The organism is Kitasatospora purpeofusca (assembly GCF_036010405.1).
Lineage (GTDB): Bacteria > Actinomycetota > Actinomycetes > Streptomycetales > Streptomycetaceae > Kitasatospora > Kitasatospora purpeofusca.
In genome coordinates this window covers 1,662,783-1,720,453 of sequence record NZ_CP108561.1, presented here as the reverse complement: position 1 = coordinate 1,720,453, position 57,671 = coordinate 1,662,783, and the positions used below count along the sequence as shown (strand labels likewise).

Here is a 57,671-nt window from a genome sequence, read left to right as displayed (position 1 = left end):
CGGGAGCCGGCCCCTGCTCCTCCCGGCGGGCTGACCGGGAGGAGCAGGCAGAAACGTTTCTGCATAGGGGGCGGGAGGGGGAAGCGCAGGGCGGGCTGAGCCGCCGGGCCGTCAGGGGGACGGCGGGCGCTGGGGGAACGTGAAACGCTGACCGGCGCCGGAGACCGCGCCTGCGGCGGAAGGCCCGGAGGGCTGCGCGATCACGGGATCGAAGGCCGGCCCGGCGGAGGCAGGAGCGGCGGGTGCCGCGGCGGAGGAAGCCGGAGCTGCCGTGCCCGAGGTCTTCAGGGCAGGGGAGCCGGCCGCCGCGTGGGCTGCCGCGGCGGAGGAGCCACCCGAAGGCGCGGAGGCGCCGGGGGATCCGGCACGGGTGACGAGCGGGCGGCCCTTGTCACCGTCGGCGCGGTCGGAGCGGCTGGTCAGCGGAACGCCGCCGTCACCGTCGCCGCTGCGCTCCTGCCCGTACTTGAACGAGGTGGGCGCGGCCTTGACGAGTCCGACCGCTCCGGGACCCTGCGGTGCGGCGCCGCTGGCCGAGCCGGCAGCGCCGGACTGCATGCCCGGGACCTGGGACGGGCCCTGCGGGGTCGATCCGGCGGCACCGGCTCCGGCCCCTGCGGCGGCTCCGCCGCCTGCGCCCATGGCCATCTGTCCGCCCTTCTTGGCGGCGGCGCTCGCGACCTGCAGGCCGGCGGCGGTCGAGCGGTGGAGGTCGTGCGACTGCCCGTCGCCGGCCCAGTGGACGAACTTGTAGATCATGAAGGGCGACAGGAGGACCAGGGCCATGACGACCAGGCCGGCGATGATGTCGCTAAGCGCCTGTATGCCGTCCTTGGTGTCGGACTTCCCGAGGGCGGACACGCCGACCAGCATGATGATCGTCATCACGAGCTTGGAGAACACGACCGTGGCGGTCGCCTCCACCCAGCGGCGCTTCCAGTCGCGGGTCGGTTTCCACGGGCCGCCCGCGGCAGCGAACGGCGCGAGGATCACCAGGACGAGGATCGACACCTTGCGGAAGATCATCATTCCCCAGTAGAGGATCGCGCCGACGGCGCAGCCGAGCGCTACCAGGGAGGGGACGGCCCAGCCCAGCGGGGTCGTGATGGTGATCATGCTGACCTTGACGAGGCGCCGCACCGCGTCGTCCATCGAGGAGTTGGCGATGGTGAACAGCCCGCGCGACAGTGCGTCGACGACCACCAGGGCGACGCTGGTGAAGGAGATCGCGCACATCGCGAAGAACACCGAGCTGATGGTGGCGGTGACGGCCTGCCCGAGAGCCTGGCCGTCCCGTCTCCAGGCGGCCCGCACCAACTGGAGCGTGAAGGTCATCACGATCATGGTCAAGGCGATGGGCAGGATGAGGGCGTAGTTGGTGCGGAACCAGTCGGCGCCGAGGTCGACGTTGGTGGTCTGGTCGACAGCTCGGCTGGCGAGGTCGACGGCCGACTTCGCGAGGTCGCCGGCGCTCTTGGCGATCCAGTTGCCGATGCTGGAGGTGATGGAGTCGGACACGCCGCCGACGACGGTGTCGCACAACAACCCCGCACCCGGAAGATCACAAAATCCGATGGTCTCCTCCTATGTGAGACGGGACGGGGGTCAGGGATAGACGGTGGGGGCGATGGCGGCGAGCGCGCACTCCTTGCCCGGGCGGCACTGGACGGCGAGGGTCAGCGCCCGGGCCTCGGCGCCCCGGCCGCCGTCGCTCCAGGCGATGTCGACCTTGCCGGTGACGGTGACGGCGTAGATGTACGCCTTGGTGAGGGCGGTCGGGTCCTTCGCGATGGCCTGGGCGTAGGTCGCCGGGACGTGGGCCTCGATGTCGCGGGCCGTGGAGGTCTGGGCGTTGTCGCGCAGCCGGGACCACAGCACCGGGTCCGGCACCTGGCCCTCGACGGAGGCGCCGTCGGCGTACTCGATCTCCGGGGTGAGCCACAGCCGCAGGCCGGAGACGAAGCCCTGCTGGGTGACCGTGCGGGCGTCGTAGGTCCACAGTGTCTGGGCGAACGCCGCAGCGAAGTCGGTTGGGCTGGTGGTGTGCGGGGGCCGGGCGACGGTGGGGCCCGCTTCCGCGGGCAGGGTGTCCGGCGGTCCGACCGGTGCGGCGGGTGTGGGATCAGGGCGGGCGGCGGGCGAGGGGCCGGCCGGGGGAGGGACGGTGTGGCCGCCGCCTGCCAGCCGGGCGAGGAGCCCGGCCAGCAGGCCGACGACCAGCAGCACGCCCAGTCCGATCAGCAGTCGGTTCCGCAAGGGCGACCCGCCGCTGGTGGAAAGGGGCTTGGGCACTTACTTGACCTGCGTCCCGAGCGCCGAGAAGAACGCGACCAGGCCGTTGGCGGCGCCGAGGAGCAGGGCGACGCCGCCGGCGACCATGGCGCCCTGCTTGCCCTTCTGCTCGGCTCCGTGGCTGCCGCTGTGGTGGCCCCAGGCCCAGACGACGCCGGCGACGCACATCGCGCCGACGGTCGCGATCACGGCGAAGAGGTTGATGCTGCTGACGACCTGCTTGAGGACCGCGAGGCCCGGCAGACCGCCCTCGGCCGGGGCGACACCCGGATCATAGGCGAGGTGGGAGACCGCCTCGGCGGCAAGGATGAGCGACGACAAACGGGTTCTCCAGAAGGGGATTTGGGCGCGCGAGAGCGCGGAGCGGCGCCGTCGCGGCGCAAGAGAAAAAGGGGGAGACGCGAAAGCTCAGGGGGCAATGCGGCGGATGTCGGTCACGCCGGATTTCCACGCACTGAACTGAGCGATCCGCACCACGTCACCCGTGTGCGGGGCGTGCACGACGAGGCCGGAACCGATGTACATGCCCACGTGCTCGGGCCCCTTTGGGCCGGGCTCGGTGAACAGCAGGTCGCCGGCCCGCAGGTCGCCGAGCGTGACCACTGAGCCCTGCTTGACCTGGTCGTAGGTGACACGGGCGAGGGTGACGCCGCCGGTCTTGTACGCCTGCTGCATCAAACTGGAGCAGTCGCAGCGGCCCATCGGGTCCGGACCGTGGCTGTCGGTGCACAGCCCGCCCCACTGGTACGGTGTGCCCAACTGGCCCAGCGCCCAACGGATCGCGGACTGGACGGCCGGCGGCATATCGGCGGGGATCTGGTAGCCGGGCGGCAGAGCGCCCGCCGGGATCAAGCCCCAGTCGGTGTCCGTACCCGGCGGTGTGCACGACCCGGCACCGCCGACGGGCGAAGTGCCTGTCGCCGGGGCGCCGATCGAAGCGCCGACCGCCTGCTGCAGGGCGATGGCCAGCGTCTCCCACTGCGCGTAGGCGTCGGGGAACCCGCTGCGCTGCACCTCCTGCGCGGCGACGGTGAGCGGCATCTCCTGCCAGCCCTTCACCTTGAGCAGTGCCTTGTAGAAGGACGTGCTCGCGTACACCGGGTCCATGATCTGCTCGGCGGATCCCCAGCCCTGGGACGGGCGCTGCTGGAAGAGGCCTAGCGAGTCGCGGTCGCCGCCGTTCAGGTTCCGCAGCCGCGACTCCTGCATGGCGGTGGCCAGCGCGATCACCTGGCCCCGGGAAGGGACCTGCAGGGCAACGCCGGTGGCCACGATCTGCTTGGCCATCGGGATCTGCACGCTCGGCAGATCCAGGCCCGGCACCGGAGCGGTCGGCCCGACCTGGCCGCCCAGGATCTGCTTGACCGCCGCCTCGACCGCCGCCGCATCCACAGCCTGTGGACTGCCCGAGGCCGAGCACGCGGCGGAGGCGTCCTTGGCGGTGACGATCGCCAGGGGAAGGATCAACGCGAACGGGGTCAGGAGAACGGCGACGCCGAGACCGGCGGCGACCTTCTTCAAGCGGTCCGCCGGTCGGCTGCACCCTTTCGGCCGGCGCCCGGCGAGCGGGCGAAAGAGCAGAAGGACAGGTGGATTCCCGTCACGTGGAACTCCGATCATGTGGTGCGCGGGCGGCTCGTCCAAAGGCGTCCCGACGCAGCGGTGAGAGGGTCGAATGACACCCGAGAGATAGGCGCCCGCAGTAACCGGCGGAAGTTCCAGCTTCCATCAGTGCTGGTCAAGGCGCTCTCGGCGTCGGTGAACACGCTAAGGGCCCGCATATCTCCCGTGCAAGGAATTCACGGATATCCGCGAGTATCCGTCAATTCCTTGCACGGGAGATATTGCGGCGCCTATGGTCTCTCCAGGCCCGCCGGCGTACCACGCCGCGGGCCTTTCTGTGCGCCGCCGAAAGGCCAAAGCGTCGCCCATTGGCCCCCACCCTGCGAGGTTCCTTGCCCGACTACACCCTCTACCGGGGCGATGCCCTGACCCGCCTGACCGAGCTGCCGAGCGGCGCGGTCGACTGCGTGATCTGTGACCCGCCCTACAACAGCGGAGGCCGCACCACCCAGGAGCGCGTCGGCCGGTCCGCCCGCGACAAGTACACGACCGCGGGCTCCAAGCGTGTCCTGCCGGACTTCCCCGGCGAGAACAAGGACCAAAGGAGCTACGGTTTCTGGTTGTCCCAGCTGCTCGCCGAGGCCTACCGGATCAGCGTCGACGGCGCCACTGCCTGCATCTTCACCGACTGGAGGCAGTTGCCGACCACGACCGACGCGATGCAGGCCGGCGGCTGGCTGTGGCGCGGCATCGTGCCCTGGTACAAGCCGGCCGCCCGCCCGCAGAAGGGGCGCTTCACCCAGAACGCGGAGTTCGTGGTCTGGGGCTCCAAGGGAGCGATGGACGGCGACCGCAACCCCGTCTACCTCAAGGGCCTTCTGGAGGGCAGCCAGCCCAGCGGATCCAAGCGCCAGCACATCACGCAGAAGCCCGTCGCGATGATGCGCGAGCTGGTGCAGATCTGCCCGCCCGGCGGCCGGATCCTCGACTTCACCGCCGGATCCGGCTCCACCGGGGTCGCCGCCCTCCTCGAAGGCCGCTCCTTCCTCGGTGTGGAACTCACCGACCACTACGCCGACATCGCCGAGCAGCGCCTCGCCGAGGCCAAGCTCGCCGCCGAGGAAACCGCCGCGCAGCCCGCGTAGCCCGCCCCGCTCCTGCGCGCACCGCCCCATACCGATCTTGGAGCCGACCTGCCCAGCAACTGCCCCGCCATGCCCGCCGCCGAGCCCGAAGCCCCGGACGAGGACTGCTTCGACGGCTGGAGCCTGCACCAGCTCCCGGACGGCGGAGAGGTGTTCGCCAGCCCCTGCCAGCGGGTGCGACTGCACTTCCCGTCGACACCCGCCTGGGACAACGCCGTCACCGTCGCCGCCTACAACGGGCCGACCGGCGAGCCGCTGTGGCGCGCCCGCTTCGACGACACCGCCCCCGACGCCGTCATCGGCTCGCTGATGTGCGCGCTCGCCCACGACCTCGCGCAGCCCGACCGCTACGACCAGCAGCGCGCGCTCGTGGGACCGGTCGTCGAGGACCCGGACGACCTCCTGGCCCCGGCCAGGCGCTGCCCCGGCGCCACGTCGCCCGCCCGGTGCGGCTGCCCCCGGGCCTTCGGCCTGGACCGCACCTACCTCACCCGAGCGGGGTGGCGGCTGTGGGGCCTGCACGACGGACGCCGCTGGCACGCCCACTTCGACGCGGCAACGCCTGCCCACCTCATCGCTGCGGCCTGCCACCCGCTCGACGAACACCCCACCTGCGCCTTCGCACCGGAGACGGCCGACTGCCCGCACGGCGACCGTGCGAACGCGCCGCTGGAGACCCTGCTCGCCGCAGCCCGCGAGGTCGTCGCCGAGACCGGACGCACCTCGGCCACGGCCCTGGCCGAGGGCGTGCGCGCCCGCGGCATCCCCGTCGGCACCGCGCGGGCCCGCAAGATCGCCGCGCTCCTCAAGGCCGAACGCGCCGCCGGCCTGCTGTAGAACCCGCACCCAGGGCGGCCCCGGAACACCGGGGCCGCCCCCACCCCTCTGGAGCACCCATGACGCCGCCGCCCGCCCACGACATGCCGATGGTCGTACACCCCGGGTACCTCGCCGGCCCCGGCGACGCCCCGCACGCCCTGCACACGTTCGCCAAGGGACGCGAGGACTGGACTCTGACGCCGGTCGACAACCAGCTCGTCGCCGCGCACCAGCAGCACCCCGTCCTGCTGACCCTCGACCTGGACGCCGGAACGCCCCGCTGGACGATGGCCTCCCTGAGCCACCCCGCCAGCCAGCTCGAATGGCACGCCACGTTCGACGCCCGCACCCCGGCCGAGGTCGTGACGGCCGCAGCCCGCCGCCTCGCCCACGCCCTCGCCCAGACCACCGACGCCGAACGCGACCGGCAGCTCTGGGGACACGACCACCCGGCCGTCGACACCGCGGATGCCCTCGATGCCGAAACCACGCGCGCCCACCACTGGATCCGCGCCGGCGACCTGCGCACCACCCTCACCCTCGACAACCCCGACGGCACCGCCGCCCTGCGTCTCCACCGCTACCTCGAACGCTCCGACAGCGACCCGCTCGACACCGTCTTCAACCTCCGCGCCGGGGCCCGCGGCCACCAGGACGACTGGTGGCACGCCGAGTTCAGCCGCTACACCCCGACCGCCGTCCTCCTCGCCGCGGTACGCACCGTCACCGACCCCGGCCGCTACGAGCGCCGCGCCTCCCAGATCCCCATGCTCCACCGCTCCCTCCTGCGCACCCACCCGGTGGCCCGCCGCCGTCCGCAGGCCCGACCGTGAGTGGTGACCACATCTCGGAGGCCCGGCCCTCCGGAAGCCGGGCCCTGACTCCCGACACCCTCGTCACCGTCACTCCGGGCCACGTCGGTCGAGGTGGTGATGGCCGCGGCCCGCCACCTGTCCACAGCGCTGAACTCCCCGCGGCGAACTCACCCACTCCGCAGAGCACCAGGCCGCCGTAACCCCGGCTGTTCCGCCGCCACCCAGCCCCCCCTGGACGTCCAGCGCTCACTCGCGGCCAAAACCCGTTCGTGGCAGCGGATCGTCCACAGTCACCTGCATAGCCTGGGCTACCACCACACCTGTCCGCCCAGGGCAGTCGGCGCGAACCCGCACTTCAAATCCCACGCTCCAACGCTGACTCAGGCCGCGGGACCCCGCCCGCGCACCCAGGCGCCCAGGCCTCTGGTGATGGGCCTTGGTGATTGGTCGGTCGCTGAGGTCGGATCGGTGGTGACGTCGAGGGCCGTGGTGAGGAAGACCTGGAGTCCGAGGCCGACGGCATGACGACCAGGCGGCCCATCCTGGCGGACTCAAGAACGCGGTCCTGGACGGGGTCACCGACGAGGTCCGGGGATGCCGTGGGCGCGGGCGGGCGCGGTCCACCCGCGGAGGGTGCTGAAGACTTGCGGATTCCTGAAAATAACTCTGAGATCGCTTGGATCATGGATACGACCTGGCATAGCTTGTCGTCGTAGATCACGCGATCACGCCTCTAGGGAAAGGAATGACACTGCGCGGTAGGGAGCCTCTGAAGGCGGCGCGACAGCTCAGTAAGACAGAGTTTGGCACTGTCGGAGAGCGTGTCGGTCAGGGCGATCGTTACCTGACGACGGAAGAGACAGCCGCGCTGATCGGTATACGCCCGAAGACACTCCGGAACTGGCGCTCGCAAGGTAAGGGACCCAGACCGATCCGCCTTGGTCGCATCGGAGGCCGCGTGCGTTACCGACTGTCAGATGTTGGAACCTTTCTGTCCTGCGGGGCGGCCGACGGATTCGTTCCGGGACTTCGGCGGGCCACTGGCCCGCGCCGTTCCGAGGCGTATGAGAAGCGGAAGGAATCAGCATGGGGAAAGCTCATGTAAGTGACCGCCATCACAAAAGTCATCCACGACCCGGCGAGAAGATGTGCCGAGAGCATCGGAGGGTGCCCACGGTCGCTCACGGTATCGGCAGCCGATGGGAGGTGCGGGGCTGGAACAACGCGGGCGTGGCGCTACCGAAGAAGCGGTTCGAGGACAAGGGTGAGGCGGAGCGCCATGCAGCAGCGATCACCAACGACCTCGCGGAAGGCGACTACGTCGACCCCCGGGACTCGCGAACCACGGTCAAGGCATGGGCCTCCGAGTGGCTCTCGGTTCAGGGTGGAGACGAATCGACCGCCGAGAATCGCGAAAGATATGTGCGGATCCACATCATCCCCGGAATGGGGGACTTTGAGCTCGGCGAAGTGGAGCGTCGCCCGTCTATCGTCCAGGCTTTCCTCAAGCAGTTGGAAGCCAAGGGAATTTCGATCGGATACCGATATAATCTCTTCATTGCTCTTTCATCGATCTTCTCGGCTGCTGTTGAAGATCGACTAATCAAGAGGAATCCTTGCCAATCGCGTTCTGTGAAAAAGCCGAAAATTCCTCCCAGGCAGCTGGTTCCGTGGGAGTTCCATAGAGTCCATTCGGTTATTCTCGGGCTGCCCGAGGGATTCCGTGCAGCAGGGTGGATCGGATTCGGTGCGGGGCTTCGACAGGGCGAGATATTCGGAATCGCGGAGTCTGACATCGACTTCCGTCGTCGCATAATCAGAATTCGCCAGCAGGTGAAGCTTCTCGGGACCGGTGCCAAGGTGTTCGCTCTTCCGAAGGGAGGAAAGACGCGCGAAGTTCCGATGGATGACGTTCTCGCCGAAAAGCTGGCTCAGCACATTGCCGACTTCCCCCCGGTGCGCGTCGCGCTCCCGTGGGCCACCGCAGCGGCAAAGGCGAAGTCATTTCGTCTCCTGTTCACGGATCTCGATGGGGGTGCGCTTCACCGATCCAGGTTCAATCTGACGGTCTGGAAGCCGGCACTTGTCACTGCGGGCGTGATCCCGCCGCCGATCAGGGCGCAGAAGTTCGAGGCATCGCCGGAGGACGGTATGCACGCCCTACGGCACGCCTTCGCTGCCGCACTGGTCGACGGCGGCTGCTCGATCAAGGACCTCGCCGCATACCTGGGGCACGCCGACGAGGCCTTCACTCTGCGGACCTACGTGCACCTCATGCCCAAGAGTGATGAGCGGGCACGCGCCGCGATCAGCAGGGCGCTGTTTGCGGCTGATGTGCCCGCTCCGGGCGGGGATCTGACGGCTGTGTAAGCCCGGCGGGGCCAATGTGCCCCGAAAATGCCCCGCCGGGTTGATTCAGCGATATTTGCGCAGGTCAGCACGGTTCACAGAAGCGTCCGCCAGTAGTACCAGAAGCGGTTCAGGATCAGCAGGGCGATCACCGCGTACCAGAGGGCCGGGACGGCCCAGTGGTAGCGGGCCGCCTCGCGGACGACCGGGCGCAGGGCGCGGGGGACCGGGACGACGCCGGTGCGCAGGTTGTGCAGGGTGGTGTACCAGAACAGCGGGATCATCGCCGTCCAGACCACCATGCAGAACGGGCAGAGCGCGCCGATCCGGTACAGCGCCTGGTACATCAGCCAGGTCACGAAGCCGATCCCGAAGACCGTGCCGGCCTGGAGGCCCAGCCAGAACCAGCGCCGGTAGGTGGCGCCGGCCAGCAGTCCGGCGCCGATCGCGATCACCACGGCGAAGCCGACCAGGCCGAGCAGCGAGTTGGGGAAGCCGAAGGCCTCGGCCTGGTCGCTGCGCATGATCGAGCCGCAGCTGATGATCGGATTGATGTTGCAGTTCGGGACGTAGGACGGGTCCTTCAGCAGCCGGATCTTGTCCAGGGTGAGGACCGCCGAGGCGAACAGCCCGAGCGCGCCGCCGATCACCAACAGCAGGGCGAACGGGCGGCTCGCGCCGTACCCGGGCCGGGCGGTGCCGGTGGGGGTGCCGACGGGGGCGGGGGCCGTCATCCGGTCACCTGCTTGACCATCGCGGTGAACTGCTCGGGCGAGACGGCCTTGCCGCCGGAGAACACGTCGAGCTTCTTGCCGTCCAGGCGGACGGTCGGGGTGCCGGTGACGCCGCTCTTGTCGAAGGCCTTGTTCACCTGGCCGGCCCAGGGCAGGTAGGTGCCCTCGCGGACCGCCTTGACGAAGCCGTCGGTCTTCAGGCCCGGCACCTTGTCGGCCAGGTCGAGCAGGTGGTTGACGTCGGCGAAGGCGTCGTCGCGCTCGTCCGGCTGGTTGGCGTAGAGCACGTCGTGGAACTGCTTGAACTTGTCCACGCCCTCGTTCAGCGCCGCACCGGCGGCGGCCAGCGCGGTGCGCGAGCCCTTGCCGCCGAGGCCCTGGTCGAGGAAGGTCGCCAGGTGGTACTCGATCTTGTAGCTGCCCGCGTCGGCGAGCTGCTGGACGGTCGGGCCGGTGGTGGTCTCCAGCTGCTCGCAGAACGGGCAGCGGAAGTCCTCGTAGACCTCCAGCGTGTGCGGGGCGTCCGCCTTGCCGTAGGTGACCACGGTGCCGTCCGCGCCGCTCGCGTTCGCCGGTACGACCAGCGGGCCCGAGGTGTCGGCGGAACCGGAGCCGCCGCCGGAGCCGGTCGAGCCGCCGACGGCGAAGGCGACGCCCGCGGCGAGGGCGATCAGGACGGCGGAGGCGGTGCCGACCACGGCCCGGCGGCGGATCCGGGCCGAGCGCTCGGCCTGCTCGCGCTCCCGGCGCATCTGCTCGGTGGCGGCCCGGCGGGCGGCCTTCCGGTCGCCGGGCGTGGTGCTCTTCTTGGGGGAGGTGCTCATGGTGGAGGTCGTCCTGGTGCTCGTGGCGGGGCGTGCGGGCGCGTCGGGCGCACGGCCGGCCGGGGACCGGGGGACCGGGAGGGTCCGCGGGTCGCCTAGCGGGCGGGCGCCGGCAGCCGCGCGGGCGGGCCGCGCCGGACGGCGGGCCGGAGCCGGACGGACTCGGCGGGGACCAGCACCCGGCTGGCCCGGGGGAACGGCACCCGCGCCACCGGACGGGCCGGCAGCGGTGCGGTCAGCAGCGCCAGCCAGTGGCCGGCCGCGGCGGGGAAGCGCCGGGCGAAGTCGCCGAGGATCCGCGCCGTGCGGGCCAGCCCGGACAGCGCGGCGTCGGCGCTGCGCAGCCAGTAGGCGGCGGCCAGCGCGAGCGCGGTGTGCAGGAGCAGCAGCAGGGCGAGCCCGACCGGCCGGGAGAGGCCGTGGCCGAGCAGGAGGCCGCCGAGCGAGCCGCCGCCGCACAGCAGCGGTTCGAGGCCCCGGGCGGCGCCGGGGGGCAGCGAGGGGCAGGTCGACTGGGCGAGGTCGAACAGGGCGCTCAGGCCCAGCTCCAGCGGCAGGAAGACCGCCGCGACGACCCGGTAGCCGCGCTCGCGACCGGACAGCGCGAAGGCCACCGCGAAGACGGCGACCCCGGCCACCGCCAGCGTGCCGAGCGGCAGCGGGCGGCCGGTGACCAGCACCTGGCCGAGCCCGGCGAGCAGCACGAGCAGCGCGGCGAAGACCGCCGCGCGCAGCGTCCTGGTGTCCCGGGCACAGTTCATGAGTCCCGAGTGTGCCACAGGTTGAAACCCGAACGAGTGGCACCGGGGCCCGCTGTGAAGATCCTCACCAACGGTCCTGAGCTGGGCTTATATGCCGTTTATGGTGACGGTGCCGGGTGCTTCGACGACCGGCTCGGGCGGTTCCGCGGCGGCCGCGACCCGGGCCTCGACCAGCTCCCGGAACGCCTCCAGGTCGGTCCGGACGGTCCGCTCGATCGCCCCGGCCAGCGCGAAACCACCGGGCCCGCCGAACGCCTCCCGGAGCGCCCCCGGGTCGTACTCGACCCGGACCTGCACCCGGGTGTGCGCCGCGTCGAGCGGGCGCAGCGCGAAGGCGCCGTGCAGCTCCGGACCGTCCAGGGTGCGCCAGGCCATCACCCGGCCCCGGCCCCGGTCGGTGATCTCGGTCTCGACGTCCCGTTCGGCACCGGCGATTGCCACCCCGAGGTGGGCCAGGTTGCGGCCGTGCGGCTGGGCGGTGCGGACGCCGTCGACGAAGCGCGGGTACTCGTGGACGCGGTGCAGCTGCTCCCAGGCCGCCAGGACGGGGGCGTCGATGTCGATCTGCTCCTCCAGCGTGCTCATGGCCGGCCGGACCTCCTCGGGTTGGCGCGCGGGCCGCCCCTCCAGACTGCGCCGCGGGGCCGCCCCGGGCAAAGCAGCGGGCGGCCGAGGAGGCGGACGGCGGGCGGCCGGGCGAGACTGGGCACATGCCGGAGCTGCCCGAGGTCGAGGCCCTGACCGCCTTCCTGTCCGAACGGCTGACCGGGCGGGTGGTCGCCGAGGTGCGGCCGGTGGCGATCAGCGCGCTCAAGACCTACGACCCGCCGGTGACGGCGCTGGCCGGGCGGACGGTCGGCCCGGTGGTCCGGCACGGGAAGTTCCTGGACATCGGGTTCCTGGACAGCGGGTTCGTGGACAGCGGGTCCGGGGACAGCGGGTCGGTGGACAGCGGGGCGGACGGGCTGCACCTGGTGGTCCACCTGGCCAGGGCGGGCTGGCTGCGCTGGCGGGAGCAGCTGCCGACGGAGCCGCCGAAGCCGGGCGGGCGCAACCCGCTGGCGCTGCGGGTGCGGCTGGAGGGCCCGGACGGGGACGGCTTCGACCTCACCGAGGCGGGCACCAAGAAGGGGCTCGCGGTGTACGTGGTGCGGGAGGCCGAGGAGGTCCCGGGGGTGGCCAGGCTGGGCCCGGACCCGTTCGACCCGGACTTCGACCTGGCGCGCTTCCGGGCGCTGCTGGCCGGTGAGCGCCGCCGGATCAAGGGCGTGCTGCGGGACCAGACGGTGCTGGCCGGGGTGGGCAACGCCTACTCGGACGAGGTGCTGCACGTGGCGCGGATGTCCCCGTACAAGCTGGCGGCCGATCTCTCGGAGGAGGAGTCGGCGCGGCTGTTCGAGGCGCTCGGTTCGACCCTGCGGGACGCGGTGGAGCGTTCGCGCGGACTGGCGGCGGGGGAGCTGAAGGCGGAGAAGAAGCTGGGCATGCGGGTGCACGGGCGGACCGGGCAGCCCTGCCCGGTGTGCGGGGACACCGTGCGGGAGGTGTCGTTCGCGGACTCCTCGCTGCAGTACTGCCCGACCTGCCAGACCGGGGGGAAGCCGCTCGCGGACCGGCGGCTCTCCCGGCTGCTGAAGTAGCGCGGCCGTCGGAGCGGTGCGGCTGCTGAAAGCCCGCGCGCCGTCGGCCGGCCCCGTTCCGGAGTGGGAGGCGGGGCCGGCGGGACGCCGAGGACGGGCTACGGCTTGCGGGCGAGGCCGCCCCAGTAGTACGCCGCGTAGGGGTCGGCCGGCTGCTCGCCGTCCGGGTTCCAGGCCATCACCGGGGCGACGCCGGGCTCGATCAGCTCCCAGCCGTCGAAGAACCGGGTGACCTCCTCCTTGCTGCGCGGCACCAGGGTCATCCCGGCGGCGCGGGCGGAGGCGGTCACCTGGGCGACGGCGGCCTCGTTGAAGTCCTGGGTGGGGTGGGTGAGCGCGAGGTAGCTGCCGGAGGGGAGGGCGTCGCGCAGCGCGGCGACCTTGGCCCACGGGTCGTCCTCGTCGGCGATCAGCATCAGCACGGCGATCATCAGCATGCCGACCGGCTGGTCGAGGTCCAGCGTGCTGTTGAGGGCCGGGTCGGCCAGCAGCTCGGCGGGCTTGCCCAGGTCGGCGTGGATGTAGGTGGTGCGGCTGGCCGGGGTGGAGACCATCAGCGCGCGGGCGTGGGCCAGCACGATCGGGTCGTTGTCCACGTAGACGACCCGGGTGCCGGTGCTGACCGACTCGGCGATCTCGTGGGTGTTCGGCGAGGTGGGGATGCCGGTGCCGAGGTCGAGGAACTGGCGGATGCCGTAGCGCTCGGCGAGGTGGCGCACGGCGCGCTTCTGGAAGCCGCGGTTCTCCTTGGCCTGCGCCTTCATGGTGGGCACGGCCTGCTCGATGGCCTGGCCCATGGCGCGGTCGGGCGGGAAGTTGGTCTTTCCGCCCAGCCAGTAGTCGTAGACGCGGGCGGAGTGCGGGGTGCTGGTGTCCACCCCGTACTTCTCCCACTGGCTGAGTTCGGCGGCATCGTTCTCGGACCGGTCGGCGAAGTCCTGACTCGTCGTCATGGCCACGTCCTTTTAAGACAGATCATCACACTGGGAGAGGTCAGATTAGCGGGCCCGGCGGGGATCCGGTCACGGGGTGGGCGAACAGCCGGTGCACAGGGCCCGCCTTGGGCCGTTGGGGTGGTGATCGGACCGGTCGGGTCAGCCGCTGGGAGACGGGGCCGTGAACGGGGGACAGCTTGTTCATGCTGTCTGATCGTCAGATTACTTCGCGAAGGTTGCTGCTGGTCGCGGCGGGGATGTCGCTGCTCGGGGTCGCCGGGTGCGGCCGGGCCGAGGAGGTGGCCAGGGCCGCCGCCGCGGCCCGTTCGGCGGGTCCGGACCCACTGCCCGGGGAGCCGCCCGCCGACGGGCCGCCCACGGCTCCGGCCCCCGGGCCGTCCGCCGAGCCGTCCCCGGCCCCGTCCGCCGCCGCGCCGTCCGCCTCCGCCGCGCCCGCCTCCGCTCCCTCGCCCGCCGCCGCCTCACCGTCCGCGCCCCCGGCCGGGGCGGCGCCCGCGCGGGCGCTGACGGAGGCCGAGAGCCGCCCGGTGTACGAGCTCGACGCCGACCGGCGGGTGGTGGCGCTCACCATCGACGACGGCCCCGACCCCCGGCACACCCCGACCGTGCTGGCCCTGCTGGAGCAGCACGGCATCCGGGCCACCTTCTTCCTGATCGGCGAGAACGCCGTCGAGCACCCCGATCTGGTCCGGGAGATCGCCGCCCGGGGCCACCACATCGCCAACCACACCTGGACCCACCCCGACCTGCGCCGCCTCTCCGGGGCCAAGGTCCGCGAGGAGCTGGAGCGCACCTCCGAGCTGCTGCACCGGACCACCGGGAAGGCGCCCAGCTGGTTCCGGGCGCCGGGCGGCGACTGGTCCCCGGCCTCGCTGAAGGTGAGCGCGGAGCTCGGCATGCGCCCGATGGCCTGGTCGGTCGACCCCCGGGACTGGGCCCGCCCGGGGACGGTCGTGATCACCGACCGGATCCTCAAGGACGTCCGCCCCGGCTCGATCGTGCTCAACCACGACGGCGGCGGGGACCGTTCGCAGACGGTGGCGGCGCTGAAGGCGTACCTGCCGGTGCTGATCGACTCCGGCTACCACTTCACCGCCCCGCCCGGCTGAGTCGCGAGCACATGGGACCGGAGCCGAAAAGGTCGCGCGAATAGTGGATAAACCACCCGAAGGGATGGATTAGCAGAATCGTTTCCCCAATTTTTGGGCCCTTAGGGTGATATCGCACTATTCCCCCGGTGCCGTCGAGTACCGCCCGAAAGGTCCCCCGTCATGCGTCTCCGCAATGTCCTGGTCGCCGCCACCAGCGCGATCGGTCTCGTCCTCGCCGTCCCGGTCTCCGCCAACGCCGCCGACGGCGTGTTCCGCTACACCTACCGGGCCGACGGCTCCGAACACCGCGGCGAACTGGTCGACCCCAAGGCCGAGGAGTGCGTCGACGTCGAGGGAGTCACCGACCAGGACGCTGCCTACGCACCCGTCAACCGCACCAGCGGGAGCGCCGTCGCCTTCCTGGAGTTCGGCTGCGTCGGGGACGTCTACCGGGTGCTGGACCCGGGCGCCTCGGACGGCCGGCGGCTCCACTTCCGCTCGGTGCTGTTCTCCTGAGGCGGCCGATTTCGGTGGAAGTACGGGACAGTTCGGCGATTGGTTGAGACCATTCCGGTGAACCGACACCGGGAGCCGCAGTGCCGAGACCGATCGCCGGGCTGTCCGCCCGGACCCGCGTACTTCTGACCATCCTCTGCGTCCTCGCCCTGACCGCCGCCAGCCTCGGCCTCCAGCGCCTGCTCGCTTCGCCCCACGACTCCACCGCTGCCCGGCCCGTCCCCGCCGGACCGCGCACCGCCGACCGGATCGTCCCGGTGCCGCTCTCCGTCACCCCCGGCAGCGGACCCGGCTACCGGCTCACCGACCGCACCGTGATCCGGACCGCGCCCGGCACGGAGGCGGTGGAACGGCAGGCCGGGGAGGTCCGGGGGATCGCCGAGCGGCTCGCCGAGGCGCTGCGCCGACCCACCGGACTGCCCCTCCCGGTGGAGGGACCCGCCGACGGCGGCGGCATCGCCCTGGCACTCGACCCCGCGCTCCCCGCAGCCACCGGCGACGAGGGCTACCGGCTGACCGCCGACGCCGACGGGGTGCGGATCACCGCCCGCAGCCCCGAGGGCCTGTTCCGGGGCACCCAGACGCTCCGGCAGCTGCTGCCACCGCGGATCGAGAGTCCGACCCAGGTGGCCGACGGCACGGAGTGGACGCTCGCCCCGGTCACCGTCGAGGACCGCCCGCGCTACGCCTACCGGGGCGCGATGCTCGACGTGGCCCGGCACTTCTTCACCCCGGCCGAGGTCAAGGGCTTCATCGACCGCCTCGCGCTGTACAAGCTCAACCGCCTGCACCTGCACCTGACCGACGACCAGGGCTGGCGGATCGAGGTCCCGGCCCGGCCCGCGCTGACGGCGGTGGGCGCGACCAGCGAGGTCGGCGGCACCCCCGGCGGGTACTACACCGCGGCCGACTACCAGGAGATCGTCCGCTACGCGCAGGAGCGCTATCTGACCGTCGTCCCGGAGATCGACCTGCCGGGCCACAGCAACGCGGCCCTCGCCGCCTACCCCGAGCTGGACTGCACGGGCAGCGCCCGGCCCTGGCCGTACACCGGGATCGAGGTCGGCTTCTCCACGCTCTGCCCGACCGGTGACGCGGTGTTCTCCTTCACCCGGGACGTGGTCGACGAGCTGGCCCGGCTCACCCCGGGGCCCTACCTCCACCTCGGCGGCGACGAGGCGAAGCGGATGGCTCCGGCCGAGTACGCGGAGTTCGTCCGGCGGGTCGGCGAGCAGGTGCGGGCGGCCGGCAAGACCCCGGCCGGCTGGAACCAGACCGCGCCGGGCGGGATCGGGCTGCTGCAGTTCTGGGACGGCCGGGCCGGTCGCGACACCGAACTGCGGGAGGCCACCGAACGCGGCGCCGAGGTGATCATGTCGCCGTCCGGCCGCAGCTACCTGGACATGAAGTACGAGTCGACCTATCCGCTCGGCCTGGTCTGGGCCGGCACCATCGAGGTCAGGACCGCGTACGACTGGGACCCGGACACCCTGCTGCCGCTGCGGGCGGGCTCGGTCGTCGGCGTCGAGGCCCCGCTGTGGACGGAGACCCTGGACACCCCCGGCGAGCTCGACCTGATGCTGCTGCCCCGGCTGCCCGCGCTCGCCGAGCTGGGCTGGTCGCCCCGGGACAGCCACGACTGGGGGCGGTTCAAGGTCCGCCTCGCCGAGGAGGGCGCCCGCTGGGAGGCCGCCGGTTACGCCTACGAGCGGCGGCCCGAGGTGCCCTGGCCCGCCCGGTAGCGGTCGCCGGTGGCCGCCGGGGATGGGGGATCGCGCACGAACGGCGTAGCGTGGCCGGGGGAGGGTTCGCGCAGTCCCGACACGGCGCAGGAGGAACGATGTCCGAACGGGAACCGGACCCGGCGGAGCAGGAGGAGTTCGCGGGTCGCGTACTGCAGGTGCTCAACGACGCCTGCCTGGGATTCATGGCCAGCCTCGGTCACCGGACCGGGCTCTTCGACACCATGGCCGGCCTGCCGCCGTCGACCGTCGAGGACGTGGCCGCCGCGGCCGGACTGGACGCGCGCTACGTCCGGGAGTGGCTGGGCGCGATGGTGGTCGGCGGCTTCGTCGAGTACGAGCCGCGGCAGCAGACCTACCGGCTGCCGCCGGAGCACGCCGCCTCGCTGACCCGGGCGGCCGGGCCGGAGAACCTGGGCGGGATGATGCAGTACCTGGCGCTGTTCGGCGAGGTCGAGGACGGGATCGTCGAGGCCTTCCGCACCGGCGGCGGGCTGCCGTACTCGGCCTACCCGCGCTTCCAGGCACTCCAGGCCGAGGAGAGCGCGGCCGGCTACGACCTGGCGCTGGTGGACGCCGTGGTGCCGCTGGTGCCCGGGCTCACCGAGCGGCTGCGGGCCGGGATCGACGCGGTGGACATCGGCACCGGGCAGGGCCACGCCGTCAACGTCCTGGCCAGGGCCTTCCCGGCCAGCCGGTTCACCGGGACGGACATCTCCGAGCAGGGCATCGGCGCCGCCAAGGCCGAGGCCGCCGCGCACGGACTGGACAACGCCCGCTTCGTGCTCGCCGACTCGGCCGACCTGACCGGCGGGTACGACCTGGTCACCGCCTTCGACGTGGTCCACGACCTGGCCCGCCCCGACCGCACCCTGCGCGCCGTCGCGGGGGTGCTGCGGCCCGAGGGCGTCTTCCTGATGGGCGACGTCGCCGCCAGCAGCCTGCTGGAGGAGAACATCGACCATCCGCTCGCCCCGGCGCTGTACACCTTCTCGACCTTCTACTGCATGACGGTCTCGCTCGGCGAGGGCGGTGCCGGGCTGGGCACCGTCTGGGGCGAGCAGACCGCGCGCCGGATGCTCGCCGAGGCCGGGTTCGGCTCGGTGGACGTGTCGCGGATCGACGGCGATCCGCTCAACCAGTACTACGTGGCGCGGCTGGCCGTCGCGGCGTAGCGCCCGCCCCGGCCGGGAGCGGCCCGGCGGGTACAGGCCCTGAGGCCCGAGCGAAGGAGGGCGTCGATGACCGGCAACGGCTACGCACACCCCGAGGCACTGGTCGGCACCGAGTGGCTGGCCCGGCACCTCGACGACGGCACGCTCCGCGTGGTCGAGGTGGACGAGGACAACGGCGCGTACGAGCGCGGCCACGTGCCCGGCGCGGTCGGCTGGAACTGGGCCACCGATCTGCACAGCCCGGTCGGGCGCGACTACGTGGACCGCGCGGGCGTCGAGCACCTGCTGCGCGCGGCCGGGGTCGAGCAGGACACCACCGTGGTGCTGTACGGCGGCAACAACAACTGGTTCGCCGCCTACGCCTACTGGCTGCTGCGGCTGCGCGGCTTCGGCCCGGTGCGGCTGCTGGACGGCGGGCGCAAGAAGTGGGAGCTGGAGGGGCGGGAGCTGACGGCGGAGGTGATGGACCACCAGCACAGCCCGTACCGGCTGACCGGGCCCGAGCACCCGGAGGTGCGGGCGATGCGGGACGAGGTCCTGGCGAAGGCGGAGGTCTTCGCCAAGCCCGGTTCGGACGCGGTGCTGGTGGACGTCCGCTCGCCGGCCGAGTACCGGGGCGAGGCGCTGGCCCCGGCGCACCTGCCGCAGGAGCAGGCCCAGGTGCCCGGGCACATCCCGGGCGCCGTCAACATCCCCTGGTCGCAGGCGACCAGGGAGGACGGGACGTTCCGGTCGGCGGAGGAGCTGCGGGAGCTGTACGGCGGGCGGGGCGTCGGGCCGGAGCAGGAGGTGATCGCCTACTGCCGGATCGGGGAGCGCTCGGCGCACACCTGGTTCGCGCTGACCGAGCTGCTCGGCTTCGAGCACGTCAAGAACTACGACGGGTCGTGGACCGAGTACGGCTCACTGGTCCGGGCGCCGGTGGCGCTGGGCGCCTGACGGGGCGGCACCGGGTCGTCGGCAGCGGGGGCATGACGCCGGGTCACGAACGGGCCGCCCGGCCATTTCGGCCTGTTTCTTCTCATGAACATTTCATCGTTCAGGCGTAGGACCGGGTTCGTTGGGACAAGGATCGATCCGACCAGTTGTCCCAGTGACCCCTGTGGAGGACCCCTGTGCGCAAGAGGCTGATCGTCTCTGCCGCTGCCGGCGCGCTCGCCCTGCTCCTGTCCGTCCCCGCCTCCGCCGCCCAGGCCGGCCCGGGTGCGGCGGGCATCGGCGATCCCTACTACCCGAACGCCGGCAACGGCGGCTACGACGTCTCGCACTACGACATCCGGCTCAAATACCAGCCCGCCACCGACGAGCTGGAGGGCACCACCACCGTCCTGGCCACCGCCACCCAGGACCTCACCCGCTTCAACCTCGACTTCGTGCTCAGCGTGAAGGAGGTGCTGGTCAACGGCCGGGCCGCCAAGTTCACCACCAGCGGCGAGCAGGAGCTGGTGATCACCCCGTCCCGCACCGTCGCCAAGGGCAGCCCGCTCACCGTGGTCGTCCGCTACGCCGACAAGCCGGGCGAGGTCGAGCGCGGCGGGTACTCCGCCTGGCTGCGCACCCCCGACGGCGGGGTGGCCGCCAACGAGCCCGAGGGCGCCGCCTGGTGGTTCCCGGCCAACGACCACCCGACCGACAAGGCCACCTTCGACGTCTCGGTGCTGGTGCCGGAGGGCACCCAGGTGGTCAGCAACGGCACCCAGACCACCAGCTCCCGGCCCGGCTGGACCCGCTACAACTACCGGCAGACCAAGCCGCAGGCCACCTACCTGGCCACGCTGGCGATCGGGAAGTTCGACATCCGCAAGGACACCACCGACGGCGGGCTGCCGGTCATCACCGCCTACAGCCCGGACCTCGGCGTGAACCTCGGCGCGGCGCAGGCCAGCGTCGAGCGGACCGGCGAGCTGACCGACTGGCTGAGCACGGTGTTCGGCCCGTACCCGTTCGAGACCGTGGGCGGCTACGTGCCCAATGTGCCGACCGGCTACGCGCTGGAGACCCAGGGCCAGGTCTTCTACAGCCCCGCGCAGTTCGCCCGCGGCGCCAACACCTCCGTGGTGGCGCACGAGCTGGCCCACCAGTGGTACGGCGACAGCGTCTCGGTGCAGCGCTGGAGCGACATCTGGCTCAACGAGGGCTTCGCCCGGTACGCGCAGTGGCTCTGGTCGGAGCACGAGAACGAGGGCACCGCGCAGGAGCTGGCCGACTACGTCTACAACAACTACGCGGCGGACAACGCGTTCTGGTCCGTGCGGCCGGGCGACCCGGGCCCGGACCACCAGTTCGCCGGTGCCGTCTACGACCGCGGCGCGATCGCCATCCAGGCGCTGCGCAACACGGTCGGGGACGCCAAGTTCTTCGCGATCCTGAAGGGGTGGCCGACCGAGCGCAAGTACGGCAACGCCACCATCCCGCAGTTCCAGGCCTACGCGGAGAAGATCTCCGGCAAGCCGCTGGGCGCGCTGTTCAACACCTGGCTGTTCACGGCCGGGAAGCCGGCGGTGGGCTCGTCCGGCGCGGCGGCCGGCTCGGCGCTCGCGGCGGCGCCCGGGATCGCGGGCCTCGCCCCGGGGGCGTCGGCGGCGGCTCCGGCGCAGCCGAAGTCCTGGCAGAAGATCCAGGACACCAACACGGTGCACGACCACAAGGGCTGACGTTCCGTCAGCTGCGTGACACGGGAACAGGGGCCCGGCCGGCCGCCTCCACGGGCGGACGGCCGGGCCTCCCGGTGTTTCAGGGGCGCAGTGCGCGCTCCTCGGTGAGGACGAGGTCCTCGATGCCGCGCAGGAAGCGCTCCATCGCGGGCCGGGGGAGCACCGAGGGGTCGGCCGTCATGGCGAGTTGCAGGGCGGTCGGGGTGCGCATCGCGTCCAGGGCGTAGGTGAGCCCGGGGCGCGGGTCGAAGTCGACCGGCCAGTCGAGGGTGGTGCCCCCGTCGGCCCCGGCGCCGGCGACGTCCGGGTCCGGGGCGGTGAGGCCGCCGGGGAGCAGGTCGCGGGTGTCGTTGAAGACGCAGGAGCGGTCGGCGAGCGGCACCTGGTCGGTGGTGAGGCGCTCGATCTCGGCGTCCAGCAGGCGCCGGTCGTAGTAGGCGTGCCGGTAAGCGGCGATCGACGCGGCGTGGGTGCGGCGCACGGCCGCGCCGAACTCGCCGTCGGCGTCCTGGAGGTGGAGCAGGGCGTCGCCGGCGACCACGCTCACCGCGTCGGTGAGGCCGGACAGGAAGCGGTTGTTGACCACCACCTGGAGCACCGCGTCGGGGCGGCCGGCCAGCCGGGCCGTCATGGCGGCGGTGGCCGCCAGCAGGACGGCGGAGGAGCCGGTCCGGTGGGCGGCGGCCACCGTGTCGACCGCGCGGAGCAGGGCGGGCGAGCTGAGGACGGCGTTCGGGAACCGGGCGGCGGGGTCGGCCGCCGGGGCGGGCGGGAACAGCCGGGCCGGGGCGGCGCGCAGCTTGCGCAGGGTGTGCGCGCGGGCGTTGGCGTCGCGCTTGAGGCCGCGCTCGGAGGTCTGGAACGCGGCCTCCTCCAGGGGCTGCTGGGTGGTCCGGCCGGCCCGGATCGCGGCCGGGTCGGCGCCCAGGGCGAGGGCGGTGAGGTCGCGGACCAGCAGGCCCATCCCGGTGCCGTCGACGGCGGTGTGGGAGAGCACCAGGGAGATGTGCCGCACCAGGCCGTCGGCCACGACCAGGCCGGCCCGGACCGGCCACTCGGTGCCGCAGTCGAAGGCCCGGCCCGTCAGGTCCCGGTGCAGCGCCGCTCCGGCGGCGGTGAGCCCGGCCCGGTCGGTGCCGGCGGGGAGGTCGTGGACCAGGGCGGGCAGGGTGCCCGCCGGGTCGACGGTCTGGCGCAGTCCGGGGCCGTCCGGCTCGGGGAGCAGCCGGGTGTGCAGGGAGTCGTGCAGGTGCAGCAGGTGCCCGAGGGCGTCCAGGACCACCGGGAGCGGCAGGCCGGGGTCGAGCGGGGTGGCGGTGCCGATGTTGTAGCGGGGGCGGTCGGCGGGGGCCAGGCGGTTGACGACGTCCCAGATGGCTCGCTGGCCCCAGGTGGCGGGGCCGCTGCCGGAGCGGCCGTCGGCGAAGGGTATCTCCAGTTGTCGACTCGTGGTCACCGTGGGGGTTCTCCGATGCGCTGGTGCGGATGCGGGGTGGTGGTGCGGATGGGTGCGGTGGGAGCCGTCCCGGAGAGTCTGCGCTACGGCCGCGAAATCGCGCCAGATGAAGGTCAATTCCGGTAAGGATCTTCGGAGCCCGGGCTACCGGTCGGTATTCCCGGTGGTGGCGTGGCAGCATCTCGCATGTGAGGCGTGACATGGCACATGTGACGTGCAATCACTTGTGACGTGCAATCACCTGCGATGCCCGCCTCGCGAACGAACCCACCCTCCGTTCGTCCGAAGGAGAAGTACCGAGATGAAGCGATTCGCCGCGCTCCTCGCCACCGGCGCCGCGCTCTCCGCGCTGGCCGTCACCGGGGCCTCCCAGGCCTCCGCGCAGACCACCGGCGGCCCCACCGGCCCCACCAAGAACTGCGTCGACGGGTTCCCGGGCGTCGTCAACCTGCGGCTCTGCGCCTCGGTGACCGGCGACCAGGTCGTGTTCTCCGGCTACGCGACCCCCGCCAGCGTCGCCTGGAACCCGCAGAAGGTCGCCTTCAACCTGACCGCCGGCGTCGTCGGCGGCGCCCTGATCGGGAGCGACTCGCCCTACGTGCTCATCCCCGGCGGCGGCATCCCGGTCGGCAACGTCTCCGGCACCGCGCCGTGCGGCTCCAGCGTCCAGGCCACGTTCAACGTGACCCAGTGGGGCTGGCCGCCGTCGACCGCCACCGTCACCGTGCCGGTCACCTGCTGATGAAGCACTGACCGGGGCCGGTCCCGCGGATCCTTCCGGGGCCGCGGCGAAATCTGCGGGACCGGCCCCGGTCCCCGGTACCTCGTGTGCCGTAGCGGTTCAGCGATGCAGAGGTGCGGCGGTGCGGCGGCGCAACCAGGGTCTGCCGGACCCAGGGTCCGCCGGACCCGGGTGGAACAGGGCCCTGGGTGGCGCGCGGCGGTGGGACCAGAGTGGTTCCCGTCAGGCCGTCGGCCGCCAACCAACCGCACCGGAGCAGAAGATGAACCACGCCGCCCACCCCGCCCCCGCCTCGTACCCCGCCCTCGCCACCCGCACCGCCGTCGTCACCGGAGCCGCCAGCGGCATGGGCGAGGCCACCGCCCGGCTGCTCGCCGCCGGCGGGGCCAAGGTCGCCCTGCTGGCCCGCCGCGCCGAGCGGCTGGACGCCCTTGCCGCCGCGATCACCGCCGACGGCGGCCGGGCCCTCGCCGTCACCGCCGACGTCACCGACCAGTCCTCGGTGGACGCCGCCGTCCGGACCGTGCACGACACCTGGGGCCCGGTCGACCTGGTGGTCAACAACGCCGGGGTGATGCTCCCCAATCCGCTCGCGGACGGCCGGATCGACGAGTGGACCCGGATGATCGACACCAATCTGACCGGCGCGCTGCGGATCGTCCGCGCCTTCTCCGCCGACCTCGTCGCCGTTGCCGCCGAGGGCCGCGCCGCCGACCTGGTGAACGTCTCCTCCATCGCCTCCCACGTGCTGTTCCCCGACTACGCCGTCTACGGGGCCACCAAGGCGGCGCTCACCCAGCTGTCCGCCGCGCTGCGCACCGAACTCGGCCCCCGGGACGTGCGGGTCTCCGCGATCGAGCCCGGGCTCACCGACACCGAGCTCGGCGGGCACATCGACAACCCGGTGCTGCGCGAGCAGCTGGACGGCATGTTCGAGGCGATGCCCGCGCTGACCGCCGAGGACATCGCCGAGCTGATCGCCTTCACCGTCACCCGCCCGCGCCATGTGAACCTCCGTCACCTGGTCGCGCTGCCGACCCGGCAGGCCTGAGCGTCAAGGCGGGGCGCGCGGCTTGATGCGATCGGGTGGTGGATACATCCCGTCCGGGTGACAGTGGTTCCGCCGGGCCGTTCGTGCGCCAAGAGTGGTGCGCCATGACCACTGAAGAATTGGATGTTCCCCGCCCGGGCCCGACCGGCGTCGTGCCCGGGCCGGCCCGGCGGTCGGTCGTCACGGTGACCGGAGTGTCGGTGCTCGCCGCCGGTCTCGCCTCGGCCGCCGTCCCTGCCGCCGCGCTCGCCCCTGCGGCCCCGCCGACCGTGCCGCCCGCGGCCGACCCGCCCGCCGCCGTGCCGCCGGTCGTGCCGCCCGGGACCGACGAGCGGGCGTACACCACGGTCGCCCGGGCCATCGCCGTCCACGACGACCTCGACCGGCCGCTCGTCCCGGGTTATCTGGAGATCGTCCGGAACGGCCTGCCGGCGGGGCGGGCCCGGGGGACCAAGCGGGTGCTGGTCGTCGGCGCCGGACCGGCCGGACTGCTCGCCGCCGACCTGCTCAACCGGGCGGGCCACGACGTGGTCGTGATCGAGGCCAACGGCAACCGGGTCGGCGGCCGGATCAAGACCTTCCGCAAGGGCGGCCACGAGAACGCCGCCCAGCCCTTCGCCGACCCGCTGCTGTACGCCGAGGCCGGGGCGATGCGGCTGCCCGAGAGCCACCCGCTGGTGATGGCCCTGCTCGACAAGTACCGGCTGCCGAAGCAGGAGTTCCTGCTGGTGGACGTCGACCCGCAGAACCCCGCCCGGCGGACCAACCGCACCTGGATCCACGTCAACGGGCTGCACGTCCGGCGGGCCGACTACGAACGGGACCCCTCGGCGGTCAACGAGTCCTTCGGCGTCACCGGTCCGAACCGCGCCAGGACCGCCGCCGTGATCTACGCCGAGGCGCTGGAGGGCGCGCTCGCGCTCGTCCGGGGCAAGGAGGGCCCGGCCCTGGTGGAGGGCTGGGCCACCGTGCTGCGACGGTACGGGCACTGGTCGATGTACCGGTACCTCACCGAGCAGGGCGGGCTCGACACCAGGACGATCGACCTGATCGGCACCGTCCAGAACGTCACCTCGCGGCTGCACCTCTCCTTCGTGCACAGCTTCCTGTCCGCCGCGCTGATCGACCCGAGGACGAAGTTCTGGGAGATCGAGGGCGGCACGGCGAAGCTGGTCGACGCCCTGTACGCGGCGGTCAAGGGGAAGGTGCGCTTCGACCGGCGCGCGGTGCGGATCGACCGGCACGGCGGCAAGGTCCGGGTGCACACCGTCTCCGAGGAGGGCGGGGCCGGCCGGGGAGGCGTCGCCGAGGTCTTCGAGGGGGACGAGGCGATCGTCACCGTCCCCTTCGCCGGGCTGCGGCACGTCACCTTCGACCCGCCGCTGGGCTACGGCAAGCGGCGGGCGGTCACCGAACTCCACTACGACGCCGCGACCAAGGTGCTGCTGGAGTTCTCCCGCCGCTGGTGGGAGTTCAGCGAGGAGGACTGGCGGTCGGCGCTGGACTCGGTGGAGCCCGGCCTCTACGAGAAGTACCGGCAGGAGAAGGTCCCCGACGGCCGGTACCTCGGCGCCCACGACTCGGTGAAGGCGCTCGGGGTGAGCGTCCCCGGCGAGCTGCGGGAGTGCTTCGCGGCCTTCCGCCCGGTCGGCGGAGACCCGCCGGCCGTCCAGGTGCGCGGCGGCGGCGCGGTGACCGACAACGCCAACCGGTTCGTCTACTTCCAGCCCGACCACCCGGTGAAGGGCAGTGCGGGCGGCGTGGTGCTGGCCTCCTACAGCTGGGCGGACGACGCGCTGAAGTGGGACGCCTACGCCGACGAGGAGCGGTACCTGCGGGCGCTGGCCGGTGTGCAGGCCGTCTTCGGCCGCCGCTGCGAGGTCTTCTCCACCACGAAGGGCAGGACGCAGTCGTGGATGCGTGACCACTACGCCTACGGGGAGGCCTCGGTGCTGCTGCCGGGCCAGCACACCGAGCTCTTCCCGGACATCCCCGGCTCGGAGGGGCCGCTGCACTTCGCGGGGGACCACACCTCGACCAAGCCGGCCTGGATCGAGGGCGCGTTGGAGTCGGCCGTCCGCAGCGCGCTGCTGGTGCACAAGGGCTGACCCCCGGGCCGACCGGGTCGGGGCCGACCGGGTCAGGGCGATCCCCGCGGCGTGCGGGGATCGCTCGGGGGCGGGGTGACAGGGTGAGGGGGTGAGGGGTGAGGGGTGACGGGTGCTGCGGTCAGCGGCGGGTGGCGGTGAGCAGGTAGTAGTCCAACAGGCCGTCCCGCCAGGCGGGGAGGAAGTTGCGGGTCCAGTGGCCGGGCGGGACGGTGCCTTCGAGATAGCGGTCGAGGCCGGGCCAGACGTCCGGGCCGATGGACTCGGCGGTGACCTCGGCGAAGCCGGCCGCCCCGAGGTCGGCCGTGAAGCCGTCCAGCGGGTGGGGGACGTCCAGTCCGTTGGCGAAGCTGCCGAGCAGGATGCTCAGCCGCTCGGCGACCTCGGGCCCCTCGGCGGAGAAGAAGGTGGTCACCACCAGGCGGCCGCCGGGGCGCAGTACCCGGGCCGCCTCGTGGGCGAAGCCGGTCAGCTCACGGAAGTGCTGGGCCGCCTCGACCGAGTACAGGCCGTCCAGCGAGGCGTCCGCGAAGGGCAGGTCGTCGGCGGAGCCCAGGGTGTAGCCGAGCCGGTCCGGGAAGGTCGCCAGCGCCTTGGCGTTGACGGCGCGGGCGCGCTCGATCTGGTCGGGGTGGATGTCGACCCCGGTGACGGCGGCGAAGCGGAACTCGCAGAGCGCGAGCGCCGCGCCCAGCCCGCGCCCGCAGCCCACCTCGCCCAGCCGCAGCGACTCGGCCGGGCCGGGGAAGGCGCGCAGCACCCGGCGGTAGAGGTTCTCCTGACTGCGGACCCGGTCGTCGGTCGTCGGGTCGGTGGTGCGGATGCCGCTCCAGTCGCCGAAGTTGATGAATCCGCCCGCGAAGGAGGCGGCCTGTGAGAGGTCGTCGGCGCCGTAGGTCTGGCGTACCGGTCCTGGGATGCGGTCCTGGTTCATGGCTCGCTCGGGCTCCTCGTGTGTCGTGGCGACGGCCGGGTGAAGGCGGTGGCCGGGGTGACGGCGCGGGCGGGCAAGGGCCGGTGGACCGGGCCTCCCGCGGGCGCGCGCCACAGTACGTACCCAAACCGGCCGCCGGTGGAACTACCCGAAGGGAGTGGTTTCGGGAGGGGAGGAGCGGGTCGGGAGGGACGGGTGGGGGCCGGCGCGGGTGGTGGGGGTGGCCTGGGAGACTGGGCGCCGATCGATCGTTCGGATCCGAAGGGGACGGGGAGCGTCATGGGCGCAACAGGTATGGGCACGGGCAAGGGTGTTGGCGCGGGGGACGGGCGGATCGCGCCGCCGCTGACCGGCGGCGAGCGCGAGACGCTGCGGGCCTTCCTGGACTTCCACCGGGCCACCCTGGCGATGAAGTGCGCCGGGCTGACGGACGAACAGCTGCGGCTGCGGTCGAGCCCGCCGTCGACGCTGACCCTGCTCGGGCTGGTGCGCCACATGGCGGAGGTCGAGCGGACCTGGTTCCGGCGGGTCATCGACGGGGAGGACATCCCGCTGGTGTGGTCGGCCGAGGGCGACTTCCAGGCCGCCTACGACGCGGACGGGGCGGACCGGGCCGTGGCCTTCGCGGCCTGGGAGACCGAGGTGGAGCACGCCCGGCGGATCGAGCGGGAGGCGGAGTCGCTGGACGTCACCGGGTACCAGGCGCGCTGGCAGGCGGAGGTCTCGCTGCGGCTGGTGATGCTGCACCTGATCCACGAGTACGCGCGGCACAACGGACACGCGGACTTCCTGCGGGAGGCGATCGACGGGGAGGTCGGCGCGTAGGTAGGCGTGCAGGTAGGCGCGCAGGTCGGCGTGCCGTCGGGCGGTCCCGCCGGGCCGGGGCCGGGGTGCCGGTGAACGCGCGGCGGGGTGCGGGCCGTATCCGTCACCGTGACAGTGATGACCTCGGGACGCGGTGCTGGCAAGCTGGCCGCCATGGCGGAAGCGGTGGGTGAGGCGGGAGTCCGGGAGCTGGTCGCGGGGTGGCTCGCGGCGGAGCGGCCCGGCGAGGACGGGCCCGGCGGCGGGGAACCGGCCGACGGCGGGTGGGCGGTGCCCCCGGCCGCCGGGGCGGTGGTGGTCGCGGCCGCCCGGCGGCTGGCCGGGGCCGGTCCGGGCCCGGGCGGTACGCCGTCGGCGGCGCCGGAGGGGCTGCGGCTGATCGCCGAGGCCCTGGTGGTGGACGAGCACCCGTCGGCGGGGGCGTGGACGGAGCGGGAGCGGGCGGAGGCCGTGGAGTGGGTGGCGCTGCTGCTCGACCGCTTCGGCGAGGACGGCGTCACGATGCTGACGGCCGAACTGGCCGGGGAGGCGCGGTCGGCGGGGTCTGCGGGGCCTGCGGTCTCGGTCGGGTCGGCCGGGGAGTCCGGGGTGGGGGACCCGGAGTCCGGACGCGCCTCAGCCGGCTAACACCGCCAGCCGCCGGTCCAGCTCGCCGACGACCGAGGTGTCGCCGAGCCGCCCGTACAGACCGCGTGCCGCCCGCAGGGTGCCGACGGCCTCCGGGGTGCGGCCGGTCGCCAGCAGGAAGTCGGCGAAGTGGCGTTCGGCCACCGCGTGCAGATGGACCGCGCCGGCGAACCGGCAGCGCTCCACCGTCTGCCGCCAGGCCTCCTCGGCGTCGCCGTACCGGCCGAGCAGTTGCAGGGCGTGCGCCTCGTTGACCATCGCGGAGAGGTGGAAGACGGCCAGCGGGTGCTCGGCGAGCAGGGCCCTGGCCTCCCGGGCGCGGCGCAGTGCCTGGGCCGGTTCGCCGGCCAGCCCGTACAGGCCGGCGGTGTTGCTGAGCGCGTAGGGGGCGTGCTCGGCGTGCCCGTGCGTCTCGGCCAGGGCGATCGCCCGCTCGCCCAGCCGGACCGCCTCGTCGGGCCGGCCGCCGGCCGCCGTGGTCACGGCCAGCACGGTGAGCGCCTGCACCCGGACGGCGTCGTCGGTGCCGGAACTGCGGTCGACCGCGCGGAGGGCCAGCCGGTGGGCCTCCGCCGTCCGGCCCCGGCCGCTCAGGGCGCGGGCCGTCACGGCCTCCATCGCGGCCACCGCGGCCGGATCGCCGGTGCGGCCGGCCGCGTCGAGTCCGGTCCGCAGGCAGGCCAGCCGGTCCGGGCGGCGCCCGACGCTGTAGTAGAGCCCGTCGGCGCGGTAGGCGAGCCGCCACGCGCGGTCGTGGTCGCCGGTCCCGGAGGCGGCGGCGACCAGGCCCCGGACGGCGGGCTCCTCGGCCTGGAACCAGTCCAGGATCGAGCGGACGGTGGGCAGATGGGGCCGGGCGGCGCGCCGGCCGCCGGACCTCGGCAGCGGGCCGCCGGGGTCCGTGCCGACGGAGCCGGTGCCGGTGGGACCGGTGGCGCCCGGGGCGGGCTGGAGCAGGGCGGCGCCGTGGGCCACCGTCGCCAGGTAGTGGTCGGCGAGCGCGGCCGTGGCGGTGACGTGCTCGGACGCGTGCCGTTCGTCGAGGAGTTCGGCCCCGTAGAGCCGGACCAGGTCGCAGCGGCGGTAGCGGCCCGGCGCGATCTCGGTGAGCAGGTGGTGCGCGGCCAGGGCGGCCAGCGCGTCCCGGGCCTCGTCCGGGCCGGCGCCGAGCAGTGCGGCCGCGGCGGGGACGTCGGTCTCCCGGCCGGGGTGGACGGCGAGCAGGGCCAGCAGGTGGGCCGCGGTACCGCTCAGGTGGCGGAGCGTCCGGTCCAGCGAGGCGCGCAGGCTGCTGCTGCCCCGGGTGCCCAGGGCGTGCAGCCTGGTCCGCTCGTCGTCGAGTTCGGGCAGCAGGTCGGCGATCGCCCAGGCGGGGTGGCTGGCCAGCCGGGCGGCGACGATCCGCAGGGCGAGCGGCAGCAGGCCGCAGAGCTCGGCGAGCCGGGCGGCGGCCTCCGGTTCGGCGGCCACCCGGGGGCGGCCGAGCAGGTGCTCCAGCAGGTGCCCGGCCTCCTCGGCGGGCAGCGGGCCGAGGCGCAGCAGGGCGGCGCCCTCGGTGACCACGAGGTCCTCCAGGGTGCTGCGGCTGGTGACCACGGTCGCGCAGCCGGGACCGGCGGGCAGCAGGTCGGTGAGGTCCCCGGCGTCCGCGGCGTCGTCCAGTACCACCAGCAGGCGGCGGTCGCGGCTGAGCGAGCGGTAGAGCGCGGCGCGGGCCGGGCGGTCGGCGGGCAGTTCGGACTCCGGTACGCCCAGGGCGTGGAGGAACCGGCCCAGGACGGCGGCGGGGTCGGCGGGGCGGCCCGGGCCGAAGGCGTTGAGGTCGGCGAAGAGCCGTCCGTCGGGGTAGGCGGCGGCCGCGTCGTGGGCCCAGCGGAGGGCGGTGGCGGTCTTGCCGGTCCCGGCCGGGCCGACCAGGACGCCGAGCGCGGCGGCGCCGGGCGTGCGGACGGCGCCCGGGTCGACGTCGGCCGAGCCGCGCAAGCGGTCCGAGAGCCAGTCGAGTTCGGGGGTCCGGCCGACGAAACCGGCGGCCGGGCGGGGGAGTTGGTCGGGGGTGGTGGCCGGAGCGGGGGTCGGGGCGGGGGCAGGAGCCGGGACGGCGGTCGGGGCGGGCGGTGCGGCGGGGGCGGCGGCGACGGTGGCGGCGGGTGCGGGCGTGGACGTGGGCCGGGTGACGGCCGCGCGTCCGCCGTCGGAGGGGCGGGGGGACGACTTGCAGCTCGCGAACGGCGCCGCCGTCGGCGGCCGGACGGCCGGGGCGGCGGCCGTGGCCGGGGCGGAGGCCGGGCGCGCGGTGGCCGGGGCGGTGGTCGGGCGTGCGGTGGTCGGTACGGTGCCGGGCCGGGGGCGGCCGATGAGGCGGACCGGTCCCGGCGTTGTGCCCGTGCCCGTTCCCGCTGCCGGGCGCCGGGCCGGGTCGTCGGACAGCACCCCCGACACCGCCGACCGCAGCGCGCTGCCCGGTCCGACGCCGAGGTCCGCGGCGAGCCGGCGGCGGGTGCGGTGATAGGCGTTCAGGGCGTCCCAGGAGCGCCCGGACTGCTGCAGGCAGAGCACCAGCCGCGCGGCCAGCGCCTCGTTCCACGGATCGGCCTCCGCGGCGCGGTCGAGCTCGGGCACGGCGTCCGCGCCCAGCCCGAGCCGGAGCAGGCGGTCGGCCCAGGACTCCAGCGCGAGGGTCCGGTCCTTCCGCAGCCGGTCGGCGAGCGCGTCCCGCAGGTCGGTCTCGGGCAGGTCGGCGAGCGCGGCGGGCCCCTGCCACAGGGAGAGCGCCCGGCGCAGCAGCCCGGCGGCCGCCTCGTCGCCGTCCGGGGCGGTCCGGGCGGCGGCGTCGGCGACCAGCCGTTCGAACAGCAGCGAGTCCACCGCGTCGGCCGGGCCGTCCAGCCGGTAGCCGGGCGGACGGGTGGAGAGGACCAGGCCCGAACCGGCGATCAGCTTGCGCAGCGCGGCGATGTGGCCCTGCAGCGCGGCCCGGGCCCGGGCCGGCGGCGCGTCCCCCCAGAGCAGTTCGAAGAAGCGTCCGACCGGGACGGTACGGCCGAGTTCGAGCGCCAGCAGGGCCAGCGTGGCGCGCCGCTTGGCGGCGGCGGGCTCGACGGACCGGCCGTCGGCGGTCCGCAGTTCCACCGGGCCCAGCAGCCGAACGAACACGGATCCTCCCTGGTGAGAGCGGGTGGACGAGGGTTTCCATCCCTGTGCGGGGCGCAGTCTAGCCACGCTGGAGGTTCGTTCTGTGACGTTCGGTGTGCGATTTCGGGAATGGTGGGTATCTGTCCGACCGGGGGGTTGACGGCAGCCGGTTCGTGGTCCCCGCAGGGGCGCGCGGGGTGTCCCCCGGTCGGAAGCGGACGGCGTGTCCGCCCGGCGCGGCTCCGGGGCCGCTGTCGCGCCGCCGGTGAGGCACTGTCGTCCGCGTGCTGACAAAGGGGCCGCCGGGCGGGCCGGGTGCGGCGGCGGCGGGTGCGGGCGGTGGTGCGGGAGGGTCCGGCGGCGGCGACCGGGAGCCGGGGCCCGGGACCTGCGGCCCGGGAGCGGGGTCCCAGCGGCGCGGACCGTCCGGGCGGAGCGCGTGCCCGGCGGTTCGGCAGGTGTGCGCGATCGGGCCCGCCGGGATGCCCCAAGGGGAACCCCCGGACGGGGCCCCCGGACCGGCCGCGGGGCTCCGGGGCGGAAACCCGGACGACCCGTCCCACGAGTTCAACGGACGGGTGTCCACCTGGGGTTCACCTGTCGGCGGGAGATGAACCCGGGCGTCCGGACGACCCGTCGATCAGAGTGCGGGGCCGTCGCGGTTCCGAGAGCTTCGACCGCCGGGAAGGGCCACCATGCTGCGAATGAACGGGCCGCTGCGGATCACCGTCCTCGACAAGGACGCCTACTACGAGCAGCGCGCCGTGGTGCGCACCCCCTACGGCACATTGGTGCTGGAGGGGAGGGCCGGGGCCTCGCTGGACGTGCGGGCCGAGGAGTGGGAGCTGGAACTGCAGCACTGCGTGCCCGGCGTGGGCTGGCGGCCCAACGTCCGGGTGCTGCCGTACCCGTGGCAGACCTCCGGCGGCCTGCGCAGCCGGATCGTGCGCAGCAAGGACTGCGACTGGCCGAACGGCGACCCGACCGAGCGGAACTTCGTGCTGCGCCTCTCCGCGACGGTGGCGGAGCGTCCGGGCGCGGCCCCGGCCGCCGCCGAGGCGGTGGGCCCGGCCGGCCGCGGGGGGCTGCGGACCAGCTCCGGCGTGGGCCCCGGCACGGTCGGCGGGGCGGTTCCCGGGGTGCCGGCGATGCCGGGCGTGCCCGCGGTTCCCGGGGTGCCGGCGATGCCTGCGGTGTCCCCCGCACCGGCCGCGATGCCCGCGGTCCAGGGGGTCCGGGCGGCGGAGGCCGGGCAGCGGGCCCTGCTGAACGCCGTCCCGGTGGCGGCGGACCGGCTGCCGACGGGCCGGGTGGCCCCGGCGGTGTGGCCCGCGCCGACGGCCCGGGCGGTGCAGGGTCGGGCGCTGGAGGCCCGGCCGCTTCAGGCCCGACCGGTGGAGGCCGAGCGGGCGGCGCCGGTGGCGGGCACCGAGGCCTGGGGCGGCGGCCGGTAGACACGTTCCCCTGCCGGGGCGGTGCCCCGGCAGGGGGTCAGTCGGTCGGGGCGTCGGGGTCCTCGGGCTCCTCCGGGGCCTGCTGGGCGGGCTCCGGCGGTTCGGGGGTGTCGAGGTGGACGCCCGGGGTGAGGTGGAAGCGTTCGGGGGACTCGGCGCGGGGGCGTTCGGCCGGGGGCATCGTCGCGCGCCGCTCCAGCCACGCGCGCAGCCGGGTCAGCGAATTGCGGTTGCGCTCGGACGGATCGCCGCCCGATTCGCGCAGCAGGACACAGGCCGGGCGGTCGCCGTCGGCCGGTACCTGGCCGACCACGGTGAACGCGGTGCCCGGCGGGAACGCCGCCTGGGCCGGGCCGTCGGTCGGGTCGAAGACGGACGTGCGCCGGCCGGTGGCCGACCAGACGAGGAACTCCACGGACGAACCGGGGAGTTCGGCCCCCGGCGCGGTCAGACCGGCCAGCGGTGCCGGTTCCCGGAACTGTCGGCCGGTCGGGTAGTGCGTCAGCACGGACTCCGGGTCCAGGCCGGCCCCGGCGCCGAGCAGTACCGCGCCGTGGTGGCTCGGCAGTCGGCGCAGACCGGAGCCGAGGCAGCGCAGGAACGGCCGCAGCTCCGGGTCGCCGGACCGCGCGGCCGCGATCAGGGCGGCCCGGGTCGCGGGCACGCCGGCGTCGGTGTGGTGGAGCAGGACGGCGGCCAGGTCGGGCTTGAAGTCGTCCTGCGAGGTGGTCCGCAGACCGGGGAGCCGGGTGGCGAGCAGCTCGACCCGGCCGGTGCAGCGGTGGTAGTGGTCGCCGAGCTGGGCCCGGACGGTGTCGCGCTCGGCGGGGCTGCTCGCGGTGACCGGGGCCGGGCTGTCGTCGAGGCCGAAGTAGCGGGCCGGGGCCGGTTCCGGAACGGCCGTCGGTGTTCCGGCGGCGGTCTCGGACGGTGCGGGCGCCGGCGGCGGTGCGGACGTCGTCCCGGACGGTGGCTCCTCCGTCGGATCTTCCGTCAGTTCCTCCGTCGGTTCTTCCGGGGCGGCGGTCGCGGACATCGGCTCTGGCTCCGCTCCGGCGGTCGGCGCGGTCGGCGCGGTCGGCGCGGTCGGGGGGACGTCGGGCGTCCGGACCGGCGGGCGTTCCGGCCCGCCCGGCCCGCCCGCGCCGCCCGGCCGACCGCCGAGGTCGGGGCCGGACAGGGCGGACCCGGACCCGGCGGTGGCGCTCCCGGCCGAGGGCGGTGCGCCCGCGCCGGTGGCGGGGTCGGCGACCGGGTCGGCGCTCGCCAGGGGGACCCGCCGGGGCGGCGCTCCGGCCCCGGCGAGGCTGCCGGTGGCGGGCGCGCCGGTGGCCCGGACGGGCGTGGGCATCGGGACCGGAACCGGTTCGGCCTCGGTCCCGGGCTCCTGACCGGAGGCGGTCCCGGGCCCGGTGGGCACCTGGTGCCGGGCCCGGGGGTCGGCCTGGGACGCGTACGGGCTCTCCTCCCCGGGCTCGGGGGAGGGGTCGCCGACGGCGGGCGTCCGGGGCGGCAGCGACGGTTCGGCCTCGGCCCCGTCGGTGGCCCCGGGTTCGGGGACGGGCGGCATCCGGTGCCGGAGCGGGCCTTCGGCCTGCGACTCGAAGCGGCTCCCGGCCGCGGACTCGGTACCGGCTCCGGCCCCGGCCGCACCCCCGGCGTCCGGCACGGGCGGCACCCGGTGACCGGTCGGCAGTTCGCCGCGCGAGGCGGTCCGCGACCCGTCGGGGACGGCCGGCCCGGGGACGGCCGGTACCCGGTGCGCGGAAGGGGCGGCCGGGGCCGGTCCCAGCGCGGCGGGCGCCTGCGGCCCCGCTCCGCCGACGGCGGCGGCGGTCCGGGCGGCGGCGACCGGGGGCGCGGCCGCCGAGGCGGCGCGCCGGGCCGCGTCCGTGCCGCCGAGGCCGTACGACACCGGCGCGACGGCGGGCGGCCCGCCCGGCTGCTCGGAGCCGAGCCACTCCAGCTCGTAGGTGCGGGCGACGAACCGCCCGACGGTTTCGGCGTCGGGCTCCAGCAGCCCGTGGACGAGCAGGCCGAAGCCCTCGGCGCCGACTGCCGGCAGCCGCCCCAGCAGGTCGCCCAGCTCCTCGAAGGCGTCGGCGGGCACCGGGCGGTCCCGTTCCCCGACGATCAGCAGCGGGCGGCTCGGTTCGGGCCGGCGGAAGCGCGGGGTGAGCACGTGCGGCGGTTCGGGGCGCAGCCAGAGCCCGGCCGGGACGGCCTCCAGCGCCCAGTACGGGAACGCCTGGAACACCCCGGGCCCGGCGGTCCGCCAGTCGGAGCCGCCGTTGCGCCAGGCGGCGGGCGTGGTGGGGCAGCCGGGGGCGGAGGAGAGGCGCAGCAGGAACGGCTCCCACCCGATCCGGCCCTCGCGGTCCAGCACCCGCGAGGTGGGGCCGCCGTGGCCGAGGACGGGCAGGCCGATCGCGGCCTGCACCGGCCGGGCGGTACGGGCGGTCAGCGCGCCGATGAGTGCGGAGAGTTCGTCGGGGGCCGCCCACGGGGCGCTGATCAGGGGGCGGTCGGAGCCGAGCGGAAGGGAGAGCACGGCCTCGGCGAAGTCCTCGGGCAGCAGGACGGGCCGGGTCGGGGTGCCGATCACGATGACGGCGGTGCCGGGCGGGGCGGCCGCCAGCCGCAGGTCGGGCAGCGGGGTGGTGGCCGGGTCGGTCGGGTCGGTGAGCCAGAAGCCGGCCGGCAGTCGCAGGACGCGGACGGCGTTCGCCCGGCCCCGGGCGGCGGCGGGGGCCGGAACGGCGGGCGGTTCGACGAAGGCGGTCGGCCGGGTGCGCCGCGACTCCACGGGGGCGACGGCGCCGATCGTGCCCGCCACCCGCCGGGGCTGCTCGCCGGGTTCGCACCGCCACCACGAGGAGCGGGCGACCGCGCCCTCGGGGTCGTTGACGGTGAGGTGGCCGGCCGGGGTGATCTCCACCAGGCCGTCCGGGGCGACGACCGGCACGCCGGAGCGTTCGGCGACGACCTCGGCCGGGCGGCGGCCGTTGGGGGCGAGGGCGGCCAGTCCGGAGGCGGCGAGCACCAGGTGGGTGGCGCCCCGGGCGCGGGTGATCACGCCGAGGTCGGTCATCCGGTCGCGCAGGACCTTGGCCGAGTCCGGCGCGGAGGCGATCACCACGACGGCGTCGGGGACGGGCCGCAGGGCGCCGATCGCGGCCTTCAGCTCGCTCGGGTGGGCGGTGGCGGAGGCGATCACGAAGTGCGGGCCGACCTCGCGGAGCACCGACGGGCCCGGCTCGGCGGTGCGGGCGGGAGCGGGCACCGGGAGGGGCGCGGCGGGTCCGGGCGCGGCGGGGGTGTCCCCGGCGGGCAGCGCGCGCTGCGCCCCGCGCCGCAGTCCGAAGCGGCGGCGGGGCTCGGCCGGGGGTGCGGGGTCGCCGGAGCGCGCACCGGTGCGGGAGAGGCTCATCGTCCTGGACTACGGCCCCGGCCGGGCGCCCGGTTCACCGGGGGCCCGGCGGCCTCGGACGGGAGACCTCAGGTCGCGGCCCCGTCCGGCTCCGGCTCCGGATCGGGCATCAGACCGGTCTGCACCTGGACGGTCCGGCGCCGGGTGATGTGCAGGCCCCGGCCGGGCGGCAGCACCCGAGGCTTGATGCTGCCGAACAGCGTGCCCTCGCTGGGCGGGCAGGAGAGCAGGGTGACGGGCGTGTTGACGTCCTGGAGCCGGCGCAGCAGCTGGTCGCTGTAGGCGCGGCCGATGCCGTTCGCGGAGCGGGCGACGATCAGGTGCAGGCCGAGTTCGGTGCCCTGCGCCAGGTGTTCGAGGAGCGGGCCGAACGGGCCGGCGCCCATCTGGCCGGGGATCAGGTCGTAGTCGTCGACGATCACGAACAGCTCCGGTCCGGTCCACCAGTCGCGCAGCCGCATCCGGGCCGGGCTGATCTCCTCGCCGGGCAGCCGGGCCTCCATGGCCCGGGCCGCGCCGGTGACGACCTGCTTGAGGATGTCCACCGAGACGGCGTAGCCGAGCCGGTACTCCTCCGGGACGCTCTCGTAGAGCCCGCGCCGGAAGTCGACCAGCATGATCCGGGCCTCGGCCGGGGTGTAGGCGGAGGTGATGCCGTCGACCAGCAGGCGCAGCAGGTTGGTCTTGCCGCTCTCGCTGTCACCGACCACCAGCAGGTGCGGCGCCTCCTCGAAGTCGTGCCAGAGCGGCGAGATCGCGGTGTCCTCCAGGCCGAGGGCGATCCGCAGCCGGCCCTCGGGCGCGGGCAGCGAGGAGGCGTCCAGCAGCAGCGGCAGCATCCGCACCTCGGGTGCGCGGGGGCCGCTCCAGTGCTCGTTGAGGGCGTCGACGAGGTCCGCGATGCCGTCGGCGAGGTCGTCGGAGCTGCCCTGGCCGTCGATCCGGGGGAGGGCGCCGAGGAAGTGCAGCCGCTCCTTGGTGAGGCCCCGGCCGGGGCTGTGCGGGACGGTCTCGGCGGCCCGCATATTGATCATGGAGTCGATGGGGTCGCCGAGCCGCAGCTCGAACCGGGTGCCGAACTGGTCCCGCACGCCGGTGGTGATCTCGCCCCAGCGGGAGGCCGCGGCGACCAGGTGGACGCCGTAGTTGAGGCCGCGGGCGGCGATCGGGGCCAGGGCGGGCACCAGGTCCGCGAACTCCTGGCGCAGGGTGCCCCAGCCGTCGACGATCAGGAACACGTCGCCGTGCCGGTCGTCGGCGAGTTCCGGGTCGCCGGCGGCCCGGCGGCGGCGGTAGGTCGCCATGGAGTCGATGCCCAGCTGGGCGAAGCGCAGTTCGCGGCGCGCGATGACGGCGTTGACCTCGGCGACGGTGCGGCCGACCCGCTCCGGGTCGTGGCGCCCGGTGACGCCGCCGACGTGCGGCAGGCCGCGGAGCGAGGAGAGCGTGCCGCCGCCGAAGTCCAGGCAGTAGAACTGGACCTCCTGCGGCGTGTGGGTGAGCGCCAGCCCGGCGATCAGGGTGCGCAGCAGGGTGCTCTTGCCGCTCTGCGGGCCGCCCGCGATGCCGACGTGCCCGCCGGCGGCCGACAGGTCGGCGGTGAGCAGCTCGCGCATCTGCTGGAACGGGCGGTCCACCACGCCCACCGGCACGGTCAGGGTGCCGACGGCGGGGCGGCCGTCGGGGGCCAGTCCGTGCCGGGTGCTGGGGGTGAGCGGCGGCAGCAGCTCGTCCAGGGTGGGCGGGGTGTCCAGCGGCGGCAGCCAGACCTGGTGGGCGGGCGGGCCGGCGTCGAGCATCCGCCCGGCCGCCAGGTCCAGCAGGTTCGGGGCGTCCTCCTCGGCCGCCTCCCTGGCCTCCTCGGCGGCCAGCACCTCCGGGTCGGGGTCGCGCGGGGCGACGTACTCGGTGCCGTAGGCCACGATCTGGCCGGCCACGGCGGCCTGCTGGACGGCGCCGCGCCGGCGCCGGTAGGGCCCGGAGACGTACGCGGCCTTGAACCGGGTGAGGGTGGCGATGTCGCTGCGCAGGATGCCGTTGCCGGGCTGGGAGGGCAGCTGGTAGGCGTCGGGCACGCCGAGCACGCCGCGGCTCTCCATGGCGGAGAAGGTGCGCAGGCCGACCCGGTAGGACAGGTGGGACTCCAGCGCGTGCATCCGGCCCTCGTCGAGCCGCTGCGAGGCGAGCAGCAGGTGGACGCCGAGGGAGCGGCCGAGCCGGCCGATCATGATGAAGAGGTCCATGAAGTCGCGGTGCGCGGAGAGCAGTTCGCTGAACTCGTCGACCACGACGAAGAGCGTCGGCAGCGGGTCGAGCTGGGTGCCGGCGGCCCGCGCGGTCTCGTAGTCGAGCAGCGAACTGTAGTTTCCGGCGGCGCGCAGCAGCTCCTGGCGGCGGTTCATCTCGCCGTGCAGGGCGTCGCGCATCCGGTCGACCAGGGCGGCCTCGTCGGCCAGGTTGGTGATCACCGCGGAGGTGTGCGGCAGCTGGTCCAGGCCGAGGAAGGTCGCGCCGCCCTTGAAGTCGACGAGGACGAAGTTCAGCGTCTCGGAGGAGTGGGTGAGCGCGAGGGCCAGCACCAGGGTGCGCAGCAGCTCGGACTTGCCGGAGCCGGTGGCGCCGATCAGCATGCCGTGCGGGCCCATCCCGCCCTGCGCGGACTCCTTGATGTCGAGCTCCACCGGCTTGCCGTCCGCGCCGACGCCGATCGGCACCCGCAGCCGCTTGCCGCGCGTGCGCTCCGCCCAGCTGCGGGCGATGTCGTGCTGGTACAGGTCGTTGATGCCGAGCAGCGAGGTGAGGTCGAAGTCGGTGCTGAGCGGCTCGGAGACGTCCATCGCGTCGCCCAGCCGGTACGGGGCGATCGTGGTGGCGTAGCGGCGGGCGGCCGCGGCGCCGAGGGCGTCCGGTCGGCCGAGCGCGGTGACCTCGTCGCGCCGGTTGCGGTCGGCGGTGACGAGGTCCAGCCGGTCGCCGGTGATCCGCAGCCGCATCCGGAACGGCGCGTGCTTCCACTCCACCGCCCCGGAGACGTCCAGCAGCACCGCGTTGCGGTAGCCGGCCAGCAGGGCGCGGCTGCCGCTGGGCAGCTTGACCCCGTCCAGGACGATCAGGGTGAACGGCTCGTCCCGGCCGGGCTGGGTCTCCGGTTCGAACGGCGGCCGGTCGGCGAACTCCGGTCCGAGCAGCTGCTCCAGCTCCAGCAGCGAGTCGGCGACCAGGCGCACCGGCCCGGCGCCGTCCGTCTCGGTGGGGTGCAGGGAGTGCGGCAGCCACTTCAGCCAGGCCCACTCCGCGCGCAGCGCGGGGGAGACGGCGGCCGCGACCCGCAGCTCGTCCGGGGCGTGGAAGAACGCGAGCTGGGCGATCATCGCCCGGGCCAGCGCGCGGGCCGGGCCGGGGTCGGCGGCCTCGCCGGGCTCCGTGCCGGCCGGCGCGGGGAGGACGAGCTCCTCGCCCTCGTCCGGGTCGGTCTCCGGCTCCGGCGCCGGGTGCTCGCAGCGCAGCAGGACATGGGCGTAACCGCGCACATGGACGGCGATCGGCTGGTCGGCGATCGAGCCGTAGGCGTGGATGAAGCGGCGCAGCGCGTGCGCGCAGAGCGGTTCGAGGTCCTCCACCGGCTGGGTGGCCAGCGGGGCGAGCTTGACCGCCAGCCGCTGGGAGCCGGTGGCGATCCGCACATCGCCGAAGTCGGGGTGGGCGGCGCGCCGCTCCCACAGCCGCGAGGTGCGCACCAGGGAGGCGAGCGCGGCCGGGTCGGGGTGGCGCCAGGCCAGGGCGAGGCGCTGGTTGACGATGTGGCGGCGGACCTGGCGGCGCACCTGGGAGAGGTAGCGCAGGTAGTCGCGGCGCTCGCCGCGCAGCTGGCGCTTGCGGTCGCTGGCGCCGCGGATCAGCTGGGTCACCAGCATGCCGACGGCGGACAGGCCCATCATGCCCATCGCCACATAGGTGAGCGGCCCGCCGCTCGACTGCGGGTTGAGGAAGATCATCACCATCGAGAGCGAGCTCAGCGCCATCGGCGCCATGGCGATCATGTTGGACATGCCGCTCTGCTGCTCCGGAAGGACCGGCGGCTCCTGCAACTGGAGCTCGCCGTCCGGCATCGCCGGTCCGGGGCGCCGGGGCGGACGATCGACCAGGACCACGCTCAACGGGGCTCTCCTCTCGCGGCGCCCGCGGCGCCGCCGGTGACGGGGGTCCGGCGGCCCGGGCCGTGCCGCCCGCGGACCACGCCGCACTCGGGCCTACGGCCCGCGGGGCCCCACCGGTTCACCGCGCCCGCCGGGCCGGGGGTCCACCGGGCGGGCCCCGTGACCTGCCCGGTGAACCGCCGGGCCACCGCCGTCCGTACCTGTGACGGGAGAGCGCGCAGGCAGATTCCACGGGAGGACGCGACAGGTGAGCATCAGCACGGTGGCGACAGGGCTGGTCCGGCTGAGGTTCCGCGCCCCCGGGACCGCCTTCGAACTCGCCCTCCCCGGCGACGTCGTCCTCGCCGACCTGCTGCCGGCGGTGCTCGGCTACGCCGGTACCGACGTCACGGAGAGCGGCACCGAGCACTCCGGCTGGATCCTCCAGCGCCTCGGCGGCGCGCCCCTCGACGAGGAGCGCACCCTGGAGGAGCTCGGCCTCGCCGACGGCGAGGAGCTCTTCCTGCGCCCGGGCCAGGACGCGCTGCCCGAGGTGCACTTCGACGACCTGGTGGACGGCGTCCGCACCGGCACCGCCGCCCGCGGCGACTCCTGGCGGCCCGCCGTCACCCGCCGGCTCGCGCTCGTCCTCGCCCTGGTCACCCTGGCCGGCGGGCTGCTGCTGCTGGCCCTGCCCGGCCCGGAGGCGCCCCGCTGCGCCGCCGCCGCGGTGGTGGCCCTGCTGCTGCTGGCCGGGGGCACCGCGGCGACCCGGATGATCGGCGACTCCGCGGCCGGTACGGCGCTGGCCGCCGCCGGGATCGCCCACGCCGCGGCGGCCGCCGCCCTGGTGCCCGGTGTCACCGGCCCGGCCCGGCTGCTGGCGGGCGGTTCGGCGGCGGTCGGCGCCACCGTGCTGGCACTGGCGCTGGTCCGGTCCGGCCCGTTCTTCGCCGGGCTGCTGGTGGCGGCCACGCTCGGGCTCGCTGCCGGGGCGCTCGCCGCGTCCGGCGCGCCCACGACCCACATCGCCTCGGCGCTCGCCGCCGTCGCCGTGCTGTTCGGCGCGTTCGTCCCCGGTCTGGCGTTCAAGCTGGGCGGGCTGCGGCTGCCCGCGCTGCCCCGCAACGCCGACGAACTCCAGGAGGAGATCGAGCCGTTCCCGGCCGAGGACGTGCTCGCCCGCAGCCTCGTCGCGGACAGCTACCTGGCCGGGTTCTTCGTCGCGGTCGGCACCGTGTGCGCGGCCACCGTCTCGGTGCTGGCGCTGGCCAGGGACGGCGGCTGGGGCCCGACGGCGATGGCGGCCGACCTGGCGGTGCTGCTCCTGCTGCACGCCCGCGACATCGGCGGGCTGCGCCAGCGGCTCGCCCTGCTGCTGCCGGGCGCGCTGGGCCTCGGCCTGCTGGCCGCCCGCACGGGCTGGGACGCGGAGCCGGGCACGCGGCTGGTCGTGTTCGTGGTGCTGCTGCTCGCCGCGACCGGCCTCTGCGCGACGGCGTGGACGGTGCCGGGCCGTCGGCTGCTGCCCTACTGGGGCCGGGCCGGGGACCTGCTGCACTCGCTCGCGGCGCTCGCGCTGCTGCCGCTCGCGCTCCAGGTGTTCGGCTTCTACGGGGCGATGCGCGGCCTGGCGGGCTGACCCGGCCGCCGCACCCGCCGCATCCGCTCGCACTCCACCGCCTGCCACACCCCGTACCCGCCGCACCGAGGAGGACCACCGCATGCAGTCCCGACGGGACCAGGTGCAGGCCCACCTGTTCGTGATGAGCCGGGTCGCCGCCGGCGTCCTGCGCGCCGAGCCGGACGCCCCCGACACCCCCGTGGGCCGGACCAACCGGGGCGCCGCGATCGGGCTGGCCGTCGCGCTGCTGATCGGTGCCGGGGCCGGCGTCTACGGCCTGATCAAACCCGGTGGCGCGACCGGCTGGAAGCAGCCCGGCACCCTGGTGGTGGTCAAGGAGTCCGGCGCCCGTTACGTCTTCGCGGGCGGCCTGCTCCACCCCGTGCTCAACGAGGCCAGCGCGCGGCTGCTCGCCGGTGACCAGCTGAAGGTCGACCAGGTGTCGGCCCGCTCGCTGGACGGCGCCCCGCGCGGCACCCCGGTCGGCATCGTCGGCGCGCCCGACGGTCTGCCGGCGCCGGCCGCCGCGGCGGGCGCCGACTGGCTGCTCTGCACGATGCGCGCCGCGACCGCCGGGACGGCGGCGGCCAAGGCCGCACCGCAGCTCTCGGTCGCGATCGGCACCCGGCAGACCGGCCGCCCGGCCGGTGAGCAGGGCGTCCTGGTGGCCGGTCCGGACGGCGCCGCGCACCTGCTCTGGCACGGCCGCCGGTTCGCGGTGGACGCGGCGGGCGGCGCCGTCCGGGCGCTCGGCTGGTCCGCCGCCGCGCCCGTCCCGGTCACCGCCTCCTTCCTGGCCGCGTTCCCGGCCGGCCCGGAGCTGCGGGCCCCGGACGTGCCGGGCCGGGGCAAGGACGGCCCGGCGCTCTCCGGCCGCCCCACCAAGGTCGGGCAGCTGTTCACCGGGACCGGCGAGGAGCGGTACGTGCTGGCCGAACAGGGCCTGGTGGCCATCACCGCCACCCAGTTCGCCCTGTTGCAGGGCGACCCGCGGACCCAGCAGGAGGCGTACGGCAACGGCCAGGTGGCGCCCGCCCCGGCCGGTGCGGGCGACCTCGTGGCGCACACCGCGCCCGCGTCCGCCGCGGCGGCCTTCGCCCCGGAGGGGCTGCCGGGCCGTCCCCCGGCGCTGCTGCCGCCCCGGGCCGAGCAGGCCCTGTGCGCGGCGCTGCGGCCGGCCGCCGACGGCGGGGACCTGGACGTGGCCGTGCTGGACGCCTCGCCGGTGCTCGGCCTGCCGCCGGTGCTCCAGCCCGGGGTGCTGCCCAGCTGCACCCCGGCGGACCGGATCGCCGTGCGCCCCGGCGGCGGCGCCCTGGTCCGGGCGGTGTCGGGGGCGGGCTTCGGCGGCACCCTGTACCTGGTCACGGACACCGGCGTGAAGTACCCGCTGGCCTCGCCGGCGGTGGCCGAGCGGCTCGGTTACGCGAAGGCCGCGCCGACGGCGGTGCCGGGGCGGGTGCTGTCCCTGCTGCCCACCGGCCCCAGCCTCGACCCGGGGCCGCTGGCGGGCGGCATCGTCCAGCCCGCGGTGAGCGGCGAGGGGCGCTGCACGCGCTGAGCCGAGGCGGTGCCGGCCGGTGTGAACCGCCGGGCCGGGTGCTCCCGTTCACCCTGACGGGCCGGTCCGACCGGCCCGCGGCGATTCCCGCCGGCCGGGAGCGGCCGGCGGCACCGGAGGAGGTACGCACGTGGCGCAGCAGACGACGGTCAGTCAGCAGGTCCTGCAGGACATCAGGACCCAGGTGGAGTCGAAGTACGGGGCGATGAGGCAGACCGCCATGTACATCGAGGACATCAACTCGGCCATCCGGGACAGCTTCGAGGGCGCGGCCAGCACCACGTTCCAGAACAACATCAACGACTGGCTGGCGCAGTACGCGGCGGTCAGCCGGGACTACGACGCCTTCCACGGCAAGTTCGGCGACACCAGCCAGATCTTCTCCTCGACCAGCGACCACACCCAGACGATCGCGAACAACAGCCTGGGCGGCGACCCGGGCCGCGCCGGCTACATCGAGGGCGTCCTGAACCCCAAGTGACCGACTGACCTCCGCACCGACCGCTCGACCCGAAGGGAACCATCATGACCGACGGCCACATGTCACTCCACTACGCCGGTGTCGACACCGCGATCAACGATCTGGAGGCGCATGCCAAGACCATGCACACCCAGATGGAGGACCTCAGGACCTACCTCAACAGCAAGATCAACGTCGAGCTGGTGGGTGACTTCTCGGTCGCCGCAGGCACCCTTGCGACCACGCTCCACGACGCCGACACGGCGATGGGCGGCAAGATCGTCAACGCCCACAACGCGCTCACCGAGATCCGCACCGCCATCAGGGACGCGGACATGCGCGCCAGCACGCACTTCGACCACGTCCAGGGCTGACCGGAGTGGCGGACGACGAGAACGGTGACGGCGGCACCGTCACGATCACCGACAACTTCCTGAAGAACTTCCCCGAGAAGACCATCAAGGTGTTCCTCGCCGACGTCAAGACGTCGATCGCGGTGCGGGACCTCAGGGCCTTCGCCGACGGCAGCGTGCCGTTCCTGACCGGCAACAACTCGGGGAACTTCACCGCGCCGGGCACGCTGGCCACCACGCTGAAGGCGTACGACGACTCGGTCGCCAAGCTGCTGGGGACGGTCATCGGCCAGTTCGAGACCCTGATCATCGATCTCCAGCTCGCCGACAAGTGGCTGAACAACGCGCTGGACGAGTCGCTGGACTACGCGCAGTTCATGAAGCTGGCCGGGCGGACCCTGAACCCCGGTAAGTAGATCCGGCGGGGGACCCCCCGCCACCACGGCGGAGCCGGCCCGGGCACGGGCCGGCCCCGCGACACGTCCGGTCGGGCTCGGCCGCGAGAGGGGATGCCATGGGGCACATCTGGGAGGACGCGCTGACCTTCGTCGGGTCGACGGCCGACGCGAAGCCGGCCACCCGTGAGTCGGTGCGCGACGACGAGAAGCCGTGGCTCAAGCCGGGTGACCGGAAGAACGAGGCCACGGACGGGTGGCAGGGTGTCGAGGGCGACGGCACCCAACTGCCTCTCGACAGCTGGGTGGCCTGGTACTTCACCTACACCACGGGAGCAGACACGACGAAGCCACTTCACGCCAGTTACGTCGTCGGCACCAACATCCACTACCCGAACCTCGACGGCGCCGGCGCCAAGTTCGCGGCCTGGACGGGCAGCCGGGCGCCGCTGGAGCGCTTCATCGACGGCACGATCAAGGCGAACGACCGGCTCGACCCGGCCGTCTTCGGCAAGGCGGCAACCAACCTCACGGAGTTCACCACCTTCCTCGACGGCTGGATCACCAAGATCGGGACGGAGTGGGTGAAGGGCATCGGGGAGGAGGACGGCGACTGGCAGGGCAGCTCGGCGAACGCCCTGCGGGCCCTGCTGCTGGCGTTCCGCAACGAGATCGACGCGGACAACCAGATGATCCGGCTGGCCGACGTCAGCTCCGTCCTGACGCCGTGCAAGACCGCCCTCGACACGCAGATCGCGGCGCTGTGGAAGGGCTTCCAGGACTGGTGGGCGTCGCCGCTGGCCTGGCCGACCAACACCGTCTCCGAAGCGATCAAGCAGGGGCTCAAGGGCGCGACCGTGAAGGTCACCGCGAAGGAGGCCGTGTCCCCGGGGTGGGCGCACTGGGACGCCAAGAACAAGGGCACGACGAACGACGACGTGGGCACCACCAGCGCCGTCTCCGACCTGACGTTCACCCTGACGGGCGCGGCGTTCGGCGACCCCGCGACGGAGGGCTTCTGGACGGCGGTGGACAAGAGGGCCCGGGAGATCTGGGTCGCCAATGTCGTGAAGGTCCTCGACAAGGCCGCCGACGACGCGCTGACCGCGATCGGCACGGCCTACGGCAACGCCGGCAACGCCGCCGTGCCCCTGAAGCCGTTCCCGCTGATCATGCCTGACCCGAAGACTCCGACGACGGACGACCCGACGAAGGACCAGGACCCGACGAAGGACGGCCCTCCCGACATCAAGGAGCTCGGCGGCGGGCCGGACACCAAGAACCTCGGCGGCGGGCCCGACATCAAGAACCTCGGCGGCGGGCCCGACATCAAGGACATCAAGGACGCCGGTGGCGGCGGTGGCACCGGGGGCAACTCCGGCGGCAGCAACAAGCCGAACCTCAACCTCGGTGACATCGGGGGCAACAGCGGCAGCAACAACCCGAACCTCAACCTCGGCGGAGGCGGCGGCAACCTGCCGAACCTCAACCTCGGCAACGGCGGCTCGGGCAACTCCGGAAGCGGCCCCAACCTCATCGGCAATCCGTTCCCCGACCTCAACTCCGGCCCGCTGCCCGACTCCCTCCTCCCCGGAGGCTCCGGCTCGAACCGGCCCGTGGTGGTCCCCCCGACCTCCGTCATCACCAAGGACGGGCGGATCGTCGACGAGAGCGGCAACCCCGTCCTGGACGCGGCCGGCAACCCGATGGTGGCCGGCCCGGGCTACACCATCGGCCCGGACGGCATCCTGCGCGACGGCCAGGGCAACACCGTCTCGCAGAACCGGCAGCTGCTCGCCGACCGCTACTCCGCGGCGGGCGACGACAGCGGCCCCGACCTGCTGTCGCCCAACAGCTTCGGCGCCGGCGGCTTCTCCTACAACACGATGGGCCTCGGCGCCGGCGGCTCGGGCAGCGGGAGCTCTCTCGGCCTCGGCGGCGGCCCGATGATGGCCGGCATGGGCGGCGGCCTCAGCAACCGGGCGCTGGCCGCCGGCGGCGACCCGTCCGCCACCAAGGCCGCGGTCGACCAGGCCAACGCCGAGCGCGTCGCGGCCGAGCGGGCCGCCCGCGCCGCGGCCCAGGAGCAGGCCGCCCTGACCGGCCAGCGGACCGCGACCTCCTCCGGCGGGATGCCGCCGATGATGCCGCCGGGCGGCGGCATGGGCGGCGGCGCGGGCGGGGCCGGCAACGAGAAGGACCGCCGCCGCACCACCTGGCTGGCGGAGGACGAAGAGGTCTGGGGCACCGACTCCGGTGCCGTGAGCGGCGTCATCGGACGCTGAGGACGTTCAGGACACCGAGGACGTCCAAAACGTCTTCGGCGTTCGGGACGCGGACCGCACCCGGGTGCGGCCCGGTCCGCCCGCCCCGGCGGCCCGGACCGCACCCGACCACGAGGAAAACGAGGAAAGAGCACATGAGCAACCCGTTCGCGGAGCAGATCGCCCAGGCGATGGCCGAGATGCAGACCGAGCTGGCCAGGGCCGAGGAGATGCAGCAGGAGATGAACGAGCTCACCGGCTCGGTCACCTCCAAGGACCGGATGGTCACCGCCAAGGTCGGCTCGCAGGGCCAGGTCGTCTCGCTCACCTTCCACACCAACGACTACCGCGACATGGCGCCCGCCGAGCTCGCCAAGATCCTCACCGATGTGCTCAACGAGGCCCGGGCCGACGTCGGCAAGCAGGTCGCCGAGCGCATCTCCCGCTTCGACGGGATCGGCGAGACGCTGCGGCTCTCGATGTCCGGCGGCAGCGAGCTGGACGAGATCCTCGAACCGCTCTGGGCGATGCGTCCGGGCTACGACGCCGACGAGAAGAAGAAGCAGGCCGGCCGGCAGGAGGAGTTCCGTGGTTAGCCCGAACACCACCTCCAAGACGGCGATGCTCAAGAAGAGCTTCGCCGAGTTCTTCGAGCTCAAGGACTACGTCGCCCAGCTCACCACCGAGGCCGACCACATCAATGCGATCAACCTGCAGGTGGGCGGGAACGACGAGATCGGCAAGCAGTACCACGCCCAGGTCGACGACGGCACCAAGAACCTCTACGAGCTGCTCCTGAGAATCGGCTCCACGGTGGTCTCGGTCGGCGAGAACGGTGAACTCCTCGCCGCCACCCTCGACCGGGCCGGCGACCACGCCAACGACATCGCCAACGGCTTCTGACCCACCCGCAGCCGAAGGCCCGACCACACGCACAACCGGAAACGGCAGGCAGTTCCCGTGGCGCACTCCTCGATCGAGGTCAACGCATCGACCGCACGATTCTTCACGATCATCACCGGCATGCCCTGGCCGGAGATCCGTGAGGGGGACCTGCGCGAGGTCCGGGACGCCTACGAGCAGCTGGCCACGGAACTCCCTCACCTGCGTGCGCTGATCGCGAAGGTGGCGGACTCCTGCGGCCGGCAGTTCAAGGGCCAGGCCGCCATCACCTTCGAGTACCAGATGAATTCGTTCATCGGCCGCTCCAAGACCGACGCGAAGTCCGGCGAGGACTACGTCTCGGCGGCGGCCAAGACCGCCAAGGCGTTGGCGAACTGCGCCGGCGACGTGGCCAACACGGTCGAGTACACCAAGTGGATGGCCATCGCCCAGCTGGTGCAGCTGATGGTCGAGATCGCGCTGGCGATCTTCTGGGCGCCGTTCAGCTTCGGCACCAGCCTGTCCGGACTGGTGCTCAAGAAGCTGCTCACCAAGGCCGCGCTCACGGCCCTGATGAAGTACCTGCTCAAGACGATCGCGATGCACACCTTCTCGGGCATCGTCGGCGGTCTGCTGATGGACGGCATCATCCAGAACCTCCAGATCGGCCAGGGCAACCGCAAGGAGATCGACAAGGAGCTCCAGAAGCAGGCGGTGCTCTTCGGCGTCATCGGCGGCATCCTCGGCGGTCCGCTCGACCTCCTGGGCCTGGGTCTGGGCAAGCTGCTGGGCCGGCTGCTCGGCAAGAGCGGCGGCCGGCTGCTCGCCGACAAGCTCAGCGACTACCTGGTCGACGGCGAGCTCAAGAGCCTCAAGGGCACCCTGAAGACCGCCGCCGAGGCCGCCGCCAAGGCCGGTGAGAAGGGCCCGCTCGGCGCGATCGGCAAGGAGACCTCCAAGGGGCTCGCCGAGCAGGCCCTGAAGAAGGCGGAGGCCAGGGCGTTCGCCCGGGACCTCGGCAGCCTGATCGAGGCGTCCACCGAGCAGCTCCAGGCGGGCTTCGGGAAGACCACCAAGGGCTCCATCTCCTCGACCTTCGTCAAGGAGATGGAGAAGACCTTCGTCAAGCACCTCGGCGAGCAGCTCGGGAAGAAGGAGGCCGCGGCCCTCGGCCGCGAGCTGGGCGAGAAGTTCGCCGAGAAGTGGGTGGGCAAGGCCCAGCAGTCGGTCGCGGCCCGGGGCGCGGCCAGCGAGGGCCTCAAGGACGCGCTGGACACCGTCCTCAAGCAGGACGCCGGAAAGGGACTGACGGCTCATCAGGTCAGCGCGCTGGGCAAGCACTTGCCGGACCTCGCCGACGGTCTGACCCAGGGCAACAAGATGTTCCAGCTCGGCCTGGCACTCGGCAACTACGTCCAGTCCGGCACCCAGAACGTCCTCAGTGAGGGCTTCTACAACCTCATCTTCGGCGAGAACCACGAGTTCACCGTGACCGCGGGCAGCTTCGTCGGCGGCATGATGACCGCGATGATGGGCCACGTCATGCACCTCGGCTCGGCGCCGCTGATGCACCGCTACGCCGACCTGGTCCAGCGGACCCAGTTCCAGGCGGTCGAGCACGGAGCGAGCAAGAACTTCCCGCTCTGGCACCCGATCAGCTTCGCCGCGCTCGCCAGTATGGCGTCCGGCAAGATCGTGCCCTTCCCGGTGCCCCGGATGGGCCACCCGGAGGCCTTCGAGTTCGCCAAGAGCTTCCGGATCAACTCGCTGGACGACGTCACGAGGGGCCTGTCGCACGCCTCGGGCGTGGACATCAAGACCCCGGCGGCCGACCACGAGGTGGCCGAGTGGATGCAGCAACTGCTGCCCTACGTCGACTTCCTGGCGGAGGAGCGCGGCGACCATACGCCGTCCCTGCTGGAGACGCTGACCCGGACCGTCGGCGGCAGCACCGACACCCTGGTGGGCCACGACGAGTCCTCGGCTCCGCCCAAGGCGGGTGCGGAGAGGGGCGGCGAGGAGCACGCCCCCGCGACGCCGGTCAAGGTCCAGTCGGAGGACGCCCCGGCCGTCGCGCCGAAGCCGCGGACGCCGGACGCCGAGCAGCGGGCCTCGGAGCAGCGCACCCCGGAGCAGAAGGCCGGGGAGCACAAGCCCGGGGAGCAGAAGGCGACCGAGCCGAAGGCACCCGAGCGCAAGCCCGGGGAGGCGCCGGGCCAGGAGCCGCCGAGGAAGACCACCCCGGGCCGGCAGCGGCCGGTGCCCCCGGTGTCGACCGAGTCCTCGGGCGACACGCTGACGGCCCCCCGCAACCGGACCGGAGCCGGCGGCGAGACCGTCGCCCCCGGCGCGGCCGCGACCGCCAACGCCGGTGCCGGCGCGGGCCGTTCGGCCACCACCTCGACGTCCGGCGGCGACCGCACCGCCCCGAACCACGTCCCGGACCAAGCCCCGAACCACGTCCCCGAGCACGACCCGAAGCCGCCCGTCCCGCCGCGCCGCCCGGTCGGCATCGACGACGCCGGCCGCCACGAGATGCAGGAGCCGACGCCGAGGTCCCCGCGGCAGACCACGAGCCTCGCCTCGATGCTGCTCGGCCAGGACACCACCGTCACCCGCGACTCCGACCGGACCGAGGCCCCGGCGCCGCCGCCCCGGACCGGGCCCTTCGACCTCCCCTCGCAGCCCCGCACGATCGGCCGGGACGAGACCGACCTGCCCCTCGCGCCGCGCAACGGGACCGGGTCGGACCCCCTCCCCCCGCACCAGCAGCCGATCGCGCCGACGGTCCCCGTGCCGCTCGCCAACTCCCTCACCGAACTCCGCCCGAACCCGGCCACCCGGCGGGTCGAGCCGCTCACCTACCTCGTGATCGAGGGCGCGCCCGCGCCGCCGCCGGTGCGCCCGTACGAGGTCCGGCGCGGCCAGTTGCTGAACGGCGACCCGGTCACCGAACTCGTCCTGCGGCTGCACCTCGACCACCGCGGCGTGCCGCAGGACCAGGCCGGGCGGGTCACCGCGCTGCGCGAGCGCGTCGGCCTGGCGGTGAACGACGCCTACAACGGCGGGCACCGGCTGCCCGACGGCAGCCGGCTCCAGGTGCGGGTCGAGTTCGCCGACTCGGCCGCGAACGCCGACCACACGGTGCGGGTGCACCGGGGCACCGTCCGCCAGGACGAGGCCAACTGGGGCCTGCGGGCCGGCCGGGAGGTGATCGGGCACGAGCTGGGGCGCGTCCTCGGCCTGCACGACGGCCCGCGCGAACTCCACCGCGCTCCGGGCGCCGACCGCACCGTCGTCGACTGGCCGCGCCGCCTGCGCACCGTCGGCGCCACCGTCGACGAGGCCTTCGCCCCGGAGCACACCGAGCACACCGAGCACACCACCGTCGCCGCCGCGAACCCGCGCCGGATCACCGGCCAGGTCCGCGACACCGCGCTGTACGGCCCGGACGGCGAGACCGGCACCGGCGGCACCCTGCTGCGCCCCTCCGTCGACGAGGCCTTCCCGGGGCAGCTCCGCACCAACCCGAACGACACCGTCCGGCTGTCGGCCCCGGCCGGCTCCGGCGGTCAGGCCCGGACGTTCTTCCCGAGGCACTGGACCGTCGACGAGATCACGTACGCCGTCGAGCAGGCGCACCTGGACTCCCGGCGCTTCGGCACCGACGACTCCTCACCGGTGTGGACGGGCGAGTACGCCGGTGTGACGATCACCGGCACCCAGCGGGACGGCCTGGTCACCGGGTTCCGGCCGCACCACGACCAGGGCGACGCGGCGCCGCCGCCGTACGCCCCGCACCGGCCCGTCGCGCGGCGCGCCGCCGACCTCGACCCGTCGGCCGGGCCCGGCGACCGGCGGACGCTGCCGCCGCTGCACCACGCGGTCGACCCGGCCACCGGCGCCGCGCACGGCGTGCGGACCGAGACGCTGGGGGCGCCCCACCAGAACGGGACCCGCCGGGCCCACACCTGGTACCTGGACCCGTCGGTGCCGCCGGACTCCCCGCTCGCCGACTTCCCCGGCCGCTGGCACCGCTCCTCGGACGGGCCGGCCGCCCGGCTCTACCCCGAGCACTGGACCCGGCAGCGGACCGAGGACACGGTGCCGCCCGCGCTGCTGGACGGCCGGCCCCGCCGCGAGGCGGCGCTGCCGGACGGCCGGACCCGGCACGTCGTCACCGAGGTCGACGGCGTGTGGGTCGAGGGCCTGGTCCGGGACGGGCAGGTGCTGGTCCACCGGCCGACCGAGCGGCAGCCGGAGTTCACACCCGGCTTCGTCCGCCGGTGGGACGACGCCCCCGTGCTGGCGCACTCCGAGCCGGTCACCCGGCCGGTCACCGAGGGCGGCCCCGAACTGACCGCCCGGCGGGTGGTGTTCGCCACCGGGCAGGAGGGCATCGAACTCACCGTCCGGCTGCACCTGACGCCCGGTGAGGGCATGACCGGCCCCGACCTCGCCGCGTACCGGCGCCGGCTCCAGGAGTCCGCCGACGACCTGGTCGCGAACGAGGACCTGTTCACGCCGGTGTCGCTGCGGCTGGAGTTCACCGAGGACCCGGCCGGGACGTTCACCAGCGTCCGGGTGCCGGCCGGCCGGCCCGCCGCCCTGGACGAGCACCTGCGGCCGCTGCTGGCCGTCGTGGACGAGCACGGCCTGGAGACCGCCGCGGCGATCCTGGCCCCGCCGCCGGGCGCCGCCCGGCACGCGCTGCCGCTGCCGGAGCCGGTCGCCGGTACCCTGCGGCCCCCCGGCGCCGAGGACCCGTCCGCGCCCCCGGCCTCCACCGACCGGATGCGGGGCCAGCTGACGGCGATGCGGGAGGTGTTCACCGATGCCGCCTGGGAGCGGCCGGCCCAGGGCGTGCCCTCGGGCTGGACCGCCGCCGACGCCCGCTACGCGGCCTACCGGACCCTGCGCGGCGGCCTGGCCGACGAGCAGGGCCTGGTGTGGGCCGAGTACGCGGGCCGGACCGTCGTGGTGCAGGCCGAGAACGGCCTGATCACCCGTTTCCAGATCGACGCCGTCCGGGGCGAGGACGGGTCGGCGCCGCCGTCCGGCACCCACCGGGTCCTCGCCACCGCCGAGGTGCGGCCGCCCGCGGACGCCTTCCGGCACTCGCTGGCGGCCCGCTTCGTCCAGTCCTTCGAGGCCACCCGGATCGCGCTGCCCGGCGGTGACACCGAGACCGTGCTCGGGCTGCGCATCCACCTCGGCACCGGGGAGCTGTCGGGCCTGCCGCCCGCCGAGCGGGAGGCCGGGCTGCGGGCGCTGCGCGCCCGCGCCGTCGAGGGCGTCGACGAGCAGTTCAACCGGGGGCAGCGGCTGCCCAACGGCGACCTGCTGCGGGTCGAGGTGACCTTCGTGGACAGCCCCGGGGAGGCGCACCACACCGTCGAGCTGTACCCGGACCACCCGCGCGCCAACGCGCTCAACTGGGACCTCGGCCTGCACCGGAGCACGATCGCCCACGAGCTGGGGCACCTTCTGGGCCTGCCGGACGAGTACCGCGAGGTGGGGCGGCCGCCCCGGCCGGTGTACGGGGACGGCGCGCTGATGTCCGCGCAGGTCGCCGACCGCTTCGGCCGGTTCCGGGTGGACCACGACAACTCCGCCGGGGGCGTCGCCCCGCACCCCGCGCAGGGGCTGCCGGCGCGCTACCTGCGCGAGCTCGGCTCCGTCGTCGACGAGGCGTTCGGACCGGCCGGCGGCCCGGTCGGCCGGCGGGTCGTCCCGGGCGGCCCGCCGGCGCGGGCCCGCTTCGGCGAGGACACCCTCCGCACCGTGCTGCACGGCGACCGGGACGGCTCCGGGGGACACCTGTACCCGAGGACGGGTTCGGACCCGGCCGGGGTGCGGCAGACCGTGGGGCCGGACCACGCCAACGGGACCTTCCGGGTCTCGCGGACCGAGTCGGTGCCGGTGCGGCACCTGGAGTCGGCCGGCGACCTCGTGGTGGGCCCCGCCGACCGGACCCGCACCACGACCCGCACCATGTTCCCCCGGCACTGGGCCTCCGACGACGCCGTCTACGCGGCCGAGCAGGCGTACCACAGCGCGCTGCGCACCGGCCGGGTGACCGAACGGGACGGCACCCACCACTGGACCGGCGAGTACGGCGGGGTGCGGATCGAGGGCGAGGTGGTGAACGGGGAGTTCACCGGCTTCCGGCCCGCCGACAACCAGGACCGCGTCCCCGTCGCCGCCTTCGAGCCGCCGAACCCCGGCTTCCGGCAGTTCGGCGGGCGGGCCGAGGACCTCACCCTGTACGGCGACCGGGGCACCCTCACCGGCGTCCACCGGCGGCCGACGGTGGATGCCGGGGTGGAGCACGGCCTGGTCGTGCAGCGGCAGTTCGAGCCGCACGACAACGGCACCTACCGCTCCCGGGTCTGGTACCTCGACCCCCGGGTCGCCCCTGGCGCGCCGCTGGCCCGCCTGGAGTCGCGCTGGTTCCGTCGCGCGGACGGCGACACCCAGGTGATGTACCCGGACGCCTGGTCGTCGTCCGAGATCCACGACGCCGTGCACGCGGCCTACCTGGTCCGGCACGACTCGCGGACCGCGGCCGACGGGACCGAGAGCTGGGTGGGCCGGCACAACGGGGTGGTGATCGAGGGGCTCAGCCGCGACGGGGTGCACCTCGTCCACCGCCCGTCGATGGACCAGCCGATCTCCGAGTGGCGGTCGGAGGAGATCGTCGAGCAGTCCGCCCCGCACCTGGTGGACTTCGGCGGCGGGTTCGCGGCGTTCGTCCGCCACGTCCGGTTCGCCGACGGCCAGACCGGCCTGGGGCTGATCACCCCGGTCCGGCTGCACTTCGGGGAGGACATGTCGCCCCGGGAGCGGGCCGAGTACCGGGCCGCCTTCCAGCAGCGGGTCGACCAGGAGCTCGGGAACATGCGCACCGCGGACGGCGCGCTGGTCCGGGTGGTCGTCGACTTCGTCGACAGCGACCACCCGCGCGCGCCCCTCGTCGGCCGCACCAGCATGCCGGGTCCGCGCACCCTGCTGCCCGAGCTCGTCGGCGACCAGGCCATCCGGGTACGAACCGTCGAGCACGCGCGCCGGGCCGCGCCGGCCGAGGGCTGGACGGCCACCGACCGCCCCACCGCGCCGCCGTTGCGCGAGCCGGGCACGCCGGGCACGGACGAACGGCCCCCGACGGTCAGCCGGACCGAGACGCTCCGCCCCGGCCTGGAGCGCGACTTCGCGCTCGGCGCGGACTGGACCGCCCGGGACTCCCACCTTCCCTCGGTGTGGACGCGGGAGGACGCCTTCTCCTTCCTCGCGGACGCGAGCCGTCGCGGCGTCCCGTTCGCCGCCGACGGGCCGCAGCCCCCGGTGCCGCCGGGCCGTACCGTGCGCCTGCTGGAGCACCTGGACATCCGGCTGCGGCTGGAGCACGACGCGCAGGGCCGGATCGTCGGCGCCCAGGCGCTGGGCGGGACGCCCCACCCGCCGCAGTTCGGGCGGCCCGCAGAGCTTCTCGTCCCGCTGCCGAACGCCCCGGGCGGCCCCGGGGAGCACGGGCCCGTCGAGCTGTCGGCGCCCGGGCGCCCCGGCCGCACCGACCTCCCGGGCGTCCCGCAGCCGTCGGCGGACGACACCTCGGCGCACGACACCACGACGGCCGACACCACCACGGTCCGGACGAACGACACCGCTCCTCCGCAGTACCCGGCCTCCACCTGGCAGTCCGCGGGCCCGGGCGGCAGCATCACGGATCCGCTCCGCCCGCCCCGTGCCTCGGGCGACCTGCGGCAGACGGTGCTCACCAACGGCACGGTCCGGGTCTTCTCCGGCCAGCGGTCCCCGGGTGTCGAGCCGGGTGCGCCGATCGAGGCGTTCCCCTCGCGCTGGCACCGTGCCCTGGGGGACACCGGCACGCTCTACTACCCGGAGTCCTGGAGCGCCGCCGCCGTGGCCACCCACGTGGACGCGGCGGTGCGCACCTCGCCGCAGCGGTACCCGCAGCCCGACGGCACCACCCTGGTGGTCGGCCAGTCGGACGGCGTCTGGATCGAGGCCGTGGTCCACCCGGACGGCAGCCTGCAGTCCCACCGCCCGTCCCCGTGGCAGACGGACGCCCAGCACGCCGAGGGCGCCGAGGTCCAGGTGCCGGAGCTCGGACACGTCCGGATGGGCCGGGTACGGACGGTCGACGGGGCGGAGGTCCTGCGGGTCACCGCCCGGGTCCGGCTGGTGGGCGACGAGCAGGGCGACCCGGCGGACCTCTGGCAGGCCCGGATCGCCCTGGAGGGCGATGTCGCCGGCTATCTGGCCGGCCATCAGGACTTCAGCGACACCCGACTCGACTTCCGGCTGGAGTTCACGACCGACCAGGACGCCACCGAGGTCCGGACCGGTCCCGGCGCGGACCTCACCGTCCTGGGCACCCTGCCCCGGCTGCGCGACGCGGCGGGGCGCTTCGACCTGGCCGTGGCCCTGGAGCGGGTGCCCCAGCAGCCGCCGGAGGCGCCGTGGACGGTGTCGGGCGCGGCGCTGGTCGACGTGCCGCGGCACCAGTTCGCCGAGGCGGTCTGGAACCGCCCGAGGGAGGGCCGCAACCTGCCGGGCGAGTGGACCGCCGAGGAGGCCCGCTACGCCGCGCACCGGATCCTGGCCACGGGCCGGGCCGTCGACGCCGGTCCGGTACCGCCCGAGGGCACGAGCGCGCCCCAGCTGCACCACGGCGAGTTCGCCGGGGTGAAGCTCACCGTCCGGGTGGAGGACGGCCGGATCACCGACTTCTGGGGTCAGCCGGACCAGCGCATGCCGCACCAGCTGGCCGCGCCGGTGGCCGAGCAGCGCCAGGTGATCGGGACCCGCGAGGTCGTTCCTCCGACGGACGCCTTCGACCGCGCCATGGAGGCGCGGGATACCCAGGGGTTCGAGGTGACCCGGATCCGGCTTCCCGACGGCGACACCGAGTCCGTGATCACCGTCCGGGTGCGCCTGGACACCACGGACCTGCCACTGGTGGAGCTGCGCACCGCCGAGAGGTTCGGAGAACTGCTCGACCGGGCCCGGGCCGGGGTGGCCGCCACCTACGACGTCGGCCAGCGGCTGCCCAACGGCGACCGGCTGCGGGCGCGGATCGAATTCGTGAACGATCCCGCCACCGCGCACCACACCGTGAAGATCCACCCGTCCTC

Annotated in this window: 41 protein-coding genes (1 of these 41 only partly in view); 27 read left to right on the top strand and 14 right to left on the bottom strand. The window is 74.2% G+C overall.

Features of this window, described 5'->3' with window-relative positions:
- Positions 1 to 111: 111 nt before the first annotated feature.
- From OG715_RS07175 to OG715_RS07160, 4 genes are all read right to left on the bottom strand, one after another.
- The gene (locus OG715_RS07175; RefSeq protein WP_266276327.1) at positions 112 to 1,518 is read right to left on the bottom strand and encodes an SCO6881 family protein; all 1,407 of its coding nucleotides are present in this window, start codon (positions 1,516 to 1,518) and stop codon (positions 112 to 114) included.
- 87 nt (positions 1,519 to 1,605) lie between these two features.
- Entirely contained in the window at positions 1,606 to 2,292 is a 687-nt protein-coding gene (locus OG715_RS07170; RefSeq protein ID WP_266276329.1) for a hypothetical protein, read from the bottom strand.
- Entirely contained in the window at positions 2,293 to 2,613 is a 321-nt protein-coding gene (locus OG715_RS07165) for a DUF6112 family protein (protein WP_376002055.1), read from the bottom strand.
- A gap of 87 nt (positions 2,614 to 2,700) precedes the next feature.
- A complete protein-coding gene (locus OG715_RS07160) occupies positions 2,701 to 3,813 on the bottom strand; it encodes a C40 family peptidase (protein ID WP_266276331.1) in 1,113 nt (370 codons plus the stop codon).
- Positions 3,814 to 4,247: 434 nt separating this feature from the next.
- On the opposite strand from OG715_RS07160, the gene OG715_RS07155 reads away from it, so the two are divergent.
- From OG715_RS07155 to OG715_RS07140, 5 genes are all read left to right on the top strand, one after another.
- Positions 4,248 to 5,000: a DNA-methyltransferase gene (locus tag OG715_RS07155; protein ID WP_266276333.1), complete on the top strand. Its 753-nt coding sequence runs from the start codon at positions 4,248 to 4,250 to the stop codon at positions 4,998 to 5,000.
- Between the two features lie 69 nt (positions 5,001 to 5,069).
- Positions 5,070 to 5,837, top strand: a complete 768-nt coding sequence (locus tag OG715_RS07150; protein WP_266276335.1) for a DUF317 domain-containing protein — start codon at positions 5,070 to 5,072, stop codon at positions 5,835 to 5,837.
- Between the two features lie 59 nt (positions 5,838 to 5,896).
- Positions 5,897 to 6,652 (top strand): DUF317 domain-containing protein, encoded by a 756-nt coding sequence (locus OG715_RS07145; protein ID WP_266276337.1) that lies wholly within the window; start codon positions 5,897 to 5,899, stop codon positions 6,650 to 6,652.
- A 727-nt stretch (positions 6,653 to 7,379) separates the two neighbouring features.
- Positions 7,380 to 7,739 carry a helix-turn-helix transcriptional regulator gene (locus OG715_RS42370; RefSeq protein WP_353962760.1) on the top strand — a complete coding sequence of 120 codons (360 nt, stop codon included), beginning with the start codon at positions 7,380 to 7,382 and terminating at the stop codon, positions 7,737 to 7,739.
- A gap of 62 nt (positions 7,740 to 7,801) precedes the next feature.
- The gene (locus OG715_RS07140) at positions 7,802 to 9,004 is read left to right on the top strand and encodes a tyrosine-type recombinase/integrase (RefSeq protein ID WP_266276339.1); all 1,203 of its coding nucleotides are present in this window, start codon (positions 7,802 to 7,804) and stop codon (positions 9,002 to 9,004) included.
- A gap of 74 nt (positions 9,005 to 9,078) precedes the next feature.
- Here OG715_RS07140 and OG715_RS07135 read toward each other — a convergent pair whose 3' ends face one another.
- From OG715_RS07135 to OG715_RS07120, 4 genes are all read right to left on the bottom strand, one after another.
- Positions 9,079 to 9,717, bottom strand: coding sequence for a vitamin K epoxide reductase family protein (locus OG715_RS07135; protein ID WP_266276341.1), 639 nt, complete (start codon positions 9,715 to 9,717; stop codon positions 9,079 to 9,081).
- The gene (locus tag OG715_RS07130) at positions 9,714 to 10,541 is read right to left on the bottom strand and encodes a DsbA family protein (protein WP_266276343.1); all 828 of its coding nucleotides are present in this window, start codon (positions 10,539 to 10,541) and stop codon (positions 9,714 to 9,716) included. The genes OG715_RS07135 and OG715_RS07130 overlap by 4 nt, the downstream gene beginning before the upstream one ends.
- Positions 10,542 to 10,636: 95 nt before the next feature.
- Positions 10,637 to 11,302, bottom strand: coding sequence for a hypothetical protein (locus OG715_RS07125; RefSeq protein WP_266276345.1), 666 nt, complete (start codon positions 11,300 to 11,302; stop codon positions 10,637 to 10,639).
- An 87-nt stretch (positions 11,303 to 11,389) separates the two neighbouring features.
- Complete coding sequence (locus OG715_RS07120) at positions 11,390 to 11,887, bottom strand: SRPBCC family protein (RefSeq protein WP_266276347.1); 498 nt, start codon at positions 11,885 to 11,887, stop codon at positions 11,390 to 11,392.
- A 125-nt stretch (positions 11,888 to 12,012) separates the two neighbouring features.
- Here OG715_RS07120 and OG715_RS07115 point away from each other — a divergent pair, with 125 nt between their 5' ends.
- Complete coding sequence (locus tag OG715_RS07115; RefSeq protein WP_266276349.1) at positions 12,013 to 12,942, top strand: Fpg/Nei family DNA glycosylase; 930 nt, start codon at positions 12,013 to 12,015, stop codon at positions 12,940 to 12,942.
- A 98-nt stretch (positions 12,943 to 13,040) separates the two neighbouring features.
- Here OG715_RS07115 and OG715_RS07110 read toward each other — a convergent pair whose 3' ends face one another.
- Positions 13,041 to 13,895, bottom strand: coding sequence for an SAM-dependent methyltransferase (locus tag OG715_RS07110; protein WP_266276351.1), 855 nt, complete (start codon positions 13,893 to 13,895; stop codon positions 13,041 to 13,043).
- Between the two features lie 185 nt (positions 13,896 to 14,080).
- Between OG715_RS07110 and OG715_RS07105 the strand changes: the two genes are divergently transcribed.
- The 6 genes from OG715_RS07105 to OG715_RS07080 all read left to right on the top strand — a co-directional run bounded on the left by OG715_RS07105 (position 14,081) and on the right by OG715_RS07080 (position 21,076).
- Positions 14,081 to 15,007 carry a polysaccharide deacetylase family protein gene (locus OG715_RS07105; RefSeq protein ID WP_266276353.1) on the top strand — a complete coding sequence of 309 codons (927 nt, stop codon included), beginning with the start codon at positions 14,081 to 14,083 and terminating at the stop codon, positions 15,005 to 15,007.
- A 162-nt stretch (positions 15,008 to 15,169) separates the two neighbouring features.
- Positions 15,170 to 15,505, top strand: coding sequence for a hypothetical protein (locus tag OG715_RS07100; RefSeq protein WP_266276355.1), 336 nt, complete (start codon positions 15,170 to 15,172; stop codon positions 15,503 to 15,505).
- A gap of 80 nt (positions 15,506 to 15,585) precedes the next feature.
- Positions 15,586 to 17,247 (top strand): beta-N-acetylhexosaminidase, encoded by a 1,662-nt coding sequence (locus OG715_RS07095; RefSeq protein ID WP_266276357.1) that lies wholly within the window; start codon positions 15,586 to 15,588, stop codon positions 17,245 to 17,247.
- Between the two features lie 98 nt (positions 17,248 to 17,345).
- Entirely contained in the window at positions 17,346 to 18,422 is a 1,077-nt protein-coding gene (locus tag OG715_RS07090; protein WP_266276359.1) for a class I SAM-dependent methyltransferase, read from the top strand.
- Positions 18,423 to 18,488: 66 nt separating this feature from the next.
- The gene (locus tag OG715_RS07085; RefSeq protein WP_266276361.1) at positions 18,489 to 19,361 is read left to right on the top strand and encodes a sulfurtransferase; all 873 of its coding nucleotides are present in this window, start codon (positions 18,489 to 18,491) and stop codon (positions 19,359 to 19,361) included.
- A 176-nt stretch (positions 19,362 to 19,537) separates the two neighbouring features.
- Positions 19,538 to 21,076: a M1 family metallopeptidase gene (locus OG715_RS07080; RefSeq protein ID WP_266276363.1), complete on the top strand. Its 1,539-nt coding sequence runs from the start codon at positions 19,538 to 19,540 to the stop codon at positions 21,074 to 21,076.
- A 79-nt stretch (positions 21,077 to 21,155) separates the two neighbouring features.
- On the opposite strand, the gene OG715_RS07075 is transcribed toward OG715_RS07080, so the two are convergent.
- The gene (locus OG715_RS07075) at positions 21,156 to 22,532 is read right to left on the bottom strand and encodes a condensation domain-containing protein (RefSeq protein WP_266276365.1); all 1,377 of its coding nucleotides are present in this window, start codon (positions 22,530 to 22,532) and stop codon (positions 21,156 to 21,158) included.
- Between the two features lie 301 nt (positions 22,533 to 22,833).
- On the opposite strand from OG715_RS07075, the gene OG715_RS07070 reads away from it, so the two are divergent.
- From OG715_RS07070 to OG715_RS07060, 3 genes are all read left to right on the top strand, one after another.
- Positions 22,834 to 23,274, top strand: coding sequence for a hypothetical protein (locus OG715_RS07070; RefSeq protein WP_266276367.1), 441 nt, complete (start codon positions 22,834 to 22,836; stop codon positions 23,272 to 23,274).
- A gap of 262 nt (positions 23,275 to 23,536) precedes the next feature.
- The gene (locus OG715_RS07065) at positions 23,537 to 24,325 is read left to right on the top strand and encodes an SDR family oxidoreductase (protein WP_266276369.1); all 789 of its coding nucleotides are present in this window, start codon (positions 23,537 to 23,539) and stop codon (positions 24,323 to 24,325) included.
- A 104-nt stretch (positions 24,326 to 24,429) separates the two neighbouring features.
- A complete protein-coding gene (locus tag OG715_RS07060; protein ID WP_266276371.1) occupies positions 24,430 to 26,433 on the top strand; it encodes a flavin monoamine oxidase family protein in 2,004 nt (667 codons plus the stop codon).
- 121 nt (positions 26,434 to 26,554) lie between these two features.
- Here OG715_RS07060 and OG715_RS07055 read toward each other — a convergent pair whose 3' ends face one another.
- Positions 26,555 to 27,367 (bottom strand): class I SAM-dependent methyltransferase, encoded by an 813-nt coding sequence (locus tag OG715_RS07055; RefSeq protein ID WP_266276373.1) that lies wholly within the window; start codon positions 27,365 to 27,367, stop codon positions 26,555 to 26,557.
- Between the two features lie 279 nt (positions 27,368 to 27,646).
- On the opposite strand from OG715_RS07055, the gene OG715_RS07050 reads away from it, so the two are divergent.
- Both OG715_RS07050 and OG715_RS07045 read left to right on the top strand, forming a co-directional pair.
- Positions 27,647 to 28,192, top strand: a complete 546-nt coding sequence (locus OG715_RS07050; protein ID WP_266276375.1) for a DinB family protein — start codon at positions 27,647 to 27,649, stop codon at positions 28,190 to 28,192.
- Positions 28,193 to 28,309: 117 nt separating this feature from the next.
- The gene (locus OG715_RS07045; RefSeq protein ID WP_266276377.1) at positions 28,310 to 28,819 is read left to right on the top strand and encodes a hypothetical protein; all 510 of its coding nucleotides are present in this window, start codon (positions 28,310 to 28,312) and stop codon (positions 28,817 to 28,819) included.
- Here the strand turns inward: OG715_RS07045 and OG715_RS07040 are convergent.
- Positions 28,808 to 31,975: an AfsR/SARP family transcriptional regulator gene (locus tag OG715_RS07040; RefSeq protein ID WP_266276379.1), complete on the bottom strand. Its 3,168-nt coding sequence runs from the start codon at positions 31,973 to 31,975 to the stop codon at positions 28,808 to 28,810. The genes OG715_RS07045 and OG715_RS07040 overlap by 12 nt on opposite strands.
- A 674-nt stretch (positions 31,976 to 32,649) precedes the next feature.
- On the opposite strand from OG715_RS07040, the gene OG715_RS07035 reads away from it, so the two are divergent.
- The gene (locus OG715_RS07035; protein ID WP_266276381.1) at positions 32,650 to 33,408 is read left to right on the top strand and encodes a hypothetical protein; all 759 of its coding nucleotides are present in this window, start codon (positions 32,650 to 32,652) and stop codon (positions 33,406 to 33,408) included.
- 37 nt (positions 33,409 to 33,445) lie between these two features.
- Here the strand turns inward: OG715_RS07035 and OG715_RS07030 are convergent, their stop codons facing one another.
- Both OG715_RS07030 and eccCa read right to left on the bottom strand, forming a co-directional pair.
- On the bottom strand, positions 33,446 to 36,838 hold the full coding sequence (locus OG715_RS07030) for a hypothetical protein (protein ID WP_266276383.1): 3,393 nt from the start codon (positions 36,836 to 36,838) through the stop codon (positions 33,446 to 33,448).
- Between the two features lie 68 nt (positions 36,839 to 36,906).
- Complete coding sequence (eccCa, locus tag OG715_RS07025) at positions 36,907 to 40,947, bottom strand: type VII secretion protein EccCa (protein ID WP_266277413.1); 4,041 nt, start codon at positions 40,945 to 40,947, stop codon at positions 36,907 to 36,909.
- 295 nt (positions 40,948 to 41,242) lie between these two features.
- Here eccCa and eccD point away from each other — a divergent pair, with 295 nt between their 5' ends.
- The 9 genes from eccD to OG715_RS06980 all read left to right on the top strand — a co-directional run.
- Positions 41,243 to 42,616, top strand: coding sequence for a type VII secretion integral membrane protein EccD (eccD, locus tag OG715_RS07020; protein ID WP_266276385.1), 1,374 nt, complete (start codon positions 41,243 to 41,245; stop codon positions 42,614 to 42,616).
- A gap of 82 nt (positions 42,617 to 42,698) precedes the next feature.
- Entirely contained in the window at positions 42,699 to 44,159 is a 1,461-nt protein-coding gene (eccB, locus tag OG715_RS07015) for a type VII secretion protein EccB (protein WP_266276387.1), read from the top strand.
- 130 nt (positions 44,160 to 44,289) lie between these two features.
- Positions 44,290 to 44,640, top strand: a complete 351-nt coding sequence (locus OG715_RS07010; RefSeq protein ID WP_266276389.1) for a hypothetical protein — start codon at positions 44,290 to 44,292, stop codon at positions 44,638 to 44,640.
- A gap of 44 nt (positions 44,641 to 44,684) precedes the next feature.
- Positions 44,685 to 44,993: a hypothetical protein gene (locus tag OG715_RS07005; RefSeq protein ID WP_266276391.1), complete on the top strand. Its 309-nt coding sequence runs from the start codon at positions 44,685 to 44,687 to the stop codon at positions 44,991 to 44,993.
- 5 nt (positions 44,994 to 44,998) lie between these two features.
- The gene (locus OG715_RS07000; RefSeq protein ID WP_266276393.1) at positions 44,999 to 45,388 is read left to right on the top strand and encodes a hypothetical protein; all 390 of its coding nucleotides are present in this window, start codon (positions 44,999 to 45,001) and stop codon (positions 45,386 to 45,388) included.
- 98 nt (positions 45,389 to 45,486) lie between these two features.
- Positions 45,487 to 47,652, top strand: a complete 2,166-nt coding sequence (locus OG715_RS06995; RefSeq protein WP_266276395.1) for a hypothetical protein — start codon at positions 45,487 to 45,489, stop codon at positions 47,650 to 47,652.
- Between the two features lie 134 nt (positions 47,653 to 47,786).
- Positions 47,787 to 48,227: a YbaB/EbfC family nucleoid-associated protein gene (locus OG715_RS06990; protein ID WP_266276397.1), complete on the top strand. Its 441-nt coding sequence runs from the start codon at positions 47,787 to 47,789 to the stop codon at positions 48,225 to 48,227.
- Positions 48,220 to 48,534: a hypothetical protein gene (locus OG715_RS06985; protein WP_266276399.1), complete on the top strand. Its 315-nt coding sequence runs from the start codon at positions 48,220 to 48,222 to the stop codon at positions 48,532 to 48,534. The genes OG715_RS06990 and OG715_RS06985 overlap by 8 nt, the downstream gene beginning before the upstream one ends.
- Positions 48,535 to 48,591: 57 nt before the next feature.
- Positions 48,592 to 57,671, top strand: partial view of an EndoU domain-containing protein gene (locus OG715_RS06980; protein ID WP_266276401.1) — the start only. It continues 25,828 nt past the right edge of the window; 9,080 of the gene's 34,908 nt are visible here — the first part of the coding sequence; the start codon lies at positions 48,592 to 48,594; its stop codon lies off the right edge, out of view.

Bases quoted from the DNA above. Each gene is read 5' to 3' on its own strand.
- OG715_RS07035 (WP_266276381.1), top strand. From the start codon at position 32,650: ATGCTGCGAATGAACGGGCCGCTGCGGATCACCGTCCTCGACAAGGAC.
- OG715_RS07060 (WP_266276371.1), top strand. From the start codon at position 24,430: ATGACCACTGAAGAATTGGATGTTCCCCGCCCGGGCCCGACCGGCGTC.
- eccB (WP_266276387.1), top strand. From the start codon at position 42,699: ATGCAGTCCCGACGGGACCAGGTGCAGGCCCACCTGTTCGTGATGAGC.
- OG715_RS07055 (WP_266276373.1), bottom strand. From the start codon at position 27,367: ATGAACCAGGACCGCATCCCAGGACCGGTACGCCAGACCTACGGCGCC.
- OG715_RS07045 (WP_266276377.1), top strand. From the start codon at position 28,310: ATGACCTCGGGACGCGGTGCTGGCAAGCTGGCCGCCATGGCGGAAGCG.
- OG715_RS07065 (WP_266276369.1), top strand. From the start codon at position 23,537: ATGAACCACGCCGCCCACCCCGCCCCCGCCTCGTACCCCGCCCTCGCC.
- OG715_RS07135 (WP_266276341.1), bottom strand. From the start codon at position 9,717: ATGACGGCCCCCGCCCCCGTCGGCACCCCCACCGGCACCGCCCGGCCC.
- OG715_RS07100 (WP_266276355.1), top strand. From the start codon at position 15,170: ATGCGTCTCCGCAATGTCCTGGTCGCCGCCACCAGCGCGATCGGTCTC.
- OG715_RS07150 (WP_266276335.1), top strand. From the start codon at position 5,070: ATGCCCGCCGCCGAGCCCGAAGCCCCGGACGAGGACTGCTTCGACGGC.
- OG715_RS07120 (WP_266276347.1), bottom strand. From the start codon at position 11,887: ATGAGCACGCTGGAGGAGCAGATCGACATCGACGCCCCCGTCCTGGCG.
- OG715_RS07145 (WP_266276337.1), top strand. From the start codon at position 5,897: ATGACGCCGCCGCCCGCCCACGACATGCCGATGGTCGTACACCCCGGG.
- OG715_RS07005 (WP_266276391.1), top strand. From the start codon at position 44,685: ATGACCGACGGCCACATGTCACTCCACTACGCCGGTGTCGACACCGCG.
- eccCa (WP_266277413.1), bottom strand. From the start codon at position 40,947: ATGCCGGACGGCGAGCTCCAGTTGCAGGAGCCGCCGGTCCTTCCGGAG.
- OG715_RS42370 (WP_353962760.1), top strand. From the start codon at position 7,380: ATGACACTGCGCGGTAGGGAGCCTCTGAAGGCGGCGCGACAGCTCAGT.
- OG715_RS07085 (WP_266276361.1), top strand. From the start codon at position 18,489: ATGACCGGCAACGGCTACGCACACCCCGAGGCACTGGTCGGCACCGAG.
- OG715_RS07115 (WP_266276349.1), top strand. From the start codon at position 12,013: ATGCCGGAGCTGCCCGAGGTCGAGGCCCTGACCGCCTTCCTGTCCGAA.
- OG715_RS07090 (WP_266276359.1), top strand. From the start codon at position 17,346: ATGTCCGAACGGGAACCGGACCCGGCGGAGCAGGAGGAGTTCGCGGGT.
- OG715_RS07130 (WP_266276343.1), bottom strand. From the start codon at position 10,541: ATGAGCACCTCCCCCAAGAAGAGCACCACGCCCGGCGACCGGAAGGCC.
- OG715_RS07070 (WP_266276367.1), top strand. From the start codon at position 22,834: ATGAAGCGATTCGCCGCGCTCCTCGCCACCGGCGCCGCGCTCTCCGCG.
- OG715_RS07030 (WP_266276383.1), bottom strand. From the start codon at position 36,838: ATGAGCCTCTCCCGCACCGGTGCGCGCTCCGGCGACCCCGCACCCCCG.
- OG715_RS07105 (WP_266276353.1), top strand. From the start codon at position 14,081: ATGCTGTCTGATCGTCAGATTACTTCGCGAAGGTTGCTGCTGGTCGCG.
- OG715_RS07050 (WP_266276375.1), top strand. From the start codon at position 27,647: ATGGGCGCAACAGGTATGGGCACGGGCAAGGGTGTTGGCGCGGGGGAC.
- OG715_RS07110 (WP_266276351.1), bottom strand. From the start codon at position 13,895: ATGACGACGAGTCAGGACTTCGCCGACCGGTCCGAGAACGATGCCGCC.
- OG715_RS07125 (WP_266276345.1), bottom strand. From the start codon at position 11,302: ATGAACTGTGCCCGGGACACCAGGACGCTGCGCGCGGCGGTCTTCGCC.
- OG715_RS06995 (WP_266276395.1), top strand. From the start codon at position 45,487: ATGGGGCACATCTGGGAGGACGCGCTGACCTTCGTCGGGTCGACGGCC.
- OG715_RS06990 (WP_266276397.1), top strand. From the start codon at position 47,787: ATGAGCAACCCGTTCGCGGAGCAGATCGCCCAGGCGATGGCCGAGATG.